56 protein-coding genes (1 of these 56 only partly in view) are annotated in these 56,706 nt (G+C 62.1%); 12 read left to right on the forward strand and 44 right to left on the reverse strand.

What is annotated here, in order from left to right; genetic code table 11:
• Window positions 1–123: 123 nt before the first annotated feature.
• Entirely contained in the window at window positions 124–1,287 is a 1,164-nt protein-coding gene (locus JL39_RS19725) for a M20 aminoacylase family protein (RefSeq protein WP_037154743.1), read from the reverse strand.
• Between the two features lie 323 nt (window positions 1,288–1,610).
• Here JL39_RS19725 and JL39_RS19730 point away from each other — a divergent pair, with 323 nt between their 5' ends.
• From JL39_RS19730 to JL39_RS19745, 4 genes are all read left to right on the forward strand, one after another.
• A complete protein-coding gene (locus tag JL39_RS19730) occupies window positions 1,611–3,317 on the forward strand; it encodes a peptide ABC transporter substrate-binding protein (RefSeq protein ID WP_037154593.1) in 1,707 nt (568 codons plus the stop codon).
• 74 nt (window positions 3,318–3,391) lie between these two features.
• Entirely contained in the window at window positions 3,392–4,402 is a 1,011-nt protein-coding gene (locus tag JL39_RS19735; RefSeq protein ID WP_037154596.1) for an ABC transporter permease, read from the forward strand.
• Window positions 4,395–5,321, forward strand: coding sequence for an ABC transporter permease (locus JL39_RS19740; RefSeq protein WP_037154599.1), 927 nt, complete (start codon window positions 4,395–4,397; stop codon window positions 5,319–5,321). Before JL39_RS19735 ends, JL39_RS19740 begins: the two co-directional genes overlap by 8 nt.
• A gap of 149 nt (window positions 5,322–5,470) precedes the next feature.
• Complete coding sequence (locus tag JL39_RS19745; protein ID WP_037154602.1) at window positions 5,471–5,668, forward strand: CsbD family protein; 198 nt, start codon at window positions 5,471–5,473, stop codon at window positions 5,666–5,668.
• A 318-nt stretch (window positions 5,669–5,986) separates the two neighbouring features.
• Here JL39_RS19745 and JL39_RS19750 read toward each other — a convergent pair whose 3' ends face one another.
• Complete coding sequence (locus JL39_RS19750) at window positions 5,987–6,931, reverse strand: sensor histidine kinase (RefSeq protein WP_244446927.1); 945 nt, start codon at window positions 6,929–6,931, stop codon at window positions 5,987–5,989.
• Window positions 6,932–7,305: 374 nt separating this feature from the next.
• A complete protein-coding gene (locus JL39_RS19755; RefSeq protein WP_037154607.1) occupies window positions 7,306–8,100 on the reverse strand; it encodes a response regulator in 795 nt (264 codons plus the stop codon).
• Window positions 8,101–8,269: 169 nt separating this feature from the next.
• Here JL39_RS19755 and JL39_RS19760 point away from each other — a divergent pair, with 169 nt between their 5' ends.
• Together JL39_RS19760 and JL39_RS19765 are read left to right on the forward strand one after the other, a co-directional pair.
• Window positions 8,270–8,452, forward strand: coding sequence for a NepR family anti-sigma factor (locus JL39_RS19760; protein WP_037154745.1), 183 nt, complete (start codon window positions 8,270–8,272; stop codon window positions 8,450–8,452).
• Window positions 8,449–9,015, forward strand: coding sequence for an RNA polymerase sigma factor (locus JL39_RS19765; protein ID WP_037154611.1), 567 nt, complete (start codon window positions 8,449–8,451; stop codon window positions 9,013–9,015). Before JL39_RS19760 ends, JL39_RS19765 begins: the two co-directional genes overlap by 4 nt.
• Here the strand turns inward: JL39_RS19765 and JL39_RS19770 are convergent.
• Window positions 9,012–9,374 carry a hypothetical protein gene (locus tag JL39_RS19770; RefSeq protein WP_037154615.1) on the reverse strand — a complete coding sequence of 121 codons (363 nt, stop codon included), beginning with the start codon at window positions 9,372–9,374 and terminating at the stop codon, window positions 9,012–9,014. The two genes, JL39_RS19765 and JL39_RS19770, sit on opposite strands and share 4 nt — an antisense overlap.
• A gap of 129 nt (window positions 9,375–9,503) precedes the next feature.
• Here JL39_RS19770 and JL39_RS19775 point away from each other — a divergent pair, with 129 nt between their 5' ends.
• Window positions 9,504–10,262, forward strand: a complete 759-nt coding sequence (locus JL39_RS19775) for a Crp/Fnr family transcriptional regulator (RefSeq protein ID WP_037154619.1) — start codon at window positions 9,504–9,506, stop codon at window positions 10,260–10,262.
• Window positions 10,263–10,368: 106 nt separating this feature from the next.
• On the opposite strand, the gene JL39_RS19780 is transcribed toward JL39_RS19775, so the two are convergent.
• The 21 genes from JL39_RS19780 to JL39_RS19885 form a co-directional block, all read right to left on the reverse strand.
• A complete protein-coding gene (locus JL39_RS19780; protein ID WP_152601197.1) occupies window positions 10,369–10,824 on the reverse strand; it encodes a hypothetical protein in 456 nt (151 codons plus the stop codon).
• Complete coding sequence (locus JL39_RS19785; protein WP_037154624.1) at window positions 10,821–11,171, reverse strand: DUF883 family protein; 351 nt, start codon at window positions 11,169–11,171, stop codon at window positions 10,821–10,823. Before JL39_RS19785 ends, JL39_RS19780 begins: the two co-directional genes overlap by 4 nt.
• A gap of 188 nt (window positions 11,172–11,359) precedes the next feature.
• Entirely contained in the window at window positions 11,360–12,844 is a 1,485-nt protein-coding gene (locus JL39_RS19790) for an amidase (RefSeq protein WP_244446928.1), read from the reverse strand.
• Between the two features lie 22 nt (window positions 12,845–12,866).
• Window positions 12,867–13,685, reverse strand: coding sequence for an ABC transporter permease (locus tag JL39_RS19795; protein WP_037154627.1), 819 nt, complete (start codon window positions 13,683–13,685; stop codon window positions 12,867–12,869).
• Entirely contained in the window at window positions 13,682–14,632 is a 951-nt protein-coding gene (locus JL39_RS19800) for an ABC transporter permease (protein ID WP_037154629.1), read from the reverse strand. The genes JL39_RS19795 and JL39_RS19800 overlap by 4 nt, the downstream gene beginning before the upstream one ends.
• A 276-nt stretch (window positions 14,633–14,908) precedes the next feature.
• Complete coding sequence (locus JL39_RS19810; protein ID WP_037154634.1) at window positions 14,909–16,438, reverse strand: ABC transporter substrate-binding protein; 1,530 nt, start codon at window positions 16,436–16,438, stop codon at window positions 14,909–14,911.
• A gap of 128 nt (window positions 16,439–16,566) precedes the next feature.
• Window positions 16,567–17,511 carry a LysR family transcriptional regulator gene (locus JL39_RS19815; protein ID WP_037154636.1) on the reverse strand — a complete coding sequence of 315 codons (945 nt, stop codon included), beginning with the start codon at window positions 17,509–17,511 and terminating at the stop codon, window positions 16,567–16,569.
• 84 nt (window positions 17,512–17,595) lie between these two features.
• A complete protein-coding gene (locus tag JL39_RS19820; RefSeq protein ID WP_037154639.1) occupies window positions 17,596–18,345 on the reverse strand; it encodes an ABC transporter ATP-binding protein in 750 nt (249 codons plus the stop codon).
• On the reverse strand, window positions 18,342–19,187 hold the full coding sequence (locus JL39_RS19825) for an ABC transporter ATP-binding protein (RefSeq protein ID WP_037154642.1): 846 nt from the start codon (window positions 19,185–19,187) through the stop codon (window positions 18,342–18,344). Before JL39_RS19825 ends, JL39_RS19820 begins: the two co-directional genes overlap by 4 nt.
• Window positions 19,184–20,116: an ABC transporter permease gene (locus JL39_RS19830; RefSeq protein WP_037154643.1), complete on the reverse strand. Its 933-nt coding sequence runs from the start codon at window positions 20,114–20,116 to the stop codon at window positions 19,184–19,186. Before JL39_RS19830 ends, JL39_RS19825 begins: the two co-directional genes overlap by 4 nt.
• Window positions 20,113–21,180, reverse strand: a complete 1,068-nt coding sequence (locus tag JL39_RS19835) for an ABC transporter permease (RefSeq protein ID WP_037154645.1) — start codon at window positions 21,178–21,180, stop codon at window positions 20,113–20,115. The genes JL39_RS19830 and JL39_RS19835 overlap by 4 nt, the downstream gene beginning before the upstream one ends.
• Before the next feature lie 35 nt (window positions 21,181–21,215).
• Window positions 21,216–22,823: an ABC transporter substrate-binding protein gene (locus JL39_RS19840; protein ID WP_037154646.1), complete on the reverse strand. Its 1,608-nt coding sequence runs from the start codon at window positions 22,821–22,823 to the stop codon at window positions 21,216–21,218.
• A gap of 47 nt (window positions 22,824–22,870) precedes the next feature.
• Window positions 22,871–23,920, reverse strand: coding sequence for a dipeptidase (locus JL39_RS19845; protein WP_037154647.1), 1,050 nt, complete (start codon window positions 23,918–23,920; stop codon window positions 22,871–22,873).
• Between the two features lie 90 nt (window positions 23,921–24,010).
• Window positions 24,011–24,688, reverse strand: a complete 678-nt coding sequence (locus JL39_RS19850) for a phosphoribosyltransferase (RefSeq protein ID WP_037154648.1) — start codon at window positions 24,686–24,688, stop codon at window positions 24,011–24,013.
• 8 nt (window positions 24,689–24,696) lie between these two features.
• Window positions 24,697–26,484 carry an adenine deaminase gene (locus tag JL39_RS19855; protein ID WP_244446929.1) on the reverse strand — a complete coding sequence of 596 codons (1,788 nt, stop codon included), beginning with the start codon at window positions 26,482–26,484 and terminating at the stop codon, window positions 24,697–24,699.
• Complete coding sequence (locus JL39_RS19860; RefSeq protein WP_037154649.1) at window positions 26,481–27,404, reverse strand: nucleoside hydrolase; 924 nt, start codon at window positions 27,402–27,404, stop codon at window positions 26,481–26,483. Before JL39_RS19860 ends, JL39_RS19855 begins: the two co-directional genes overlap by 4 nt.
• 12 nt (window positions 27,405–27,416) lie before the next feature.
• A complete protein-coding gene (locus JL39_RS19865; RefSeq protein WP_037154650.1) occupies window positions 27,417–28,442 on the reverse strand; it encodes an ABC transporter ATP-binding protein in 1,026 nt (341 codons plus the stop codon).
• Window positions 28,435–29,217: an ABC transporter permease gene (locus JL39_RS19870; protein ID WP_037154651.1), complete on the reverse strand. Its 783-nt coding sequence runs from the start codon at window positions 29,215–29,217 to the stop codon at window positions 28,435–28,437. The genes JL39_RS19865 and JL39_RS19870 overlap by 8 nt, the downstream gene beginning before the upstream one ends.
• Entirely contained in the window at window positions 29,214–30,056 is an 843-nt protein-coding gene (locus tag JL39_RS19875) for an ABC transporter permease (protein ID WP_037154652.1), read from the reverse strand. Before JL39_RS19875 ends, JL39_RS19870 begins: the two co-directional genes overlap by 4 nt.
• 219 nt (window positions 30,057–30,275) lie before the next feature.
• A complete protein-coding gene (locus JL39_RS19880) occupies window positions 30,276–31,310 on the reverse strand; it encodes an ABC transporter substrate-binding protein (RefSeq protein WP_037154656.1) in 1,035 nt (344 codons plus the stop codon).
• Complete coding sequence (locus tag JL39_RS19885) at window positions 31,307–32,377, reverse strand: LacI family DNA-binding transcriptional regulator (RefSeq protein WP_037154658.1); 1,071 nt, start codon at window positions 32,375–32,377, stop codon at window positions 31,307–31,309. The genes JL39_RS19880 and JL39_RS19885 overlap by 4 nt, the downstream gene beginning before the upstream one ends.
• Before the next feature lie 154 nt (window positions 32,378–32,531).
• Between JL39_RS19885 and JL39_RS19890 the strand changes: the two genes are divergently transcribed.
• Window positions 32,532–33,959 carry an amidase gene (locus JL39_RS19890; protein WP_037154660.1) on the forward strand — a complete coding sequence of 476 codons (1,428 nt, stop codon included), beginning with the start codon at window positions 32,532–32,534 and terminating at the stop codon, window positions 33,957–33,959.
• A 56-nt stretch (window positions 33,960–34,015) separates the two neighbouring features.
• Here JL39_RS19890 and JL39_RS31685 read toward each other — a convergent pair whose 3' ends face one another.
• Entirely contained in the window at window positions 34,016–34,477 is a 462-nt protein-coding gene (locus JL39_RS31685; protein ID WP_152601198.1) for a hypothetical protein, read from the reverse strand.
• Window positions 34,478–34,553: 76 nt separating this feature from the next.
• Window positions 34,554–35,492 carry a LysR family transcriptional regulator gene (locus JL39_RS19900; RefSeq protein WP_037154754.1) on the reverse strand — a complete coding sequence of 313 codons (939 nt, stop codon included), beginning with the start codon at window positions 35,490–35,492 and terminating at the stop codon, window positions 34,554–34,556.
• Window positions 35,493–35,583: 91 nt separating this feature from the next.
• Here JL39_RS19900 and JL39_RS19905 point away from each other — a divergent pair, with 91 nt between their 5' ends.
• On the forward strand, window positions 35,584–36,768 hold the full coding sequence (locus JL39_RS19905) for an acyl-CoA dehydrogenase (protein WP_200883983.1): 1,185 nt from the start codon (window positions 35,584–35,586) through the stop codon (window positions 36,766–36,768).
• A 351-nt stretch (window positions 36,769–37,119) separates the two neighbouring features.
• On the opposite strand, the gene JL39_RS19910 is transcribed toward JL39_RS19905, so the two are convergent.
• From JL39_RS19910 to JL39_RS19920, 3 genes are all read right to left on the reverse strand, one after another.
• Window positions 37,120–37,563, reverse strand: coding sequence for an SRPBCC domain-containing protein (locus JL39_RS19910; protein WP_052183010.1), 444 nt, complete (start codon window positions 37,561–37,563; stop codon window positions 37,120–37,122).
• A gap of 18 nt (window positions 37,564–37,581) precedes the next feature.
• A complete protein-coding gene (locus tag JL39_RS19915) occupies window positions 37,582–38,226 on the reverse strand; it encodes a glutathione S-transferase family protein (RefSeq protein ID WP_037154664.1) in 645 nt (214 codons plus the stop codon).
• Between the two features lie 95 nt (window positions 38,227–38,321).
• A complete protein-coding gene (locus JL39_RS19920) occupies window positions 38,322–38,795 on the reverse strand; it encodes a VOC family protein (protein WP_037154666.1) in 474 nt (157 codons plus the stop codon).
• 221 nt (window positions 38,796–39,016) lie between these two features.
• Between JL39_RS19920 and JL39_RS19925 the strand changes: the two genes are divergently transcribed.
• Together JL39_RS19925 and JL39_RS19930 are read left to right on the forward strand one after the other, a co-directional pair.
• Window positions 39,017–39,598: a cupin domain-containing protein gene (locus JL39_RS19925; protein WP_052183011.1), complete on the forward strand. Its 582-nt coding sequence runs from the start codon at window positions 39,017–39,019 to the stop codon at window positions 39,596–39,598.
• Between the two features lie 149 nt (window positions 39,599–39,747).
• On the forward strand, window positions 39,748–41,184 hold the full coding sequence (locus JL39_RS19930) for an NAD-dependent succinate-semialdehyde dehydrogenase (protein WP_037154670.1): 1,437 nt from the start codon (window positions 39,748–39,750) through the stop codon (window positions 41,182–41,184).
• Window positions 41,185–41,278: 94 nt separating this feature from the next.
• Here JL39_RS19930 and JL39_RS19935 read toward each other — a convergent pair whose 3' ends face one another.
• The 13 genes from JL39_RS19935 to JL39_RS19995 all read right to left on the reverse strand — a co-directional run bounded on the left by JL39_RS19935 (window position 41,279) and on the right by JL39_RS19995 (window position 54,413).
• Window positions 41,279–42,301 (reverse strand): sulfate/molybdate ABC transporter ATP-binding protein, encoded by a 1,023-nt coding sequence (locus JL39_RS19935; protein ID WP_037154672.1) that lies wholly within the window; start codon window positions 42,299–42,301, stop codon window positions 41,279–41,281.
• Window positions 42,298–43,188, reverse strand: a complete 891-nt coding sequence (cysW, locus tag JL39_RS19940) for a sulfate ABC transporter permease subunit CysW (protein WP_037154674.1) — start codon at window positions 43,186–43,188, stop codon at window positions 42,298–42,300. The genes JL39_RS19935 and cysW overlap by 4 nt, the downstream gene beginning before the upstream one ends.
• A gap of 2 nt (window positions 43,189–43,190) precedes the next feature.
• Entirely contained in the window at window positions 43,191–44,012 is an 822-nt protein-coding gene (gene cysT, locus JL39_RS19945) for a sulfate ABC transporter permease subunit CysT (RefSeq protein WP_037154676.1), read from the reverse strand.
• A gap of 77 nt (window positions 44,013–44,089) precedes the next feature.
• Entirely contained in the window at window positions 44,090–45,076 is a 987-nt protein-coding gene (cysP, locus tag JL39_RS19950; protein ID WP_037154678.1) for a thiosulfate ABC transporter substrate-binding protein CysP, read from the reverse strand.
• A gap of 211 nt (window positions 45,077–45,287) precedes the next feature.
• Window positions 45,288–45,491, reverse strand: coding sequence for a DUF1059 domain-containing protein (locus tag JL39_RS19955; protein WP_037154680.1), 204 nt, complete (start codon window positions 45,489–45,491; stop codon window positions 45,288–45,290).
• A 450-nt stretch (window positions 45,492–45,941) separates the two neighbouring features.
• Window positions 45,942–46,829 (reverse strand): 3-hydroxyisobutyrate dehydrogenase, encoded by an 888-nt coding sequence (gene mmsB, locus JL39_RS19960; RefSeq protein WP_037154682.1) that lies wholly within the window; start codon window positions 46,827–46,829, stop codon window positions 45,942–45,944.
• A 24-nt stretch (window positions 46,830–46,853) separates the two neighbouring features.
• A complete protein-coding gene (locus JL39_RS19965; protein ID WP_037154684.1) occupies window positions 46,854–47,933 on the reverse strand; it encodes an enoyl-CoA hydratase/isomerase family protein in 1,080 nt (359 codons plus the stop codon).
• Between the two features lie 13 nt (window positions 47,934–47,946).
• The gene (locus JL39_RS19970; RefSeq protein WP_037154686.1) at window positions 47,947–49,542 is read right to left on the reverse strand and encodes a GMC family oxidoreductase; all 1,596 of its coding nucleotides are present in this window, start codon (window positions 49,540–49,542) and stop codon (window positions 47,947–47,949) included.
• Between the two features lie 12 nt (window positions 49,543–49,554).
• Window positions 49,555–50,553, reverse strand: a complete 999-nt coding sequence (locus JL39_RS19975) for a branched-chain amino acid ABC transporter permease (RefSeq protein WP_037154688.1) — start codon at window positions 50,551–50,553, stop codon at window positions 49,555–49,557.
• Window position 50,554: 1 nt separating this feature from the next.
• Window positions 50,555–51,442 carry a branched-chain amino acid ABC transporter permease gene (locus JL39_RS19980; protein ID WP_037154690.1) on the reverse strand — a complete coding sequence of 296 codons (888 nt, stop codon included), beginning with the start codon at window positions 51,440–51,442 and terminating at the stop codon, window positions 50,555–50,557.
• Window positions 51,443–51,710: 268 nt separating this feature from the next.
• Entirely contained in the window at window positions 51,711–52,412 is a 702-nt protein-coding gene (locus JL39_RS19985) for an ABC transporter ATP-binding protein (protein WP_037154694.1), read from the reverse strand.
• 1 nt (window position 52,413) lies between these two features.
• Window positions 52,414–53,196 carry an ABC transporter ATP-binding protein gene (locus JL39_RS19990; protein WP_037154697.1) on the reverse strand — a complete coding sequence of 261 codons (783 nt, stop codon included), beginning with the start codon at window positions 53,194–53,196 and terminating at the stop codon, window positions 52,414–52,416.
• A complete protein-coding gene (locus tag JL39_RS19995; protein ID WP_037154701.1) occupies window positions 53,196–54,413 on the reverse strand; it encodes an ABC transporter substrate-binding protein in 1,218 nt (405 codons plus the stop codon). The genes JL39_RS19990 and JL39_RS19995 overlap by 1 nt, the downstream gene beginning before the upstream one ends.
• 199 nt (window positions 54,414–54,612) lie before the next feature.
• Between JL39_RS19995 and JL39_RS20000 the strand changes: the two genes are divergently transcribed.
• Window positions 54,613–55,602, forward strand: a complete 990-nt coding sequence (locus tag JL39_RS20000) for a LysR family transcriptional regulator (RefSeq protein ID WP_052183012.1) — start codon at window positions 54,613–54,615, stop codon at window positions 55,600–55,602.
• On the opposite strand, the gene JL39_RS20005 is transcribed toward JL39_RS20000, so the two are convergent.
• Window positions 55,548–56,706: the 3' portion of an efflux RND transporter permease subunit gene (locus JL39_RS20005; protein ID WP_037154704.1), read on the reverse strand. The gene runs 2,006 nt beyond the window's last position; the window shows 1,159 of its 3,165 coding nt (coding positions 2,007–3,165); the start codon falls outside the window, past its right edge; it ends in the stop codon at window positions 55,548–55,550. The two genes, JL39_RS20000 and JL39_RS20005, sit on opposite strands and share 55 nt — an antisense overlap.

Raw genomic sequence — 56,706 nt, forward strand, 5'->3', positions numbered from 1 at the left:
CCATTCATCGTTCACACGAAACGACGTGGAAAGGTTCTTCACCGACAGCACCGGCGTCACCGAACCGCCGCTCGCTTCCATCGAATTACCCGAAAGCAGCATGGAAATCTCCTTTGACCGGGATCAGGCGGCAAGCGCGGTTTCGGCGAGTGTCACCCAGTAGCTGACGCCATAGGGGATCGCCTCGTCGTTGAAGTCATAAGCTGCGTTGTGAAGGCTGGCGGTCTCGCCATTGCCGATGAAGATGAAGGCTCCGGGCCGCTTCTCCAGCATGTAGGAAAAGTCTTCCGCGCCCATATGGGGCGGCACGCCGACATGCACGGACTTCGAACCGGCAACCTTTCCGGCGACCTGGACCGCGAAATCGGTCTCGTCGTCATGGTTGAAGGTGACGGGGTAACCGCGGTTATAGACGATCTCGGCGGTCGCGCCATGGGCGATTGCGGTGGACTGTGCCACTTCGACGAGACGCTTTTCCGCAAAATCGCGGGTTTCCGGCAGCAGCGTCCGCACCGTTCCGGTCATCTTGACGAAAGCCGGAATGACGTTGCTCGCCTCCCCGCCATGGATCGATGCAACGGTGACGACGAGCGATTTCAGCGGGTCTGTCTCGCGTGAGACGAGCGATTGCAGCGCCAGTACGATATGCGAGGAGACAAGCACCGGATCGATGGACAGATGCGGCTGCGCGGCGTGGCTGCCGCGGCCGTGGACGGTAATCTCGAATGTGTCGGCGGCCGCCATGACGCCGCCCTTGCCGATCGCGAAATGCCCGACCGGCAGGCGCGGTTCGTTGTGCATGCCGTAGACTTCCTCGATGCCGAACTTTTCCATTAGGCCGTCATTGATCATCGCCAGCGCGCCTGCGCCCCCCTCTTCCGCCGGCTGGAAGATCACCGCGATCGAGCCTTTGAAATTCCGGGTTTCGGCAAGATATTGCGCGGCACCCAGCAGCATCGCGGTATGGCCGTCATGGCCGCAGGAATGCGCCTTGCCCGGCGTCTTCGAAGCCCAGGGTTTGCCGCTCGTCTCGAAGATAGGCAATGCATCCATGTCGGCGCGGAAGCCGATCACCGGACCTTCGCCCTGGCTGCCTTTGATGATGCCGACGACCCCGGTCTTGCCGATGCCGGCTTCGACAATGTCGCAGCCGAAGGATCTGAGCTTTTCGGTGACGAATTTGGACGTCTCGTGAACGTCGTAGAGCAGCTCCGGATTCTGGTGCAGATGACGCCGCCATTCGGCAACCTGATCCTGCATTTCGGCGACGCGATTGATAACCGGCATATAATTCCCCATCGTGTTTTTAACTGTTTATGGTCTGGCCGGGGCGGATATTGCGACGTGAAGATGGGTTTTTGCAAGCTTCAATTTTCCCGCTTGAACGGAAAATAGGCCTATGCTTAGATGGCCCAAAATTTGGTCACGTTCGCCTGAGGCGACACGATGCAACTTGTTCTTAAGCCAGCATTTGAGGAGGATGAAGAGAGAAACATCGTGCGAAGTCAATGCGTTATGAAATGACTTCGCAATCCCGTGGCATTACAGGCCGGCGTGACCGGCGGGCCACAAACACAACTCATAAAAGAATGATCAAGGGGAATAGCAGCATGAAAAACCTCAAACTCCTTCTGGCCGGCACAGTTGCCGCGCTTGCTTTCGCCGGCTCTGCCGCTCATGCGGAGCGCGGTACCGACGGGGACCTCAAGATTCTGTTCTGGCAGGCGGTCTCGACCCTCAACCCGTATCTTTCCGGCGGCACCAAAGAGGTCTATTCGTCCTCGATGGTCATCGAGCCGCTGGCCCGCTACGACGAGAAGGGCGAACTTGCTCCATGGCTCGTGACCGAGATTCCGACCGTCGCAAACGGCGGCGTCTCCAAGGACATGATGAGCATGACCTGGAAGCTGAAGCCGGACGTGAAATGGTCCGACGGAACTCCGTTCACAGCCGACGATGTCGTCTTCACCTGGAAATATTGTGTCGCTCCGGATGGCGGCTGCGCCCAGAAAGCCCAGTATGAAGGCGTGACAAGCGTGGAGGCAGTCGATCCGCACACGGTCAAGATCACCTTCAGCGAGCCCAAATACTATCCCTATAGCGCGTTCGTCGGCGCTCAGTCGCCGGTAATCCAGAAGAAGCAGTTCGAAAACTGCGTCGGCGCCAAGGCTCCGGGCTGCACCTCGGCCAACTTCGGCCCGATTGGCACCGGCCCGTTCGTCGTGAAGGATTTCAAGCCGAACGACGTCATCACCTATGCAGCGAACCCCAACTATCGCGACCCGGCCAAGCCGGCCTTCGCGACCGTCACCCTCAAAGGCGGCGGAGATGCCGCATCGGCCGCCCGCGCTGTGCTGGAGACCGGCGAGTTTGACTACGGCTGGAACATGCAGGTCGAACCGGAGGTTCTCGCCACCATGCTGAAGGCCGGCAAGGGCGAACTGGTAACGGCGTTCGGCACGCAGGTCGAGCGTATCAACCTGAACTGGTACAACCCCGATCCGAAGCTCGGCGACAAGCGCTCCACCAAGGAGGCCGGCCCGCATCCGGCCCTGAAGGATCCGGCCGTGCGCCGCGCTCTTTCCATGGCGATCGACCGTAACATCATCGATGAGGCGGGTTATGGGGAGGCCGGCCGGCCCACCTGCAATATCGTTCCCGGACCGGAAGCCTACGCCTCCACGGCCAATGACTGGTGCCTGACGCAGGACGTCGAAGGCGCCAACAAGCTGCTCGACGAGGCAGGCTGGAAGAAAGGCGGCGACGGCATCCGCGCCAAGGACGGTGTGCGCCTGTCGTTTCTCTACTCGACCTCCACCAACTCGGTCCGCCAGGCGACCCAGGAACTGGTGAAGGACATGTGGTCGCAGATCGGCGTGGACGCCGAACTGCGCAACGTCAGCGCCTCGGTCTTCTTCGGCGGCGATCCGGCGAGCCCGGACACGTTCCAGAAGTTCTATGCGGATGTCGAAATGTACACCAACAACTTCGACGGCACCGACCCGGAAAAATATCTGGCGGAATGGCTCTGCGACAAGGTTCCGAGCCCGGAGAATGGCTGGCAGGGGCAGAACATCCCCCGCTACTGCAACCCGGAATACGACAAGCTGGTTGCCGAGCTCTCCAAGACGGCCGACATCGAAAAGCGGATCGAGCTTTCCAAGAAGGCCAACGACATGCTGACCGAGGAAGGTGCCCACATTCCTCTCATCTACCGCGGTCAGGTCTCCTCGCATTCGGTCTCGCTTGACGGCGTGAAGATGAATGCCTGGGACTCCGAACTGTGGAACGCCGCCGACTGGTCGCGCAAGAAGTAATGACGATCGCCGGGCCTGCCTGGAGCAGGCCCGGCGGCCGCATTTTTCTCCCGCGCTAGTCCGGAGAGGTTTCCATGTTCACATACACTTTGCGGCGATTGCTTTTCGCAATCCCGACCCTGCTGATTATCAGCTTCGTCATCTTCGCACTGCTGGACCTCGCGCCCAGCGATCCGACCGGCGACCTGCCGCTGACGATCCCGCCGGAGGTCCGCGAGCAGATCCGCGCCTCGCTCGGACTGGATCAGCCTTTCGCCATCCGCTACCTGAAATGGCTGCAGCAATTCTTCATCAACGAACCGCTCAACATTTTTGAAAGCCTGACCGGCTGGCAGGTCGGCGACGGTGATCGCATGCGGGTTCTGTCCTGGGCGACCCGAAGCCCGGTGGTCGACCTGATCGTCCAGCGCCTGCCGCAGACGCTCTGGGTCGTCGGCCTCGCCTATCTGTTCGGCGTGCTGATCGCCATTCCGATCGGCGTCATTTCCGCCTACAAGCAATATTCGATCATCGACCAGATCGGCACCTTCCTGGCGATGGTGGGTTATTCCGTACCGACCTTCTTCACGGGTGTGCTGCTCATCGTCATCTTCTCCTCCTACCTGCAATGGTTTCCGTCCGTCTATGACACGAACCTGAGGGTCACGGACTTCTCGACCTTCATCGCGCAGGTGAAGCAGATGGCGCTGCCGGTGGCGGTCCTGGCGCTCTATAACGCAGCCCAGATCACGCGTTTCGTGCGAGCATCGATGCTGGACAACCTGCATCAGGACTATGTGCGCACGGCGCGAGCCAAGGGCGTCAAGGAAAAGACGGTGCTGCTCGTTCACGTGCTGCGCAACAGCCTGATCCCGGTCGTCACGGTCATTGCCCTTGGGGTACCGACGATCTTTTCGGGCGCCATCATCACCGAGCAGATCTTTCGCGTGAATGGGCTGGGCCAGCTTCTGATCACTGCCGTACAGGGTGCTGACATCCCGCTCGTACAAACGTTGACCTTCATCTTCGCCGTGCTGATCGTACTCTTCAATCTCATCGCCGACGTGCTTTACGGCATTCTTGACCCGAGGATCCGTTATGACTGATGCGACCATAACAGCCACACCGCCGGTCAAGGCGGCGACGCCCGTACGATCCGCCTTCGGCGACATCTGGCACCAGTTCCGCGCCCATCGGGGCGGCGTCGCCGGGCTGGTGATTTTCGTCTTCATCCTGCTCGCAGTCGTCATCGGCCCGTATATCCATCGGGTGGCGCCGAATGCGATCAACATCCGCGACAAGAACCAGTGGCCGTCGCTCGCTCATCCTTTCGGCACCGACAATCTCGGCAAGGACATGCTTGCCCAGGTGCTTGCCGGCGGTCGCATCTCGCTCGCCGTCGGCGTGACGGCCATGCTGCTCGCTCTCTTCCTCGGAACGCTGGTCGGCGTGCTCTCCGGTTATTTCCGCAGGCTCGACGGACCGCTGATGCGCATCACCGACCTCTTCCTGGCGCTGCCGCTGTTGCCGTTGCTGCTCGTCATACTGATGCTCTTCCGCGATACGCTCCGCGCGACCTTCGGCCCGGAGACCGGCATCTTCATCCTGATCGTCTTCGTGATCGGGATCACGAGCTGGATGCACACCGCCCGTATCGTCCGCGGCGATGTGCTGGCTGTCAAAAGCCAGGAGTTCATCCTGGCGGCGAAATCGAGCGGCATGCGGGAATTCCGGATCATCATCAAGCATATCCTGCCGAATGTCCTGAGCTCCATTATGGTCTCGGCGACGCTTGGCATCGCTTCCGCAATCATCACGGAATCGGCGCTGAGCTTCCTGGGCCTCGGCTTTCCCTCGGATTTCCCGACCTGGGGCCGCCTGCTCTTCGACGGCGCCAATTTCCTGCAACTGACGCCGTCGCGCGTTCTCTGGCCGGGTCTGGCGATTTCTCTCACCGTACTCAGCGTCAACTATATGGGCGATGCGATCCGCGACGCGCTCGATCCGAGGGCCCTGAAGCACTGAGCTTTGAAGCGCCTGATCCTATCCAGGTTTTGAAAATGGCGGCTCCGGCCGCCATTTTGCTTTCCGCTCTCCCTGGAACCCATAAGCCTCTGCGTCGTTTGATTCCGAGAGCGGATGTCGCTCGAAGAACGAAGAAGGAGATGAGGCAGATGAACTGGAATCAGGTTGAAGGCAATTGGGAGCAGTTCAAGGGCAAGGTCCAGAGCCAGTGGGGCAAGCTGACCGGCGACGACCTCGACGTGATCGCAGGCAACAGGAAGCAGCTTGCCGGAAAGATTCAGGAACGCTACGGCAAGGCACAGGAAGAGGCCGATCGCGAGGTGGAAGACTGGCTCCACAGGCACTAAAAATTTTTTCCGAACCTTCGGAACCTATTTCAAGAAGGCTCGTTATAGCATTGTTCGAAGGCGACCCCCCGTCCCCCGCCCTACAAAAGCCTTCGGACAGACTCTTCAATCCCCCTCGAAGAGACGAACTGGCTCGGCTCCGTCAATCGGAACCGGGCCAGCTCAGTTTTAGTGAGTAGTGAGTAGTGAGTAGTGAGTAGTGAGTAGTGAGTAGTGAGTAGTGAGTAGAAATATTCCTATGCACTTAAACATCAACGGAATTTAAAATCGTAATATAGTTACTCCACTTCAATCACTAATCACTAATCACCATCCTTTTCAATCTCCACCGCTTTCCAGCGGGAAGACCAGCTGATAGTTGATCCTGTCACGTGAAATGACGTATTGAGCCTTGCCGTTGACGGAGGCCGGCACGACGCGCTCCAGCACCGTGCTGCCGAAATGCGATTTGAGCGCCTCTTCTTCGTCCTCATCGGATTTCCGGCTGATTTCCAGCGCCTCGTCCCAGGTGATTTCCAGCGCGTCATGACCGTTGAGCTGGGTGCGGGCGCAGGTGACGTTGATGACGCGGCCATTGCGGAGCAACGAACCGTGGCTCACCGCATTGACGATCAGCTCGTGCAGGGCAAGGCCGAGATGAAGCGAGGCATTCGGCGTAAGCAGCACGTTGTCACCATTCACGCGCACGAGGTGCGTGTTTTCGGGCAGGTATTTTTCCGTCTGCTGCTGCACCAGTTCGAAGAAATAGGCACCCCGCCAGCTGGAATCGGTGATCAGGTCCTGGGATTGCGAGAGCGAATAAAGCCTGCCGCGGAACTTGTGCAGGAAAAGCTCGAGCGAGCCGGAATAGCGGGCCGTCTGCAGCGCGATGCTTTGGATGATCGCAAGCAGGTTCTTGGAGCGGTGGCTGACTTCCCTGAGCAATGCCCTGAGCAGTCGCTCCCGATGCCGTTCCTCGGACCGGTCGATGATGGTCGTGACCAGATGCACGCCGCCCTTGGCCAATTCCACCGCCTGCACGCGGAACTCGTAGATCTGCTCGGTGCCGACGGCGATCTCGATATGCCCCTTGTTGCCTGGCTTGATAATCCCTTCCTTGAGGGTGCCCAGCTTGGCTGCAACCTCCTCGCCGAACAGGCTGAGATCGCTCGGCGTCGAGAAGTGCTCGTTGGCCCAGATGTCCGGAAGATTGGTAACGAAGAGATAGTTGCGGTGAGAATCCTGGATGATCACGCTCGCCCCCAGATCGACGAGCGCGGGCATGAAAAATTCACGCAACTTGTCATCACTCTGACCAGCTTGCTGCCATGTCAGGGGATGCACCAATTTCTCACTCCCTCTGCGGGCTCTCGGGAAAAAACGGGCGTCCGCCGAAGGGACGCCCGGTTTATGATCTCTTGTCATTTATAGATTGTCACAGATGCCGGAACAACCCGACAGGGCATCAGCATAGGTGGGAACCGAAAGAACGGAACCTGGGCGATATTGCCCACGCACCTGCAGCTCGATCGAAGCTGGCCGCGGCAGCCAGGAGCAGGAACACGACAGAGCATGATATCGCATATTTTCCTCCTTCTCGGATGCATGCCAAACGCCATCCTGCTGCGTTCGTTCCCGACCGCTTCTGCAGAGATGAATCAGGCAGCCGCCTTGACTGCCTCGTTGAAGAACAGGGCCTGGCTGATCAGCGCCTTCACCATGTCTGGATTGAACGGCTTGGTGACGAGGAAGGCGGGCTCCGGACGTTCGCCGGTCAAAAGACGTTCCGGGAAGGCGGTGATGAAGATCACCGGCACGCTGGAGGATTTCAGGATCTCATTGACGGCGTCGATGCCGGAACTGCCGTCGGCAAGCTGGATATCGGCCAGCACCATCTTCGGATGCGACGACTGGAAGAGCGAGACGGCCTCCCTGTGCGTGCGTGCGATGCCGACGACACGATGGCCGAGATCCTGCACCATCTGCTCGATATCGAGCGCGATCAGCGGTTCGTCCTCTATGATCATGATATCGGTCGCGACCTGACGCGAGATTTCGCGGGTCGCTTCCTCGAGCAGGCGGTTTACCTCCGCGACACTAACGTCCAGGACTTCCGAGGCCTCTTCTACCGTAAAGCCCTCCACCGAGATCAGCAGGAAGGCATGCCGCGCCTGCGAAGGCAAGGTAGCCAGATTGGCGGCTGCGCGCTGCTCCCATGCGAAGGGCGATTCCATCGGTCGGATATCTATATTCGTGGAACCAAAAATCGTGACGAAGAGTTTATAAAGCGAAACACGGTCCTTGGACGTTTCCGGGAATATCGAAACGTCTGCGATCAACGCTTCCAGGACCGCAGCAACATAGGCGTCTCCCGAGGTCTGCGACCCGGTGACGGCGCGTGCATATCGGCGCAAATATGGAAGGTGGGTCGCAACGCGTGTAGTTAGTGACATACAAAATCTCCCCTGATGCCCAGCGGCAATTGACCTGTTATGAACGTGATCATGCAAAAAAAGTTCCGCAAGATGGGAACTTTTTTTACTATCGTGAATTTTCCGCCCAGCAATATCGTAACAGGCCTGCGTGATGAATGACGAAGACGACAACAGAAAAAAAGACGAGATGACAACAATTCAATCCCAAGAAGTCAGACCTGGAGCGGTACCTCCGAACGCATCCATTTCTCGAAAGCTGCGCGAATTCTACGACGCAGTGCAGGAAGAAGGGATTCCGGATCGTTTTCTCGAACTGTTGGAACGTCTTGAACAGGCCGAGAAGAGCGCAAAGCCGGTGAATGTAAAATGAGCAGGGAGAAAGAGAGCGACGATCGCGGCTTTAAGCGCGACCTTCTTGCATCGCTGCCCAATCTGCGCGCTTTTGCAGTATCTCTGACAGGCCGGCACGACAAGGCGGACGATCTCGTGCAGGATACGATCATGAAGGCCTGGGCCAACCAGTCGAGCTTCACGGCCGGCACGAACATGCGGGCCTGGCTGTTCACCATTCTACGCAACGAATTCTACAGTCAGATGCGCAAGCGCGGTCGCGAAGTGCAGGATAGCGACGGCCTGTTCAGCGAACGCTTCTCGGTGCATCCCGAACAATACGGCCGGCTCGATCTGCAGGACTTCCGCAAGGCGCTCGACAAGCTGCCGGACGACCAGCGCGAGGCGATCATCCTCGTAGGCGCCGCAGGCTTCGCCTATGAGGAAGCCGCCGCAATCTGCGGCTGCGCCGTCGGCACGATCAAGAGCCGCGTTTCCCGCGCTCGCGGCCGTCTCCAGGAACTCTTGGGGGTTTCGGGCGAAGGCGATTATGGCCCCGATCCAGGCGATGCTGCGATTACGGCCCGCGCTTTCGGCAGCTAGGCCCTGTCATCCGGAATGCCGTTCACCCGAGCGGCATTCCTCACAGCCTCGACCAATTGCTGTTCGTCGAAGGGCTTTGCCACGACGGCAGTACCGGGCCAGGTCGGAAGCCCAGCCAGTTCCTCGTCCACCAAAGTGGAAAACACAATGCCGGCGCCGCTTGCGCGCAGCCGGTGCGCCTCGTCGGGATTTTGCCCAAGGCTGGAATCGGCCAGAACGACATCGAAATTGCGGCCTTCCAGAACCGGCGGGTAATCGCGTGGCATGGCAATCTGAATTTCACAGGTCATCGCGCCCCCGAGAATGCGTTCAGCGCCCATGGCAACGAGATATTCCAGATCAACGATAAGAATTCGCAAAAGCGTCGCTCTCACTCGAGTGCAAAAACGCCCTAGATCATTGAACGAAGAATACGTCATTTAAAAAAGACACAGACGGGAAGAAAACGGCAAGCTATGGTTCATCCGCCCCCATCCTCATGGAGTCCCATGGCCACGTCCACACCCGCCATTCTTCCGCGCGTTACCTGCGATCGGTGCCCTCTGCGCCAATGTCGGAGCTTTCGTGATTTCTCCTCGGAGGAACTTGGCTTCGTGCATGACTTCAAGACGGGTGAAGTGTCCGCCGCGCAGGGTATGTCGATCATGGTGGAAGGAGAACGCAACCCGCAACTCTATACCGTGCTGTCCGGCTGGGGTTTCCGATATAAGATCCTGGAGGATGGGCGCCGTCAGATCCTCAATTACGTGCTGCCAGGCGATCTGATCGGACTGCAGGGCCACCTCATGGAGGAGATGCAGCACTCGATCGAGGCGCTGACCCGGATGACGCTCTGCATCTTCGAACGGGACAAGCTTCCGAAGCTCTTCCGCCATCACCCCTCGCTTGCCTACGACATTACCTGGCTGGCGGCCCGGGAAGAATCCATGCTTGATGAACATCTTCTCAGCATAGGCCGCCGCAGCGCCCGCGAGCGTGCGGCCTATCTCTTCGCATTTCTGGATGCGCGGGTAAAATCGGTCGCCGCTCCGCCGGCTGATAGACCCTTCATCTTGCCGTTGACGCAGCAGCACGTAGCCGACACGCTCGGCTTCTCGCTTGTCCACACGAACAAGACGCTGCGCAGACTGGTCCAACAAGGGCTCATCCGCTGGCTCGACCGCGGCTGCGAGGTGCTTGACACGGAAAGGCTCTACCACGTCGCCGAATGGCGGCCGCCCGCGGAGGGCAAGCGGCCGTTCATCTAAAGCATGTCGCGCCAGAGCGTGCAGCGGTTTTGCGATACCGACATGCGTGAAAACAAGAACTTAGAGCGTGCCGGATGAATCTGAGAGATCGCGACACGCTTTAAGATCATTCGGCAGGTTCGTTCGTATCGCGGCTCGCCGCCCCCAAGTTTCGGGTAAGCAGGAATCCGAGGCCGGCCGCAACCCCGACAAGCAGGAGCGGCCGCGATTTCATGACGAGCGGCAGGGCCGAGATTGCCGCGGTCACCATCAGCGCCTTGTTGCTGCTTGCCGCCGCGGCCTCGCGCTTGCGCTTCTCTTCCGCCCGGTTTTCCATCATCACCCACAGGAGAACGATGAACGCCAGGACAAGCGCCCCACCCGCCACGGCAAGCAATGCCATCGGCAATCCCCACATCTGGCCGAGATAGACCGCGAGTGCGGCGACTGCCAGCACATAGGCCGTCAGCAGAAAGACCAGCATGAAAGCATAGAGGATCGCGTTTCGCTTGAGCCGACGCGCGAACGCCGCGACATCCATCGCGACGAGCGAGGCCAAAAGGGGGCCTAATCCTGCCATCATGAGCGCCGCATCATCAGCGCGAACAGGAAACCCACGCCTGCGGCGATGGCGACGGACTGGATAGGGTTCGTGCGGATCTGGCGCTCCAGGTCGCGCTCCAGCGAGACGGCCTGCTCGCGCGCAGCTTCCACCATGTGCATCGACGCATCAGCCGCCTCATGCGCGGCGCGGCGAGCCTTGCCTTTGTATTCACTGGCCTTTTCATTTCCCACAGCAGCCACGGTCTTGGCAAGAGAGGCAATATCCTCGCGCAACTGCTGGAGCTGAGCTTCGATCTCCTTCGATGAGGCCGAGTTCTGGCCGTTACCGCCGCGGGCGAATTCACTGGTCGGATTGGCAGTGGGCATATCGATCTCCTGGGTTTATCTGTTCTTTTGAAGCATGCAGGCAGACGGCCGGCTTTGCGGAAAATCAAATGACGTGGACGGCGAGACGTCGATCAAGGGCTCGGGATACCCAAGGCCACAGGGATATGCCTCTCATCTTCAACCTCCTCGACAAGCGCATGGCGAGCGCGCAGACCTGCAAACCCGTTTCAGGTTGCGCGAATTGAACGCGGCAAAGGCGTGATTGTTCCGCGATACCGTTCGGAGACGGAAGGCCGAAAGAGGAGAAAGAGACTATACGACTCCTCCGGCGGCTCCGGCCACTGGCTGATCCCGCCGGTCCATTGCTCGAAGGCACGCGACAGCTTGAGCACGAGGAGGTCGTCATAGCGTGGGCCGACGATCTGCAGCCCGATCGGCATGCCGGATTTCGAGAAGCCGCAATTGATGGACGAGGCCGGCTGTTCCGACATGTTCCACGGCACCGTGAAGCCGATATGCTCGAAAGGCAAAGCCGGGTCGTTAGTGGGGGAGGCCCATTCCGCCGGATAGGAGACGATCGGATTGGTGGGAGAGATCACCGTATCGACCGTAGTAAAGAGCTTGCCACAGGTCTTGCGCATCTCGATCGTCTGGTTGAAACCGCGCACCGCCTCGACGCCGGAGACATGCGCACCGCCTTTCGCCCATTCGTAGATATAGGGCAGGATCAGCGCCCGCCGCTCTTCCGGCATCTTCTCGATATCGCCCCAGAAACGGGCGCGCCAGAAATTGTCGAGCCCGTCCAGCATCTGGCGGGTGATGACCGGCCCGACCGGAATGACGATCGCACCCGCCTCCTCGAAGCGCTTCGCCGCGGCAATGACCGCCTCTCGGACGTCCTCGTCGACGGCTAAGCCAACCCCGGCGTCGAGCATCAGGCCGATCTTCATGCCCTTCACGTCGATGGCGGAATCGAGCCAGTCGAAATCGTTGGGCGGCAGCGACGTGCCATCGCGCCAGTCCGGACGCGACAGTGTCGCCATGGAGATTGCCGCGTCCTCCACCGTGCGGGTCATGGGGCCTGCGCAGCGGCCGACATAATAGGGATCGACCGGAATGCGGCCCTGGCTCGGCTTGAAGCCGAAAAGCCCGGTCCAGCCGGCCGGCAGGCGCACCGAGCCGCCGATATCCGTGCCGATATGGAGCGGCCCGAAACCCGCCGCGCCGGCAGCGGCCGCGCCGGCGCTCGATCCGCCGGGGTTCTGCGTCAGGTCCCAGGGATTGCGGCTCAGGTGATGGAAGCTCGAAAGGCCGGAGGAAAGCATGCCGTAATCGGGGCATGTCGTCTTGGCAAAGATCACCGCGCCATCCTCCCTCATGCGCGCGGCGATCGGAGCATCCTCCGTCGCCGGCACGAGTTCCACCGCCGCGGTTCCGAGCGGCACCGGCTGGCCCTTGGTGGCGATCAGTTCCTTCAGCGTCACCGGAATGCCGTCGAGAGGCCCGAGCGTCTTACCCTTCGCCCAGCGCGCGGTGGAAGCCGCAGCCTGCTCGCGCGCGTTTTCCGGATCGTAGAGATAGAGCGCCTGCACATGCGGCTCGAAGGCCGCAACGCGCGCCTCGACCGCCAGCCAGTATTCGGACGGCGAGAGTTTCCTGGCGGCATAGAGGCTTGCAATCTCGCGGATGGTCAGTTTCAGAAGATCGTTCATCGGAATATCTTTGCGTTCGAAATCAGGAATTGTCGCGGGGATCGAGCAGGTCACGCAGGCCGTCGCCCAGCATGTTGAGACCGAGAACGGCAAGCGCGATCGCAAGCCCCGGCATCAGCGCCAGCCAGGGCGCCTGGCCGAGAAAGGTCTGGCTGTCGGCGAGCATCCGTCCCCAGGTCGGCGCCGGCGGCGGCATGCCGAGACCGAGGAAGGAAAGGCCCGCCTCGGTGAGGATCGCAAGGCCGAGCTGGATCGTCACCTGAACGATGATCTGGTTCGATATGTTCGGAAGCACATGCGCGAGCGTGATCCTGGCTTTCGGCCGGCCCATGCCGATCGCCGCGGTCACATAGTCGCGCGTCCATATCTGCAGCGCGGCGCTGAGGGTGAGTCGCGCGAAGACCGGCACCATGAAGACAGCGATCGCAATGATCGCGGTGAACCGGCCGGACCCGATGAAGGCGCCGAGCATCATTGCCGACAGGATCGGCGGCACGGCGAAGACAATATCGCAGCCGCGCATGACGACGAGCTCCAGGAGGCCGCGCCGCATGGCGACGATCACGCCCACCGCCGTGCCGACGCTCGCGCCGATGAACACCGCAAGGACGGAGGTCGACAGCGAATTCCAGGCGCCGACCATCAGCATGGAGGCGACGTCGCGGCCGAACTGGTCGGTGCCGAAGAGGCCGGATTCGAGCGGCGCCTTGAGCCTCTGGACGATCTGCATGCGGGTCGGCGGAAACGGCGTCCAGACGAGCGACAGCAATGCGACCGCAAACAGCGCCAGCGTGATGACGAGCCCGATGAGGAAAACGGGACGGCGAAGAGCACGTGTCATTGCGCACCCGCCCTCAGGCGCGGGTCGATCAGGAGATAGGCGAGGTCGACGAGGAAATTCATGAGGATGACGAGGCCGGAGAACAACAGCACGACATCCTGCATGACGACGATGTCGCGCTGGGAAAGCGCCTGATAGGCGAGCCGTCCGAGGCCCGGCAGGTTGAAGACGTTTTCGACCAGCACGGCGCCGGCGATCAGGAAGGTGAATTGCAGGCCGAGCATGGTGACCACCGGCACCATCGCGTTCGGCACCGCATGCCGCCAGACGGCAATGCCTTCGCTCAGGCCCTTGGCACGGGCGGTGCGGACGAAATCCTCGTTCATCACCTCGAGTACCGCCGCGCGCGCGACACGGGTGAGAACGCCCGCCTGCGGCAGGGCAAGCGCCACCGCCGGCATCAGCAGCGCGTTCAATCCGGCGAAAAACCCGGCATCCCAGCCGGGGAAATCGCCGGCCGGCATCAGGCCCAGCGTGGTGGAGAAGAGGATGATCAGCAGCAGCCCGACCCAGAAGGCGGGAACGGCAATGCTGATGTAGGAAAGCAGGCCGGCGACGAAATCGAAGACGCCGTTGTGCTTTCTGGCCGCCTGCACGCCGAGCGGGACGGCGACGAGAACGGAGAGGACGATCGCCATCAGCGCCAGCGGAATGGTGACCGCCAGCCGTTCGGCGATCAGGCCAGCAACCGGCACGCCGTAGGTATAGGACTGTCCGAGATCGCCCCGGAACACGCCGGCAAGCCAGGCGAGATAGCGCACCGGCAGCGGCTGGTCGAGCCCGAGCTGTGTCCTGAGCGCCGCAAGCGTATCCGGACTTGCCGAAGTGCCGAGCATGATCGCCGCCGGATCACCGGGAAGCAGGTCCATCACCGTGAAGATGAGGAGCGAGACGACCAGCAGCGTGATGATCAGGCTGAGGATACGGCGGATGAGGATGGAGATCATGGGGTGACCTCATGGCAAAACTTCGAAGGCCATGGCTTCAACGCAAGTCCTCGCAGCATTCGGAGGCGACGCGGCGGGCACTCACCTCCCCCTTGAGGGGGGAGGTCGCCGCGAAGCGGCGGGTGGGGGTGATCGGATTCAAAGGAATAGCTTGAAAGCCGACGCTTAATAGAAGGGATGCGAAGCTCACCCCACCCCGGAGCTTCGCTCCGACCCTCCCCCTCAAGGGGAGGGTGATTTGCCGCATTCACCCCATTCCAGTTCATGACCCAGGCTTCACTCCTCCCAATGAACATCCGTCAGGACGTTCGACGGGATCGGCTCGTTTTCCCAAAGCCCCTTCACCTTGGCGTCCCAGACGCCGAGCTTCGGCATGACGAAGAGGTAGAGCGCCGGCACGTCGTTGGCGAGAATGGTCTGCGCCTCGCCGTAAAGCTTCTCCTGTTCCGCAGGATCGGCAGTGGCTTCCACCTTCTTCAGCACGTCGTTGAAGGCCGGGTTCTTGTAGTTGAAGTAATAGGGATCGCGGGCATAGATATCGATGTCCATCGGCTCCGCATGGGCGACGATCGTCATGTCGTAATCACCCGCCTTGAAGACGTCGGCCACCCATTTCGCTGGAAACTCCGTCGTCTCGATATTCATCGTCACGCCGATCTCGGCAAACATCGCCTGCAGCACCTGCGACGTGCGCTGCGCATAGGCCATCTGCGGCGCCTTCATCGTGAAGGTGAATCCGCCCGAGTAACCCGCTTCGGCAAGCAATGCCTTGGCCTTTTCAGGATCATAGGGATAGACGCCGGTCAGATCCCTGTAACCACGGTCATTCGGCGTGTAGTGGCTGCCGATCGGCGTGCCGAAGCCGGACCAGGCTCCCTCCACGACGGTTGCCCTGTCGACGGCCATCATCAACGCCTGGCGGACCCGCTTGTCATCGAAAGGCTTGCGCGCGTTGTTCATGCCGGCGACAACCTTCAATTCGGTATTGCCGATGACGGTCGCGAGCCGCTTGTCGCCTTCGAAGGACTTGATGAGTTCCGGCGCACCGAATTCCGGGAAGGCGTCGACATCGCCGGCCTTCAGCGCCGCGGCCTGGGCCTGCGCATCGCTGATAAAGCGGAAAGCGGCGGTATCGAGCTTTACCGCAACAGCCTTGTTCCAATAGTCGGGGTTCTTGGCGAGATCGACCTTCGATCCTTTGGCCCAGCCCGAGAACTTGAACGGACCGGTGCCGATCGGCGTCGTCTTGTTTTCGGCGGCCGATTTCGGCTCGACCATGACGGAGGACGGCCAGCCGAGCCAGTAGAGCAGGCTGCCGGCCGGCTGCTTGAGTTTCAGCACCAGCGTGGAAGCATCCGGCGTCTCGATCGTGTCGATCGAGGCGAAATAACGCTTCTGCGGATTGACGGAATCGGCGCCGCGGGCGCGGTCGAGCGAGAATTTCGCGACCGCGGAATCGAAAGTCTCGCCGTTGTGGAATTTTACGCCCTGGCGAAGCTTGAACGTATAGGTGAGACCGTCTTCGGAAATTTGCCAGCTCTCGGCGAGCTGCGGCTGCACCTTGCCGGCCTTGTCGATCGTCGTGAGGCCCTCGAAAATGTTCTGCCAGGTCACCTGGCCGATCGCCACGGGTGCCGCGATCGTCGGATCAAGCCCGGCGGGCTCGATTGCCATGCCAACGGTGATCGCGGTCTTCGGCGCAGCTTCCGCACCGTCCAGCGCGAGAAAAAGGCCCGCCGCCATCGCCAGACCGAACGCGGCACTTCTCAAAATCGTGGCGGAGCCCCAAAACGTCATCCTGCCCATCCATCGTCCCCTTTTTGGTAGGCGATCCAGCCTGATCGGCACCTGCGGGATCGCGATTGCCAAAAGTGTGTCATTTCGCAGGTGCACACACAATGTAGAATTTTGTGTTCTCTGTGTAGCCGAAAACGCTACACGGAACGCAATTGAACGGTGGCTTTTACGGGCGCCGATTTGCGCATGTCGGCGTCGCGCATGAAGCGCTCTATGAAATCGACGAGCTTGCCTGCGGCGAAAGAAAGCTGCCGGTCCGGCGCGACGCAGAGGTCGATCGGTGTGCGCACCGCCTTGCCAGCGGCGATCGGCACGGCGACGAGCTGGCCCGCCTCGATCTCCCGGCGCACGGCAAGCGCCGGCAGAAGCGTGACGGCCGCTTTCCGCAACACCAGTTCCTTCAGCATCTCCAGAGAGCCGGTCACGAAAACCGGATCGAGCTCCAGCCCTTCCTTGGAAAAGATCTCCTCGAAAGCCTGCCGCGCGCCAAAGCTCTTGTCGGGCAGCGCCAGCGGCATCTGCACGAGATCGCGGAGCGTGAGTTCCTTCGCACTCGCCGACGGGTGATCGGCCGCCATGACCACGTCATAGGTGATCTCGGAGCGCAGCCGCACCTTCACGCCGGAAATCTTCGGCGCAAAGAGCGTCACGACCAGATCGGCCTCGGCCGCGGCAAGCGCTTCGACCGCCTCGCGGGCACTGGTGATCGCCACCTCGAACCGGAGTTTCGGATAGCGCAGGCTGAACTCCGCAAGCACCGGCGCGATGAGGTTCGCGACCGTCGCGCCATTGGCGTAAATCACCACCCTGCCCCGCTGCAGGCCCTGCAGGTCGTCGATGAGCTGGTGGACGTGTTCAAGCTCGCGCAACGTCCGTCCCGCCCGCGCGGCGAGAAGCTCGCCGGCCGCCGTCAGCTTGATGCCGCGGTTGCTGCGCTCGACGAGCGGGGTCCCGAAATAATGTTCGAGGTTCTCGATCTGCCGGGACACGGCGGTCGCCGCGACATTGAGGTTTTCGGCCGCCGCCCGCATGGAGTTCGTGCGCACCAGTTCATCGAAATACATAAGCGCGCGAAGCTGCATGCGATCCTGCCGGCTGCAGCAATTCCGGAAAAGTATGTCGCGGTTTTCCGTCCGGAATTGCTTGGAAACAAAAAGAGACGCCCCTCAACCGCGGCGAAAGCCTTCGCTGGCGACGAGCAACTGGCGCGTATATTCCGCCGAAAATTCGCGTTTTTCCAGAGCCGCTGCTGGCAAAGTCTCGACAACCTTGCCCATCTTCATCACCGCCAGCCGCTCGCACATGTGACTGATGACGCCCAGATCGTGACTGACCATGATGAAGGTGAGGTCGCGGTCGCGGCGCGCCTGTTCGAGAAGGTTTAAGATTTCCGCCTGGATCGAGGCATCGAGCGCCGAGGTCGGCTCGTCCAAAAGCAGGATCTTCGGTTCCAGGATGAGCGCCCGGGCGATCGCTATGCGCTGCCGTTGCCCGCCGGAGAGCTGGTGCGAATAACGGAAGCGGAAGCCGGAGCCCAAGCCCACCTCGTCCAGCGCGCGGGAGATGCGGGTCTCGATATCGTCGAAGCCGTGGATCAGGAGGGGTTCGAGCAGCAGGCGGTCGACCGTCTGGCGCGGATGCAGCGAGCCGTAGGGGTCCTGAAAGACCATCTGGACGGTGCGGTAGAACTCCTTGTCCCGGCTCCGGCCCGAATAGGGCCGTCCATTGACGGAGAGCGTACCCTGATCGAAGGAGGCGAGCCCGGAAATGGCACGCAGCAGCGTCGACTTGCCGGAACCGGACTCACCGACGATGCCGAAGGATTCGCCGGCGCCGATATCGAAGCTGACATGGTCGAGTGCCGCAAAATCTTCGTAGGTGACGACCATGTCGCGGATGGAAACGGCTGAGCTCATAGCGCCCACTCCGGCTTGCGGTCGAGGACAGGCAGCGGATGCCGGTGCGAACCGATGGTCGGCAGGCAATTCAAAAGCCCGCGCGTGTAGGGATGCTGCGCTTGGGCAAGATCGGCCGATGGCAGTTCCTCGACGATTTTCCCCGCGTACATGACGATGACGCGATTGCAGAAGGAAGAGACGAGCCGGAGATCATGCGAGATCAGGATCAGCCCCATGCCGCGCTCCGCCACCAGCTTGTCGAGGATGGAGAGCACTTCGAGCTGCACGGTGACGTCGAGCGCCGAGGTCGGCTCGTCGGCAATCAGAAGCTCCGGACCGCAGACGAGCATCATGGCGATCATGGCGCGCTGGCCCATGCCGCCGGAGACCTCGTGCGGATAAAGGTCGAAGACGCGTTCCGGATCTCGGATCTGCACGGCTTCCAGCATGGAAAGCGCACGCGTCCTCGCCTCGGACGTCGAAACATCCTCGTGTGTCTTCAACGTCTCGACGATCTGCCGGCCTATGGTCATTACCGGATTCAGCGAATATTTCGGATCCTGCAGGATCATCGCGATCCGCTTTCCGCGCAGCGCCCGCCGCTCGGCCTTGCGCATGGAAAGAAGATCGCGGCCGGAGAAAGCGAGCTTTCTGGCCGTGATCGACGCATGGGCCGGCGTGAGCCCCATGATGGCGCGGCCGGTCTGCGACTTGCCGGAACCGGACTCGCCGACGATGCCGAGCCGCTCTTTCCCAAGCGTGAAGGAAACGCCGCGCACGGCGCGTACTTCACCGGTGCGGGTCGGGAACGTCACGCGCAGGTCTTCGACTGTCAGAAGCGGGGTCTGTCCATTCGTCATTGGCCCGCCTCCTTCGGATCGAGCGCGTCGCGCAACCCGTCGCCGAGCAGGTTGAAGCCGAGGCTGACAACGAGGATCGCGACACCCGGCATGGCGGCGACCCACCACTGATCGAGGATGAAGCGGCGGCCGGAGGCGATCATTGCACCCCATTCGGGCAGCGGCGGCTGTGCGCCAAGGCCGAGAAAGCCAAGGCCGGCGGCAGTCAGGATGATGCCGGCCATATCGAGCGTGACGCGCACGATCAGCGACGAGAGGCAGAGCGGCATCACATGCCGGATGATGATGCGAAGCGGCGAAGCCCCCATCAGCTTCACCGCGGCAATGAATTCCGAGTTGCGGAAGGTCAGCGTCTCGGCGCGGGCGATGCGTGCATAGGGCGGCCAGGAGGTGACGGCGATCGCCAGGATCGCGTTCTCGATCCCCGGCCCGAGCGCCGCGACCAGCGCCAGAGCGAGCACGAGCTTCGGAAAGGCGAGGAAGATGTCGGTGATGCGCATCAGCACCGCGTCCAGCCATCCGCCGGCATAACCGGAAGCCGTGCCGACGATGAGGCCGATGGGTGCGGCGATGACCGCTACCAGCACGACGACGAGCAGCGTCAGCCGCGATCCGTAGATCAGCCGCGAGAGGATGTCGCGGCCCTGGTCGTCCGTTCCGAGCAGATAGCCGGCCGTGCCCGGAGGCAGGAGGCGCGCGTTGCGCAGGTCGCCGACGACCGGATCATAGGGCGCAAGCACGTCGGCAAGGGCTGCGACCACCAGCAGCAGGATTAGAATGCCCAGGCCCACCAGCGCCAGGCGATTTTCGGCAAAGCGGCGCCAGATGATATAGGCGCGACCGAGACGCGCCTGCTGCCGCGAGGCCGGCCGGTCGGAAAGCAACCATGCGCGGCTATAGGGTCTGAGTGCGATTTCCGGAATACTCATCGGCTGCGGGTCCTCGGGTCCAGTGTCCGATAGAGAAGATCGGAGAAGATGTTGATGCCGACGAAAACGGACCCGATCACCAGCGTGCCGCCAAGCACGGCATTCATATCGGCGTTCTGCAGAGAATTGGTGATGTAGAGGCCGAGCCCCGGCCAGGAGAAAATGGTTTCGGTGAGAACCGACCCCTCCAGGAGATTGGCATAGGAAAGCGCGATCACCGTCACCAGCGGCACGGCGGCGTTGCGCAACGCATGGAACCAGATGATGCGGGCCTCGGAAAGGCCCTTTGCCCGCGCCGCCACGATATATTCCTGGGAAAGCTCGTTCAGCATGAAGGAGCGGGTCATGCGGCTGATATAGGCGAGAGAGAAATAGCCAAGCAGCGCTCCGGGCAGCGCGATGTGGCGGAAGAGATCACCCACCACGTCCCACTGGCCCTGCATGGCCGCATCCAGCAGGTAAAAGCCGGTCTGCGGCGAAAAACTGTATTCGTAGACGATATCCACGCGGCCGGGAAAAGCCACCCACCGCAGTTGCGCGTAAAAAAGCACCAGCGCCAGGAGACCGAGCCAGAAGATCGGCACGGAATAGCCGATCAGGCCGATGACGCGGACGATCTGGTCGGCGATGCTGCCGCGCTTGACAGCAGCGAGAACGCCGAGCGGTATGCCGAGGATTGCGCCGATCAGCGTTCCGATCGTTGCAAGCTCCATGGTGGCGGGAAAGACGCGCTTGATATCCTCCAGCACCGGATTGCTGGTCAGCACTGAAGTGCCCAGATCACCGGAAAGCGCCTGTTTCGCATAGATCCAGAACTGCTGATAGAGCGGCAGATTCAAGCCCAGCTCGATCCGGGTCCGTTCATAGAGGTGGGCCGGAGCGCGGTCGCCGACGATCGCCAGCACCGGGTCGATGGGCACGACCCGGCCGATGAAGAAGGTGACGAGCAGCAGCCCGAATATGGTCGTGACCACGGTCACCGCAAAACGCAGGACGGAAGCCGCAAAGGACGAAGCACGGCGCCGATTGCGCCGTGTCGCCACGGTTGTATCTGTAAGGGTCAAGAAATCAGCCTTCCGGGCTAGGGCCTATATAGGCCCTACTCCTTGGAAACGTTGAACACGTAGTTCGTATCGAAGGTCGGGCCGAGCTTGAAATCCTTCACGCCCTTGCCGACGCCGGCCACTTCCGTCTGCTGGAAGATCAGCGCGAACGGACCGGTTGCGAGCAGCTTCTTCTGCAGGCTTTCGTAGATTGCGGCGCGCTTGGCCGAATCCCGCTCCAGGAAGCCGGTCTTGGTTTCCTTCGTCAGCTCCGGAATATCCCAGGCATTGCGCCATGCGAGCGTCTTTGACGTGCCCTCATCGGCATTGTTCGGGTTTGACGTGAAGGTTTCCGCGTTTGAGTTCGGATCCCAGTAATCGACGCCCCAGTAACCGATATACATGTCATGTGTGCGTGCACGGTATTTGGTCAGCGTCTGCTTGCCATCGCCGGGAATGATCTCCATCTTGATGCCGGCCTGGGCGAAGGTCTGCTGGATCGATTCCGCAATGCCGGTGGTCGGCTGGTTATTGCGCACGTCCATCGTGACGGAGAAACCGTCCTTCAGGCCGGCCTTGGCGAGCAGTTCCTTGGCTTTGGCGACGTCGAGCTTGTAGGGCTTGTCATCGATCGCACCGAGCAGGCCCTTCGGCAGGAAGGTCTGGTGGATTTCACCGACGCCCTTGATGAGGGTCGCCTGGATCGCATCATAGTCGACCAGGTATTTCATCGCCTCGACGACTTCCGGCTTTGCAAGATTCGGGTTCTTCTGGTTCATGCTGAAATAGAAGACCGAACCCTTCGGGGTGCTGGTGATCGTCGTGCCCTTCTTGGAAACCGCGTCGATATCGTTCGGCTCGAGATTACGCGCGACGTCGATATCGCCGTTATCGAGCGCAAGCCGCTGCGCAGCACTTTCCTTCATGTGGCGATAGATGATGCGGTTGAGCTTCGGCTTCTCGCCCCAATAGTTGTCGTTGCGCTCCATCACGACCACTTCGTTGGCGCGCCATTCGCGGATTTTGTAGGGGCCGGAGCCCGCGAAATTGCTCTTCAGCCATGCGTTGCCGTAGTCGTCATTGGTGACATGCTGCAAAACGAGCTGCTTGTCGACCACGGCGGCAACGGTCGCGGTCAGGCAGTTCAGCACGAAGGACGGCGCATAGGATTGGTCGACGGTGAGCACGAAAGTGCTCGGGTCCTTGGCAACGGCCTTTTCGGTGATGTTGTCCTTCTTCAGCCCGAACTGATTGAGGATGAAGGCTGGCGGCCCGTCGATCTTGACGGAACGTTCGAAGGAATAGGCAACGTCTTCCGCCGTGATCGGGTTGCCGGAGGCGAATTTCAGACCCTGCTTGATCTTAAACGTATAGGTGAGGCCGTCGTCGGATACCGTCCAGCTTTCAGCGAGATCCGGCGCGACCTTCGATGTGTCGTTGATGTCGAGCCGGACGAGACGGTCATAGCTGTTGCCGTTGATCTCGCCGGCCGAGAATTCGAAGGCCTGACCCGGGTCGAGCGTGATGATGTCGTCGAAGGCAAGCCCGATGACGAGCGTATCCTTCGGCGTGACGGCGAATGCCTGCGGCGCGGCCGCGAGCATCACTGCGAGCGCAGCGCCCGTGGTCAGCAGACGGATTCGTCCCTTGAATGAATGGAGCATGGTCTGGTTTCCCCTTTTGGTTCTTTGGACCTTTGGGGAAAACCGCCCTATTCGTGCCAGGCCTTCCCCAAAACTCTGAGCCAGTTTTCCCGGCAAAGCTTTTTTAATTCTTCGCCAGCGTAGCCCGCTCCTCTGAGCGCCGCAACCAGATTCTGATTTCCTCCAGCATCATGAATCTCTTCGGGAATCGAGGCGCCGTCGAAATCCGAACCGAGCGCCACGTGATCGATCCCCATGCGGCCGACCATGTGGTCGACATGACGGATCATGTCTGAAAGCGGCGTCGAAACGTTGTCGCGGCCGTCGTCGCGCAGCATGGTCACGGCATAGTTGAGGCCGACGAGGCCGCCGCTCTCCTTGACCGCGTCTAGCTGCCTGTCGGTCAGGTTGCGGGCGACCGGAGTAAGCGCATGGGCATTCGAATGGCTGGCGATCAGCGGCTGGTCCGAGGTCTTGGCGACATCCCAGAAGCCCTTCTCGGTGATGTGCGAAAGATCGATCAGGATACCGAGCCGGTTGCAGGCCCTGACGAGTTCGAAGCCGAGATCGGTAAGACCGGGACCGGTATCCGGCGACATGGGAAAGGCAAACGGCACGCCGTGGCCGAAGATGTTGTGGCGGCTCCAGACAGGGCCGAGCGAGCGCAGGCCGGCGGCGTAAAAGACGTCGAGATTGCCGAGGTCGGGATCGATCGCTTCGCAGCCCTCCATATGCATGACGGCGGCGAAAATGCCGTCTTCCATCGCCTTGCGGATATCGGCCGTGGAGCGGCAAAGCCGCCAGGCGCCGGCCCGGTCGAGGCGAAGGGCGATGGCCGCCTTTTCAAGCGCGATGGTCACGGACGGCAGATGGTCGAGGGGTGCGGCAAGCGGCGTTTCGTAACGGCCATCTGCATCGGGCTCCTTCAGGATGAGGTCGCCCGACGGGATATAGATAGCGCAAAGTCCGCCGGCCAGCCCGCCGGCCTTGGCGCGTGGTCCGTCGATATGGCCGTTCGGCGTGCCGTGCATGAATTCGGCGATCGGGTCGCCGCCCGCCTTCATGTTCCGCCAGAGCCGCAGAAGCACGTCGTTATGGCCGTCGAACACCAGTTCCATGAAGCTGTTCCCGATTTCCTGTGAAAATCCCCGAGGTGAGTGATCCGCGATCCTATTCGCCCGACGCTGTTTCGCAAGGCACAAATCGCCTCAGGCGGTCCAGTTCCCCTCGCCCGCCTTTTTCAGCATCGGCGTCCTGAAAACGCCGACGGTGCGCTCCTGCCATTGCCGCCCGAAGGAAGCGAGCCTCTCGTGCCAGCGTTCCGATTGCAGCATGGCTGCGCCGATCACCACCGGTTCGATACCGAGCGAGGCCATCAATTCAAGGCCCGAGACGATCGATGCGCCGCTGGAGATGACGTCGTCAACCAGCGCCACACGCTTGCCCTGGATGAGCGGCAGCATGCGTGGATCGACATAGAGCCGCTTCTTCTGTTCCGGCGTGGTGATGGAGGAAAGCGGCACCGACAGGGTCTCGTCGTACCAGAATTTCCGCGAGGTCCCGAGCGGCACGTAGCGCGTGAAGCCCAGCGAACGGGCGACGGCCGCGGCAAGCGTGAGACCAAGCGTCGGCAGGCCGACGATCACCTCCGGCCGAAGGGCTGCGAGCTTCGGCGCGAGATCGGCGGCAAGAGCGTCCTGCACGTCGAAGCTCGCCTGGTTGATGATGAGAGAGGCGAGCGCATGCTCGCCGTCCGCAAGCGGCCGGATCGGCAGTTTGATCTGGCTGCCGTCGTCGAGCGTCGCCGGGAAGAAGCCGGAAAACGGCCCTGCCCTGTCGAATGAACCCGGCGGATGCACGTCCTGCCAGAAATCATGCGGCTGCATCGTCTTTCCTATTCGAGAATTTCGAGGATCGGTGATTCCAATAACCTGCCGCTGGTCACATCGGCAATGCCGCGATCGGTCTGATGCGGGCCGGGATTGCAGGCGAGCGTCGCGCCGAAACAGGCCTTGAACACGAGATAGGGCGGCTGCCAGTCGACGACGCGGTCCATGGCGGATCGGATATTCCGGAAGCCTTCCGCCACCTCCTCCATCGGCGCTTCGGACACGAGGCCGGAAAGCGGCAATGGAAGGAGAGCCACGACCTTGCCGCCGATCGCCACCGCCATGCCGCCGCCGGCCCCGATGACGGCATTCGCCGCCGCGGCCATATCGGTCGGATCGGAGCCGAAGACGGTAAGGTTGTGGCTGTCATGGGCAAGCGTGGTGGCGAATGCCCCCTTCCACCGGCCCCAGCCGGTCAAGAACCCGAGACGGGTGCGGCTGTCGGCGCGGCCGTGGCGGTGGGTGACCGCGATCAGGGTCGTTCCCTCCGGGGGTACCACGTAACCGTCGGTGACATCCGCAACCGTCTCCCCCCAGTTCGTGAAGCGCGGGCGATCGATCGTTGCGAGCCTGATCTTCTTCGCCGTAGCGGAAAGCTTGAAGTCCTCCGCCGTCAGCGGCTTGAGCTTGACGGAATCCCGAAGCGGCGAGGAATCGATGGCGGCCGCGTCGATCGCCATGGCGCCGTCGCGGGCAACCGGCGTGCCGCTGGCCAGCACATGCCGCGCGCGGAAATCCTCAAGGTCTTCGAAAACCACGATGTCCGCTCGGCGGCCGGCGGCGATCAGGCCAAGATCGGCGCGACCGATCCGGACGGAAGCATTGAGCGTCGCAGCCTGCAGCGCCCATTCCGGCTTCATTCCATAGCGCACCAGCCGGCGGACCACATCGTCCAGTCCGCCGCCGCTGACGAGATCGTCCGGGAAGACGTCGTCGGTGCAGAGCGTCACGGTCTGCGGCAGGTGGCCGAGTGTCTTCAACGCTTCCACAAACTCAGGCAACAGGTGATCATGCGATCCCCGCAGCTCGATCGTCAGCCCCGCGCGCAGTTTGGAAAGAAGGTCGGCTCCGGAGACGAGTTCGTGATCGGAGGTCACTCCGGCCGCCATGAAGGCGGCGAGATCGGGACCTGCGAGGCCCCGCGCATGACCGCAGACGAGTTTTTCGGAGACCAGTGCCGCCTGCACGATCGCGCTGATGCGCGGCTCGCGGTCGATGACGCCGCGCATGTTCATGACCTCGGCAAGCCCGCCGATCTTCGGCCAGAACAGCATTTCCTCGACCGCCGAAACGTCGAAATCGGCGCCCGCCACCTCCAGGCCCGGCGCCGACGGCACGCAGGAAGGGGCAAGGACGACCGCGCGCAGCGGCAATGGCTTGACCGCCTCGACGGCCCAACGCACCCCGTCGACACCATGGACGTTGCCGAATTCGTGGGGATCCCAGACGACGGTCGTGACCCCGTGCGGGAGCACGGTTGCCGCATAGGTGGCCGGCGTCACCATCGAGCTTTCGATATGCATGTGCGTGTCGATGAGGCCGGGCGAGATGAACGCACCTTTCGCATCGATGATCCGGGCGGCGTCAGAGCGGCTGCCAGCCTCGTGGACGCTGGCGATCATCGGACCGACGATGCCGATATCCGCCGGCCGCAATTCCCCGGTTCCCATGTCCACCAATGTGCCGCCCGCAATCAGGATGTCGAACGGAGCGTCGCCGCGCGCAGCCGTAACGGCGCGGTCGCGAAAGGCCGGTTCAGTGAACTCCTGCACCGTTGCAATAATGTTCTTCACCAGCTCGCCTCTGCCTGCAATGTTTCGAGAATGAGAGTTTTTGCCCTTTCGGTATCGATCTCGACACCGTAGGCCGCATTGAATGCCGCCCGCCCGGCACGCGTCTCGACAACCGTGCGCCCGCGTGTCAGCCCGCCCGCGAGCTCCACGTCGATACGTGCCTCACGCCAGGTCACATGGTCCGGATAGGCGAAGGCGACCGCCGCGACGGCATCGTAGAGCGCCATCGCCGGCCGGCCGCGGCTGGTGGCAATCCTAACGAAGCCTGCCAGGAGATCGGCAACCAGCCCGGCATTGCGGCCGCCTGCTGCCCGGATCGGCGCAATGTCCTCCGGCCCGCACAGCACCTTGCGGCAGAGATCGAGATCGACCATCCGGAACGGGATGTCGTGGGCAAGCACGATCGCCAGCGCTTCCGGATCGGCAAAAGCATTGAATTCGGCGGATGCCGTGTGATTGCCGGTCGTCACTCCGCCGCCCATCCAGGTGAGATCGGTGATCTTCGCCGCAAGATCGGGCCGCGCCAGCGCGATGGCCGCAATGTTGGTGAGCGGCCCGAGCGCCAGGATGCGCCGCTCGCCTTCACCCTTTTCGAGCCAGCAACAGAGCGCTCCGAAAGCGTCATTCTGAAACGTATCGGCAGCCTCCGGCAGACTGAGGCCGGCCGTCGGAATGCCGGTCTCGCCGAGAATGCCCGTCGCCGTCTCCAACTGGCCAAGCACTGGCGTATCACGCCCTACATGGATCGGAAACGGCCAGACGAAGGCAGACGCAGCACCCGCCGCATTGCGGCGGACGGCTTCGAGCGGCGCATTGCCGAAGGCGAGCGAGACGCCGTCGATCGCAAGCCCCGCATGCGCCGCGACCATGATCGCGGCGATGTCGTCGAAGCCCATATCGGTATCGATCCAGATGCCCATGGTCCGGACGCCTCAGGTAAACCGGGAAAGCGGGGCGGCCTTTTCGGCCGGCAGGTCGAAGGAGAGATCGCTGCCCAGCGCATGCGCCGGCTGGCTCGCCTCCACCTCTGCCTTGATCGGGCCGAAAGGCGTATCGAGCAGGTATTCGCGGCTGTCACCGGCAAAGGATGCGCCGCGCACGGTGCCCCGGAAAGGACCTGAGCCCAGGGTCACCATACGCGGCCGCCAGGCCAGACCCGCCGCTGAAGGGGCCGGACCCGATAGGTCTATCAGACCACTGCTGGTCTTCATCTTCCCCTGTTCGATCGGGAAGATGTTTTCGAAACCGACGAAATCCGCCACGAAAGAGGAGGTCGGGCGGTTGTAGATATCCTCGGGCGAGCCGATCTGTTCGATCTTACCGTTCTTCATGACCACAATGCGGTCGGCAAGCGCAAGCGCCTCCGCCTGATCGTGGGTCACGAAGATCATCGTCACCCCGGTTTCCTTCTGGACGCGCTGCAGCTCGGTGCGCATTTCAAGCCGCAGGCGGGCGTCGAGGTTGGAAAGCGGCTCGTCGAGCAGAAGCACCTTCGGCTCCATGACCATCGAGCGGGCAAGCGCCACGCGCTGCTGCTGGCCGCCGGAAAGCTCGGCCGGCTTGCGGTTGGCGAAGCTCGACAGGCCGACCGAGGTGAGGCCCGACCGGACTTTGGCGTCGAGTTCGGTTCCGCGCATGCCCTTGAGCTTCAGGCCGAAGGCGACGTTCTCGTAGACCGAGAGGTGCGGGAAAAGCGCATAGGACTGGAAGACAAGGCCGACGGCGCGCCTGTTGGCCGGCACGCGGGTGATATCCGCGCCGTCGAGCCGCACATGGCCGGACTTGACCGGCAGCAGGCCGGCGATGGCACGCATGGTCGTCGTCTTGCCACAGCCGGAAGGGCCGAGCAGCGCGACGAGCTCGCCCTTGCGGATGGGAAGGTCGAGGTTCGCAACGGCGACGGTGTCGCCATAGGCGAGCGTCAGCTTTTCGAGCGAGAGGTAAGGCGCGTCAGACATAGCGGGAAAATCCGAGGAAGCGTTCGGCAGCAAAGACGATGCCGATGGAAAGGAAGGCGAGCAGCGAGGAGAGTGCGGCAACCGACGGATCGAAGACGATCTCCATATAGGCGATCATGTCGATCGGCAGCGTGCGCACGCCCGGCCCGGAGAGGAACAGCGACACCGGCACCTGGTTGAAGCTGGTGACGAAGCCGAGGATGAAGGCGGAAAGAATGCCGCCGCGGATGTTCGGCATCACCACCCGGAAGAAGGCGCCGAGCCGGGAGGAGCCGAGCAGCACCGCCGCCTCCTCGATATCCGAGCGCAGGTTGTCCAGGCTTGCCGAGACCACCCGCACCGCATAGGGCAGCACCAGCGCCGTATGGGCAAGGAACAATGCCGGCGTGATGCCGACCTGGAACGGCACGACGATGTAGCGGAGCAGCGCCAGGCCGACGATGATGCCGGGCACGATGATCGGCGCCGAGACGACCGTGCGGACGATTTCCGCCCCCGGCAGCTTGTAGCGGGAGAGCGCGTAGGACGCGGGGATGCCAAGCAGGAGTGCTGCCGCCGTTCCGCCGATCGCCAGAAACATCGACATGCCGAAGCTCGCCCGGAAGCTCTCCACCGTGAAGACCTTCAGGATCCAGCGCAGCGAAAAGCCTTGCGGCGGGAAGGCCAGCGTCTCACCGCCGGAAAAGGAGGCGGCGACGATGATCAGGAACGGCCCGATCAGGAAGCCCAGCACCAGGAAAAGCGTGAGGGGAATGAAGAGGCTGCGGGCGCTCACTGCGGGCTCCTCTGCTTGTTCCTGGCCGTGGCGACGCGTTTGAGAAGGATGTTCGCGGCAAAGCTCATGACGATCAGAATGAAGGCGATGACGCTCGCCGAGACGAAATTGTTGGAGACCGAGACCTGCTGGTAGAGCAGCGTCTCCAGCATCAGCACCTTGGAGCCGCCGAGGATGGCCGGCGTGATATAGGCCGTCAGCGAGCCGGTGAAGACCAGCGTGCCGCCGATGACGAGGCCTTCCTTGGTGAGCGGCAGGATGACCTTCCAGAAGACCTGGAACCAGTTGGCGCCAAGCACGCGGGCGGCCGGAACGGCGTCCTTCGGCATGTTCTCAAGCGCGGAAATGAGCGAGATGATCATCAGCGGCAGGAAGAGCTGCAAAAGGCCTATGAAAACCGCCGTCTCGGAAAACAGGATGCGCAGCGGCGCATCCGTCAGGCCGACCAGTTGCAGCGCCTGGTTGACGATGCCGGTGCGGCCGAGAATGACGATCCAGGCATAGGTGCGGGCAACCGGCGAGATCATCAGCGGCAGCACGACGAGACCGGTCATCTTGCCCTTGGTGCCAGGTTCCAGGTTGACGATCGCAAACGCGGCCGCATAGCCGAGCACGGCCGAGACGACGGTCACGATCGCCCCGAGCCTCAGCGTGCGCAGGAAGACGGTCCGGTTCAGCGGGTCGGCGAAGAAATCCGTATAGGCGGATATGGTCCAGCCGCCGACCGGATTGCGAAAGCCGTCGGAGAGCAGGATCGCCACCGGCATGAGGAAGACCGCCGCGGCGAAGAATGCCGCGGGCAGTGCAAGCGCCAGCGCTTCGGCCCTGTTGTGGAACATTGGTGGTGGTCTCCTGAACGATCCGCCCTCAAAGGGAACCTGTTTATTTACGTCGTCGCCCGCTGTGCTTCGGGCACGTCCTCGCCAGATTTTGCGACATCATCCTCGGGCTTGCCCCGAGGATCCAAGCCGAAAAATACGTGACGAAGAGTGTGCCGAAAGCGCTGCAGATCCTCGGGACAAGCCCGAGGATGACGACGGAGCGCGATGCGCCAATCCTTACTGCCCGACCTTCTCGTTCCAGCTCTTCACCCAGCCGGCGCGGTTGTCGAGCGCCACGGCGGACGGGATGAGCTTCAGGCTTTTCGCCGTCTCCTCGCCATAGGTGAGGTTGTTGGCGATCGCGTCGGACAGCTTGACCTCCATGTTGGCCGGACTGTCGATCAGCTTTTCGGCAAGCTTCGTCTGGGTATCGGTCGAGAGCCAGAAATCCATGAACTGCAGCGCGAGATCGCGGTTCTTCGAACCCTTGGTGACGACCATGACGTTCATGCCGCCCGTCTGGCCTTCCTTGGGATTGGCCCAGGCAATCGGCATGTCGAGCTTGGTGAAGGGAGCCCAGGAGAAGCGACCGATGGGTGCTGCCCAGATTTCCTCCTGCTGCATGAGCTGCACGAGTTGCGAGGATTTTTCATAGAAGGTGACGATCTCGCCCTTCTTCTCCCCGACGGCTTCGATCGGAGCCGCAAGGTCCGGCGTGTCCTTGCCGAGCGCAAGACCCAGCATGTAGAGCGCCGGCGGCCCCTGGTTGGTGGTGACGTTCGGCCAGGCGATATGGCTTGCATATTCCGGCTTCAGGAGATCGGCCCAGGAATCGATCTTCATCTTGTCGGAACGATAGGCGATCGAGGTCGCGTAGAAGGTATAGCCGACGCTCATGCCGTCGCCGTTCGGGTCTTTCGCAACGTCGTAGAGCTTGTTGAAGTTGGAGAGCTTCGCCGTATCGACCTTGTCGATCAGGCCGGCGCGGGAAGCGGCCAGCGCGTCGGCCATCGAGACGACGGCCATGTCGACCATCGGATTGGCCTTGTTGGCTTCCAGCTTGGCGAGACGTTCGACGCTGTTGCCGGTCTCGACGACGAGCTTGCAGCCGCAGATCTTCTCGAAGGGATCGTAGACGAGCTGCTTGAATTCATCCTGCGCGAAGGCATAGACGGAAATCGTCAATGTCTTTTCCTGGGCCAGGGCCTGAGTTGGTGCGGCGCCCATCGTGAGCATCAGGGCGGTGCCCGATGCGAGAATGACCTTTTTCATGATTTGAGTTCTCCTGCTGTCGGCTTGTTGGATGGTTGAAGGGCATGCGAATTCGGCGCGCCAGTAGACTGGCGCACGATGAGCTGCATCGGCACCCGGTCCGTTTCCGACGCGACGTTACCGGACGCTGCGGGTTCGGCCTCGCCGTCCTGCGAGATGACCCGGTTCAGCGCGGCAACGGCGAGATCGGCGATCGTGGCCATGTCCATGCGTATGGTGGTGAGCCCGGGCGTGACGACGGGCGACCAGATAAGGTCGTCGAAACCGGTGACGCTCACCATTTCCGGCACTTCGATCCCGGCGCGCTGTAGCTCGGTCAGCGCCCGAAGTGCCGAAAGGTCCGAGACGGCCGCAAAGGCAGTGAAGCCGTTTGCGGCCTTTTCCGCAAGCCCGAGCGGACAGCCTTCTCCCGCGACCGCTTCGACCTTCTCGATCCACAGCGTCTCGCATTCGATGCCGGCACCGAGCCCGGCCTTCAGCCCGCCGATCCGGTCGTTCTGCACATTGGAGGACGTGTTCGTGCCGATCAGCAGGACCTTGCGATGGCCGAGCGCGGCAAGATGCCGCCCCATCTGCACGCCGCCGCCCCAATGGTCGGCCGCAACGGTATTGCCGGGCGTGGACGGCGTATCGATGACAGCGACCGGACAGCCGACATCGGCGATCCGCGTGCCGCGCCGGGGCACGATCACCAAGCCGTCGACGCCGCGCTCCAGAAGCCGGGCGATCGCCTCCGTCTGCATCGCGATGTCGCCGCGGGAATCGGCGATCAGCACGCCGTAGCCGGCATTCGAGGCGGCATTCTCGATCGCCTGGGCGATCTGCGGGAAAAGCGGATTGGCGATATCCGGCAGCACAAGGCCGAGAACCCCGGTGCGGCCGGTGCGTAATGCCCGGGCCGCAAGACTCGGCACATAGCCAAGCTCGGCCGCCTTGGCCCGCACCTTTTCCACCAGTTCCGGTGATACCCTGCCCTTGCCCGAAAGCGCATTGGACACGGTCGCCGCCGACACCCCGAGGGCGGCTGCGATCGCATTCATATTCGGTCCGGTTCGGTTGATTGCCATAAAACGCCTTGCTTAAACGTTTAAGCAAGATACTTTGATCAGGTTGCTTTGTCGAGTCGCTTCTGGCCACCAGGCGATCGATATCCCCATATCTTGCCTTGACTTCGCCCTCCCCACCAGTGGAAATCCGGGTTCGACGATCGGGAGAGGGCAAATGCAGGACGAAGACATCACCGGACTTTCCGCCACTGACCTGTCCGAAGCGATCCACGACGGGCAAGTATCCTGTGTAGAGGTCATGAAGGCCTATCTGGCGCGCATCGCAAGGCTCAATCCGAAGGTCAATGCCATCGTCAGCCTGCGCGATGCCGATGCCTTGCTTGCCGAGGCCGAGGTCTGCGACACCGAGCTTGCTGCCGGCAAATCGCGCGGCTGGATGCACGGGCTTCCGATCGCCATCAAGGACCTTTGCGAGGTGAAGGGCATCCGCTGCACCTACGGTTCCCCGCTCTTCGCCGATTTCGTGCCGGAGAAGGACGAGGTGATGGTCGAGCGCATCCGGGACGCCGGCGCAATCATCATCGGCAAGACCAATACGCCGGAACAGGGGCTCGGCTCACAGAGCTACAATCCGGTCCACGGCACGACGAAGAACCCCTACGACCTGACGAAAACCGCCGGCGGATCGAGCGGCGGCGCAGCGGCGGCTCTCGCCGCCCATCTTCTGCCGGTGGCCGACGGCAGCGACATGATGGGATCGCTGCGCAACCCCGCCGCCTTCAACAACGTCGTCGGCTTCCGCCCGAGCTATGGCCGCATCCCCTCATCGCTCAAGCTCGAACTCTTCATGGGCCAGCTTTCGGTGCTCGGGCCGATGGGCCGCACGGTGCGCGATGCCGCAGCCCTTCTTGCCACGCAGGCCGGCTACGATCCGCGCGACCCGCATTCGCTGGCGACCGAAGACCTGACACTCCACGAAAACCGCGACTTCTCCGGCGCCCGTATCGCCTGGCTCGGCGACCTCGGCAGCTACCTGCCCTTCGAGCCCGGCGTGCTGGAACTCTGCCGCGCGACGCTGCCGGTCTTCGAGCGCATCGGCTGCAAGGTCGAAGACGTGGTGCCGGATTTCGACATGGACGACGTCTGGCGCTCATGGACGACGCTCAGAAGCTGGCTCGCCGCCAATGGCATGCGCGACAACTACAACGATCCGAAAAAACGCGCCCTGATGAAGCCGGAGATCGTCTGGGAGATCGAGCGCGGCCTCGACATGACGGGGCGCGAGGTGCATTTCGCCTCGAAACGCCGCAGCGCCTGGTATCAATATCTGCTGACGCTCTTCGAGCGCTACGATTACCTCATCCTGCCCTCCGCCCAGGTCTTTCCCTTCGACGCCACGACCCACTGGCCCAAGGAAATCGCCGGCCGGAAAATGGACACCTATCACCGCTGGATGGAAGTGGTGATCGGCCCCTCGATGGCTGGCCTGCCCGTCGCCGCCATGCCGGCCGGTTTCAGCTCAAACGGCCTGCCAAACGGCATCCAGATCATCGGCCGCCCCCGCGCCGACAGGGCCGTGCTGGAACTCGCTCTGGCCTATGAGGCGGCTACGGATTGGTTGGACAGAAGGCCGCAGCTTTAGGCGGCTATCGAACTGCGAGGGCCGCACCTGCCCGAGGCAAGATCAAATGGCCCTCGCTAAAGCTCTTCGACCACTTTCCCACCTTGAACATGAAGAGACGCGTATTTCTCCTCATGATCTGGCCGTTTCAGGACAGCCCAACTCGGCTGGCCATCCGAAGTCATGAAGGAGACGACGTATTTTCCGCCTTCCAGTACCACCGACAACTCAGGCAAGCGCCCGAATAGAGTGATGTCTTCTATTCCGCAACCGATAAGCGATTTGAAAATCTCTTCCCAGCCTTCTTCATCGCTCCAACTGCCGGCGATGATGGAGACCTGGTTTTCAATTCGCCAACTCCATTCCAACATAATCGTGTACTCGCCTTGCGGATTTCCAACCGAGCCATTTCGCAGAATAGGGGCAGAAGAAAGCTCGCCGATTTCCAGAAAGATGGTCGACCCATAACCGCGCCATACGGCTGAAATAGCCCGCGCTTGAATCGCTCGCCTATAAGTTTCGAATGCCGCTAAGGTCAAAAGAGCCCCCGATCTTGCGATGAACCGCAGTTTCGAATGCAGCAAAGAGCGTGTCAATTGCGCTGAGCGAATTCCACTACCACCCCACCACCTCTTCGTTCTCCCGATACCGCCCGACCTCCTCCAAGAGCCACGCCCGGAACGCCACCACTGGACGAAACCCCGTCTTACTGAGCGGCGCGACCGCGTAATAGGCGCTGGGGCTCCTGACCTGATGCGGAAAGGCCTCGACCAGTTGACCGCTGGCAAGCTCGGAATCGATCAGGAAGAGCGGCATCAGCGCCACGCCGAGCCCCGCGATACAGGCCTGCGCGACGTTGCCGAACTGCTCGAACCGCATGCCCTGCGACGGCGTGCCGGTGACGCCCAGGCTCTCGAACCAATGGCTCCAGGCGCCCGGCCGCGACGCCATGTGCAGGAGCGGCAGGCGCAAAAGGTCCTCCCCCTCGTTGATGGGGTGCGCCTTGAGGAACGCGGGGGAGCAGACGGGCGCGACCATCTCCTCCATCAGGAATGTGCATTCCGCCCCCGGCCAGTCCGGCCCTTTTTCACCCATGGGCCCGATGTGGATCGCCATGTCGATGCCGTCGCGGTCGAAATCGAAGACGCCGATGCGGGTCGCGAAATTGATGGTGATCTCCGGGTGCCGGGCGACGAATTGCGGGATGCGCGGCATCAGCCAGCGGGTCCCGAAAGTCGGCAGGATCGCCAGGTTCAACTGGTCACTATGCCGTTTTGTCATGACCTGCAGCGAAGCCGAGCGGATCTGCGCCAGCGCGCCGGCGACCGCCTTGGCGTATTCCTCGCCGGCGGGCGTCAACATGACGCCTCTGCTCGTGCGGTCGAACAGCAGCACGCCAAGCTGCTCCTCCAGCCCGGAAACCTGCCTGCTGATCGCCCCTTGCGTCAGCGACAGCTCTTCCGCCGCGGCCGAGAAGCTGCCGAGCCTTGCGACGGAATCGAAAGCCGCAAGTGCGGAGGTGGAGGGAAGCAGTTTTCGCGAGAGGCTGACCATGGCATTATTACTATAGATCATGGCCGGATGAGTAAACGGTGCTTGCTCTTCGCGGCCGCGCGGCGATAATTCTTTCAAACTTGAAATTGGAGTGAGACCCTTGGCTTTTTCCTGGAACGATCCCTTTCTGCTTGAAGACCAGTTGACCGACGAGGAACGGATGATCCGCGACGCGGCCGCCGCCTTCGCCAAGTCCGAACTCCTGCCGCGCGTCCAGGAAGCCTATCTCGAAGAGACGACCGAACCCGAACTCTTCCGGCTGATGGGCCAGACGGGCCTGCTCGGCGTCACGCTGCCGGAGGAATACGGCGCCGCCAATGCTTCCTATGTCGCCTACGGCCTCGTTGCCCGCGAGATAGAGCGCATCGATTCCGGCTATCGCTCGATGATGAGCGTGCAGTCCTCGCTGGTCATCTACCCGATCTATGCCTACGGCTCCGACGAGCAGAAGAAGAAGTACCTGCCCGGCCTCGTCTCCGGCGAACTGATCGGCTGTTTCGGCCTAACCGAGCCGGACGCCGGCTCCGATCCGGGCGGCATGAAGACCCGCGCGGAAAAGATCGAGGGCGGCTATCGCCTGCGCGGCTCCAAGATGTGGATCTCCAACGCGCCGATCGCCGACGTCTTCGTCGTCTGGGCGAAGTCCGAAGCCCATAACAACGAAATCCGCGGCTTCGTGCTGGAAAAGGGCATGAAGGGTCTTTCCGCGCCGAAGATCGGTGGCAAGCTGTCGCTGCGCGCCTCGATCACCGGCGAGATCGTTCTGGACGGCGTCGAGGTTTCGGAAGACGCCATGCTGCCCGGCGTCTCGGGCCTCAAGGGACCCTTCGGCTGCCTCAACCGCGCCCGCTACGGCATTTCCTGGGGTGTGATGGGGGCGGCGGAAGACTGCTGGTTCCGCGCCCGCCAGTACGGCCTCGACCGCAAGCAGTTCGGCAAGCCGCTTGCCGGCATGCAGCTCTACCAGAAGAAACTTGCCGACATGCAGACGGAGATTGCGCTCGGCCTCCAGGCGTCGCTGCGCGTCGGCCGGCTGATGGACGAGCACAGGATGGCGCCGGAAATGATCTCCATCGTTAAGCGCAACAATTGCGGCAAGGCGCTGGACATCGCCCGCCAGGCCCGCGACATGCACGGCGGCAACGGCATCCAGATCGAATTCCATGTCATGCGCCATGCGCAGAACCTGGAAACGGTCAACACCTACGAAGGCACGCATGACGTCCATGCGCTGATCCTCGGCCGCGCCCAGACCGGCATCCAAGCGTTTTTCTGAGTAGACGCGTTCGCCGCTTCGGCAGACCGGCAGCTCCCAGCGCGCCGGACTCAGACTGCGGACAAAGGGCGGCAACTCCTCTTTCGTCATGCTCGGGCTTGTCCCGAGCATCTGACCACGTCTATATTCCCGAAATTACATAAATATAAACAATAGCTTGGCAAGCGACGGCAGATCCTCGGGACAAGCCCGAGGATGACGTCCTGCACGCCGAGATGTTTGTCAGCAGTCTGAAGGACCGGCAGCTCCCAGCGCGCCGGGCCTTCCATGTTTCTGCGCCTCGGCGAAGCGACAGTCGCTGGTTCACACGTCCGCGCCCAGGGTGACGAGAAGTTCATCCAGCTGACCGAACTATTCAGGCATCGCGCCTTCCATGCCGGCGCAGGATTCGTCGCGCGCCTCCTTGGAAGGATAGAGTTCGTGAAGGACCAGCAGCGTCTTGCCATCCTCTTCCTCGAAGGTGACTGTGGTGACGGAGCCCTCTTCGCTTTCGTCATTGGTCCAGACGAGGCGTGAAGGCGGCGACACTTCGAGATATTTGCCGAAGAACGTCATGGAGTTTTCGGCATCTTGTCCGAACGTGACGCTATAGCCGCCGCCGGTGCGAACATCCATCTCGCAGGAAAGAAGCGGTACGCCGCTGGATTTCGGTGCCCACCACAGCTTGAACAATTCGGGCGTGGTCCACGCATCGAACACGAGGCGAACCGGACCGTTGAAGGTGCGCGTCACGACGAGTTCGCGTTCGGACCTCCGTTCGACCGCCGTGCGGCGGTCACTCACTCTCTTTTCCATCGAATTTCTCCTTGAGTTTCAAAGCCTCGACACTTTTTTGTCCCACGCCTTCGTGTCCGCACAGACATCCATCGCCTGCCTGTAGGCCTCGCGGCCGGTGGTCCGTGCAACATAAGCGCGTTCAGCCTCGCCAAAGGCAAAGCCGACAGTCCTGCGGGCAAATTCCAGTGCATAGGTCACCGAAATGTCCGCCGCCGTGAATGTTTCGCCGGCAAGATAGGGCGAATGCGCAAGCTGTCGCGTCACCAGTCCCAGCCGGCTCTCGAACACGGATAGCGCCTGGCCGGCACTCCAGTTCTGCCGCTCGGCCTCCGGCGCGAGATTGCGGGCACCGGAGACGAAATACATGGAGGCCGCCAGCCCCGCTTCGCCCAGGTGAAGGAACTGCTGGTACGACGAGAAGGCGGAATCGGATGGTTGCGGCGCAAGCGGCGTCGGCCCGTAGCGGGCCATCAGATATTCCATGATCGCAATCGACTCGACCATGATGACGTCGCCGTCCTGAAGTGCCGGGATGAACCCGGCGGGATTGATGGCCAGAAACTCCGCGTCATGCTCGACGCCGGCGATCAGGTCCACCAGCCTCAGCCGGTACGGCAGGCCCATTTCCTCCAGCAGCCAGACGACCCGGAACCCTCTCCCTTCGCCGTATACGGTGATCATGCCCGATATCCTCCCTTCTGCACCTGTCTCGAAAACGGCAAGCGCCGGCTGACCTCGCCAGCCGGCAACGATCCGAAGCTTGTCGGGGCGTTTACCTACCCGCGCCGGGCGGCTTCGATTGCCGCGACGTCGATCTTCTTCATGGTCATCATCGCATCGAAGGCGCGCTTCGCCTCTGCGCCACCGGCCACAAGCGCCTCCATGAGAACGCGGGGCGTGATCTGCCAGGAAATGCCCCATTTATCCTTGCACCAGCCGCATTCGCTCTCCTGACCGCCATTGCCGACAATGGCGTTCCAGTATCGGTCGGTCTCCTCCTGGTCTTCGGTCGAAATCTGGAAGGAAAAGGCTTCGTTGTGCTTGAAGACCGGGCCGCCGTTCAGCCCGACGCACGCAACGCCCGCGACGGTGAATTCCACGACGAGCACGTCTCCCTGCTTGCCGTCCGGGTAATCGCCGGGCGCGCGGATTATCGCGCCGACGGCGCTATCCGGAAAAATCCCGGTATAGAAGCGGGCGGCCTCTTCGGCATCCTTGTCGTACCAAACGCAGATCGTGTTCTTTGCCATTGCAGTTCTCCCTTTTAGTCCTCGTGACGAGGTCGTCAGTCACGACCATACCCTAAAGACGCAGGGGCCTTCGGCGATCCGACATCCAGCCGAAAAAACTTAAATCCCCTCACACCCCACGCCGTTTTTCGTCATTGGAGAAATTTCCGCCTTCGGTGTATCAGTGAGGTCAGGTCCCATCAGGGGGCAGTGTACGAATGAGATAAGGGTCGCTCGAAAGAATGCACGCCATGGAAAAGACGGCGGAAGACGCCGATGGCGGTTTCAACGTCGGTGAACGGTTGCGCCTGGTGCGCCATCAGCATGGGCTTTCCCAGCGGGCATTGGCGATGAAGGCGGGTGTCACCCATTCGCTCGTCTCGCTGATCGAGAAGAACAAGGTGAGCCCTTCGGTCGCCTCGCTGAAGAAGATCCTTGAATCGATCTCCTATCCGCTGACCGATTTCTTCGCGCTGACCCTGCCGCCGGTCGACCAGATTTTTTATCGCGCCGATGAACTGGTTCCGCTTTCCACCGGCACGTTGACCCTTCTGCAGGTGGGCGACGCGAAATCCCACAGCGTGCAGATTTTCCATGAGTTCTACGAACCCGGCGCCGACAGCGGCGAGACCATGCTGCAGCATGATGCAGAGGAAGGCGGCGTGGTGGTGGCCGGCGAGCTTGAACTGACCGTCGGCAGCCAGACACGCATCCTCAAGAAGGGAGACGCCTATCTCTTCGACAGCCGCCTGCCGCACCGCTACCGCAACGTCGGCACCGAACGCTGCGAGGTGGTGAGCGCCTGCACACCACCCTATCTTTAGTATGACTTTATTGAAGGTCACCGTTGATTGTGGCCGTCAATTATCTTAGGTCAGGCTGGCGAATTCTCCGTATCTCTGCCGGCGATTTTCCCTGATCGCCCCGCCCTTTTTAGAACGCCCGCCCTTTTTTTGGAACGAAAGTGGACCCCATGCAGACCTATCCCGACGTCAAGCTCTTCATCAACGGCGAATGGCGCGATGCCATCGGCGGCGAGACCCTTCCGGTCATCGATCCCGCGACCGAAGAGGTGATCGGCAAGATCGCCCATGCCCGCAAGTCGGACCTCGATCTTGCGCTGGAAGCGGCCGAGAAGGGCTTCAAGATCTGGCGTGACACCGCCGCCTTCGAGCGTTCCAAGCTGATGCGCAAGGCCGCCGACATCATGCGCTCGCGCGTCGATGAGATCGCCTTCATGATGACCCGCGAACAGGGAAAGCCGCTCGCCCAGGCGAAGATGGAAGTGATGGGCGGCGCTGACACGATCGACTGGTTCGCAGAAGAAGCCCGCCGCACCTATGGCCAGATCATCCCGGCCCGCTTCAGCGGCGTGGCTCAGATGGCGATCAAGATGCCGGTCGGTCCGGTCGCCGCCTTCACGCCCTGGAATTTTCCGATCAACCAGATCGTCCGCAAGCTCTCCGCAGCGCTCGCCACAGGCTGCTCGATCATCGTCAAGGCGCCGGAAGAAACCCCGGCCTCGCCTGCCGAACTCATCCGCGCCTTCGTCGATGCCGGCGTTCCGGCAGGCGTCGTCAACCTCGTCTACGGCATTCCGGCCGAGATTTCCGAATACCTGATCCCGCATCCGGTGATCCGCAAGATCTCGTTCACCGGCTCGACGCCGGTCGGCAAGCATCTCGCTGCACTCGCCGGCAAGCACATGAAGCGCGCCACGATGGAACTCGGCGGCCATGCGCCGGCGATCATCTTCGATGACGCCGATCTCGAAAAGGCGATCGAGGTGACGGCGGCGGCAAAGTTCCGCAATGCCGGCCAGGTCTGCGTCGCGCCGACCCGCTTCCTGGTCCAGGACGGCATCGCCGACAAGTTCACCGAGGGCCTCATCAAGTATGCCCGGTCGATCAAAGTCGGCAACGGCCTGGAAGAAGGCGTCACCATGGGCCCGCTTGCCAACGACCGCCGCATCCCGGCCATGGAAGACATGATCCATGACGCCGTATCGAAGGGCGCCGAGCTGAAGACCGGCGGCAAGCGCATCGGCAACAAGGGCTATTTCTTCGAGCCGACCGTCATCACCGATGTGCCGACCTCCGCCAAGGTGATGAACGACGAGCCGTTCGGCCCGCTTGCCATCGTCAACCGTTTCTCGCATTTCGACGATGCGATCGAAGAGGCGAACCGCCTGCCCTTCGGACTGGCATCCTATGCCTTCACCAGCTCGGTGAAGACGGCCCACGCGCTCGGCCGCCAGATGGAGGCCGGCATGCTGACCATCAACCACAACGGCCTTGCCCTGCCGGAAGTACCCTTCGGCGGCATCAAGGACTCCGGCTACGGCACCGAGGGTGGTTCGGAAGCCGTCGAAGCCTATCTGGAAACCCGCCTCGTTTCCCAGATGAGCTGAGACTTAAGTTGGTTGTTTGAAATCCAAGGGACAGCGGTTCGTATCGCTGTCCTTTTTTGCTTCATTGCCCGCGACACCCCCCTCAGCCCAAAGCTCAACCGATCGCGAACACCTTCGCCCGCCTGAGGGTCACGAAGCCCCCATCGCCCGCCTTCACGAGGCGCTCCGGCTCGACGTCGAATTCCAGATGCTCGCCAGCCTCGGTGGTCGCCAGCACCCGCCGCCCGCCCGGCCGGTCCAGCACGCGGCTGATGCTGGCCGGAATGCCCGGCCCCTGCAGTGACCAGTCGAGATCGGCCGGACGGGCGTAGAGTTCCGCCTTGCCGTCCGCCAGACCGGAAACCTCGATCGCCGCGCCGCTGGCATAGGCCTTGCCGTCGCGCACCTCGGCAGAGATCACGTTCGCATCACCCAGGAACTTCATGACGAATGCCGATTTCGGATCGCGGCAGACTTCCTCCGGCGTGCCCTGCTGGACGATATGCCCATCCTTCAGGATGACGACCCGGTCGGCAAGGTCGAGCGCCTCTTCCTGGTCATGGGTGACGAAAAGCGTGGTGATCCCAAGCTCGGAATGGATTTCGCGCAACCAGCGGCGCAGGTCGCGGCGGACATTGGCATCGAGCGCGCCGAACGGTTCGTCGAGCAGCAGCACCTTCGGATCGACCGCAAGCGCGCGGGCGAGCGCCACGCGCTGTCGCTGGCCGCCGGAAATCTGCGCCGGAAACCGGTCGCCGAGGCCTTCGAGGCGCACGAGACGCAAAAGCTCGCCGACACGGGCATCGATCGCCGCCTGTCCGCGCTTCACCTTCGAGACCTTCATGCCGAATGCGATGTTTTGCGCAACCGTCATATGCGGGAAGAGCGCATAGTGCTGGAAGACGAAGCCGACGCCGCGGTCACGCACGGGAATGTCCGTCGCGTCCTGCTCGCCGAAATAGATGTGGCCGCCATCGGCATATTCGAGGCCCGCGACCATGCGCAGGATGGTCGTCTTGCCGGAACCGGACGGCCCGAGCAGCGCGACGAGCTCGCCGCTTTCGATCTCCAGAGAGACATCCCTGACGGCGCGAAAAGTCTCGAAGGTTTTGACCACGTGGTCGAGGCGGATTTTCATGAGGCTTTCTCCGCGGCATTGGCGGCTTCCGGCGCCCTTGGGCGGACGCGGCCGGCCCCCTGGCGTTCCAGCGCCACCTTGGCGATGATGGTGAAGACGGCGATGAGCGCCAGAATGGAGGCGGAAGCGAAGGCGCCCGCCGCCTGGTAATCGTGATAGAGCAGTTCGATATGGAGCGGCAGCGTGTTGGTCTGGCCGCGGATATTGCCCGAAACGACCGAGACCGCGCCGAACTCGCCCATGACGCGGGCATTGCAGAGCACGACGCCATAAAGCAGCGCCCATTTGACGTTCGGCAGCGTCACCGCGAAGAAGGTGCGCCAGCCCGACGCCCCGAGCGAGGTGGCGGCCTCCTCCAGGTCGCGGCCCTGCGCCTGCATGAGCGGGATGAGTTCGCGGGCGACGAAGGGCGCCGTGACGAACATCGACGCCAGGATGATGCCGGGGATCGCGAACAGGATCTTGATCCCGTAGGCATCCAGCACCGGGCCGAAAATGCCCTGCAGCCCGTAGACGAACAGATAGGCGACACCGGCGACGATCGGCGAGATCGAGAACGGGATTTCGATCACCACGAGCAGGAAGCGCCTGCCCCAAAAATCGAACTTGGTGATCGCCCAGGCCGCCGCGATGCCGAAGGCAGTGTTGACCGGCACGGCGACGAGCGCGGTCAGCACCGTGAGCATGATCGCATGCCGCGTGTCGGGATGGGCGATCGTGTCGCGATAGACCTGCCAGCCTTTCGAAAAGGCCTCGACGCCGATGATGACGAGCGGCGCGAGGATGAGAATGGCGACGAGGACGAGCACGACGCCGATCAGGCTGCGGCGGAAGACCGGGCCATCCCCGATGCGCGGCGGTTTGCGACGGGTAGCGATGACACTCATGGTCAGTTCCTCACCGTATAGCGCAGCGCCCGCGCCTGCATCCAGTTGGTGACGGCGAGCATGAAGAAGGCGGTCAGAAGCAGGACGGAGGCGATCGCGGCTGCCGCCTGGTAGTCGTATTCCTCCAGCCGGATGAAGATCAGAAGCGCGGTGATCTCCGTCGACATCGGCTGGTTGCCGGCGATGAAGATGATCGCCCCGAACTCGCCGAGCGAACGGGCAAACGAGAGCGACACGCCCGCCAGAAGCGCAGGTGTCAGGAGCGGCAGGATGACCTTGCGGAAGATTTCCCAGTCGGAGCCGCCGAGCGATTGAGCCGCTTCCTCCAGCGCCGGATCGAGGTCCTCCAGCACCGGCTGCACGGTGCGGACGATGAAGGGCAGCGACGTGAAGCACATGGCGATCATGATGCCGAGCGGCGTATAGGCGACCTTGATGCCGAACCCGGCAAGCACGGAACCGAACCAGCCATTGGTGGAAAACAGCGCGGTCAGCGCAATGCCGGCAACCGCCGTCGGCAGCGCGAAGGGGAGATCCACCATGGCGTCGACGATGCGCCATCCCGGAAAGCGGTAACGCGTCAGCACCCAGGCGAGCGCCAGGCCGAACACCAGATTGAAAGCGGTCGCGGCGAGCGCCGAAAGCACCGTGACCCGATAGCTGGCGAGCGCCCGCGACGACGAAACGATCCGCCAGTAGTCCTCCGGCCCAAGACTTGCCGCCTTGAACGCAAGCGCGGCAAGCGGCAGGACCACGATCAGGCCGACATAGGTAAGGGTCACGCCCAGCGAGAGCGGCAATCCGGGCAGGACATTGCGTCTCAAACTGCTATTCCTTTTTTCACGGCAAAACCCGGCGGATCAAAGCCCGCCGGGCAGGAGGAAACCCGTCCGATGCGGGATTAGCGACTGCCGTAAAGCTTGTCGAGAGTGCCGCCGGAAGAGAAATGCTCCGTCTGGATCTTGCTCCAGCCGCCGAACACGTCGTCGACATTGACAAGGCGGATTTCCGGAAACTCATCCTTGAACTCGGAGACGACCTTGTCGTTGTGGACGCGATGGCCGAACTCGGCCGCGATCCGCTGGCCGTCCTCGGAATAGAGGAAATCCAGATAGGATTTCGCAAGCGTTTCGGAGCCGTGCTTCTTGGCCACCTTGTCGACCACGGCGACCGGGAATTCCGCAAGCAGGCTGACCGAGGGAATGACGCTCTCGACCTTGTCGGCGCCGTACTGCTTGACGATGCTGCGGGTTTCCGCCTCGAAGGTGATCAGCACGTCGCGGGTTTCGCGCTCCACAAAGGTCGTGGTCGCGGCGCGACCGCCGGTATCGAAGACCGGCACGTTGTCGAAGATCTTGGTGATGAACGCCTCGATCTTCTCCTCGTCCCCGCTATAGGCCTCCTTGGCCCAGGCATAGGCCGCGAGATAGGTGTAGCGCGCATTGCCGGAGGTCTTCGGGTTGGGGAAGACGGCGTGGACGTCGTCGCGGGCAAGGTCGCTCCAGTCCTTGATGTTCTTCGGATTGCCGGCGCGTACCAGGAACGACGGGAAGGAATAGAAGGGCGAGGCGTTGTTCGGGAATTCCTTCTGCCAGTCCGCGGAAACGAAGCCCTGCTTCACCAGAAACTCGACATCCGTGACCTGGTTGAAGGTCACCACATCGGCTTCAAGACCTTCGACGATCGAACGAGCCTGCTTCGAGGTGCCGGCATGCGACTGGTCGATGGTGACGCCCGGATGGCTCTTGATGAAGGCCTCGTTTTCGGCCGCGAAAATCTCGCGGGCGATATCGTAGGAGGCGTTGAGAAGCTTGTTCGGCTCCTGTGCCAGTGCAGGCGTGACGAAAAGCGCCGCAAACGCGGTGCCGAGGATCAGGAGGCGGTTCATGCAAGTCTCCGGTGTTTGATTGTGCCGCTGAAACTACCGGCTGGCGTGCCGGATCGCGAGGAACCGGGGACCCCGCTTGCGCATCCCTTTAGAAATTTCGTCCATTTTCGCCCCTGTTTGGCAAAGCTTTTCGCTCACCATCGGGATTACGCCGCCTCCCCTCCCGAGAAGGCAGTGCCATGAACGCTGGGGACCCTCCATCAAGCATCCGTCACGCGACGCTGCGCGGGGCTTCCAGGTCGTGGATGGCTTTCCTGATCTCCGTGCGGAACTCCGGCGTGTCCTGACGACCATGCACGGAAACGGCGTGCTGGACCGCGACATCGACAAGCTCGTCGGTGCTGTCAGCCGACATGGCTATGGTGCATTTCATTTCGCTCGGAAATTCGCGGCAATCGATGAATTTGCGACCCATGTTCTCCTCCATCACAGGTCCATGGCCGGTCGGCCAAGGGGGAACCAATTTTACTCCCATTGCTCGGGACAAACAAACGCAAACAAAGCCCCGCCGGGCGGATCGCCTGCGGGGATGATTTCGGCGTCTTCAAAAAATAACCCGTCTGTCCATCAACGACTTGGATCGAAGGGCCCGTGCCGTTTGTCCCCGCCAGCAAAACCGGCGCGATAATCCTCACGTCATCGGATGGGAACCGGGTTCGCGAGCCGGCTCCAGCTTCACGGGTCAAGGCTCGGTTTCCGGTGATGGTCGTGGAAGACGATTGGACGGGAACTGACAACTCTCGAAAGATAACCGAAACGGCCGGGGCAGGCAGAAAATCCTACCTCCCAAACCCAATGCCACTGCCTGCCCCGTTCCCAACCATGCCGGCTCTGCCTGCGTGGGCGAAGGTGTTTCCGGAAAAACTCAAGCGCTCGCCTTCTCCCGCAGCATCCGGATGATCGCGGAAAAATCGTCTCCGCCGTGGCCGGCCTTCTCGAACTCCGCATAAAGCTCCGCCGCATGGCTCCCGAGCGGCGTTGCGGCACCCGATTGCCTTGCCGCCTGCTGCGACAGCGTCAGGTCCTTCAGCATCAGCGCCGCGGCGAAACCCGGTTTGTAATCGTTGTTGGCGGGCGAGGCCGGCACCGGACCGGGTACCGGGCAATAGGTGGTGAGCGACCAGCATTGTCCCGATGACGTGGAGGCAACATCGAACAGCGCCTGGTGCGAGAGGCCGAGCTTTTCGGCAAGCCCGAAGGCCTCGCAGACGCCGATCATCGAAATGCCGAGGATCATGTTGTTGCAGATCTTGGCAGCCTGCCCGGCTCCCGCCTCGCCGCAATGGACGATCTTCTTGCCCATGGCCTCGAGGACAGGCTTGCCCGACGCGAACGCCTTTTGAGAACCGCCGACCATGAAGGTCAGCGTGCCGGCCGCAGCGCCCCCGGTGCCGCCGGAAACCGGCGCATCCAGCGAGATGCAGTTCATCACCTCCGCGAGCTTGTGTGCCTTGCGGGCGCTTTCCACGTCGATCGTCGAGCAGTCGATGACGAGCGTTCCTTCGGGGGCGAGCGTCGTAAGGTCCGTCCAGACCGCGATGACATGCTCTCCCTTCGGCAGCATGGTGATGACGCATTCGGCGTCGTGAACGGCTTCCGCAAGCGTCGCAGCGCCCTTGACGCCTGCGCCGGCAGCCGCCTTCACCGAGGCATCCGAGAGGTCGAAGCCATGCACCTCATGACCCGCCTTCACCAGATTGGCAGCCATCGGCCCGCCCATGTTTCCGAGGCCTATAAATGCGATCTTGGTCATGTCTTCCTCCCGTTCCTGTGTTTCTCAGAGCCTGTGGTCCGCAAACAACACCGGATGCCGCACGGCGAAATAACGGTCGAGGTCCGCCCCGCTCACCTCTTCGAGCCTCGCCGGCCGCCATTTCGGATTGCGGTCCTTGTCGATGATCGCGGCCCGCACGCCCTCGTAGAAGTCGTGGTTGTGCAGGATTTCCACGCCGGCAGTGAACTCCCGTTCCAGGCATTCGACAAGGCTCGAACTTGCGCGTCCGAGCCGCAGCAGCCGCAGGGCCAGCTTGAGGCTTGTCGGGGAGCGTTTCGAGATGATCTCGCGCGTCCTGACGGCAAACTCGCCCTCTTCCTTGTCCAGGGCCGCGACGATTTCCTCCACCCTATCGAAGCGGAAGGTGCGTTCGATCAGGTCGCGATGGGCAGCGAACTGCCCCTCGCCCGGCAGGACCGCAAAACGATCGATCACCGCCCGCGCCTGCTCGTCGGAAGCGCCACCCTTAAGCTCGCCCAGGGCCTCGACCAGCCCCTCCAGGCGCTCGGATGGAACGCAGGCGTCTGCGAGATTGGCATGGATGGCGTCCGCCGCGCCGACCGTCTCGCCCGTCAGCGCCATCCAGGTGCCGGTCTCGCCCGGCGCATGCGGCAAAAGCCAGGTGGCTCCGACATCCGGCACATAACCGATGCCGGTCTCCGGCATGGCAAGCCGCGTCCGCTCCGTCACGATGCGGTGCTTTCCATGCGACGAAATGCCGACGCCGCCGCCCATGACGATACCGTCCATCAGCGCCACATAGGGCTTGGAATAATGGGAGATCATGTAGTTGAGCGGGAATTCCTCCCGCCAGAAGCGGGTGACCTCCGGGTCCCGCGCCTTGCCCATCTCGTGGATGACGCGGATATCGCCGCCGGCGCAAAGCCCCCGTTCCCCCTCACCTTTCACGATGACGCAGGAGATCGCCGGATCGCCGGCGAAACGCTCCATCGCCGCCTTCATGTCCCGCACCATGGCAAGATTCAGGCTGTTCAGGGCCTTTGGACGGTTGAGCCGGATGACGGCCGCCGAACCAACGTGGTCGAGAAGGACTTCGTCACTCTGAATGGCGGTATCGGACATGCGCATCTCCGGTTTAACGGTTGTCCGCCAGGATCATCTCCGCCGCCTTTTCAGCGATCATGATCGTCGGCGAATTGGTGTTGCCGGATGTTATATTGGGCATGATCGAGGCATCGGCGATACGAAGTTTTCCGAGCGCGCGCATTTTCAGACGCGGATCGACCACGCTTTCCGGATCGGGGCCCATGCGCGCCGTGCCGACCGGGTGGAAGATCGTCGTGCCGATATCGCCCGCCGCCTTTTCGAGATCGGCATCGGTCTCGAAGGACGGGCCGGGCTTGTATTCTTCCGGATGGTAACGCGCGAAGGCAGGCTTCTTGACGATATCGCGGGTGAGCCGGATCGCCCTCACCGCGATGTCCCGGTCGCCGGCAGTCGAGAGATAATTCGGATAGATGCCGGGGGCGGCTGCGAAATCCGGGCTCTTGAGATGCACCGAGCCGCGGCTTTCAGGACGCAGGTTGCACACACTCGCGGTCATGGCCGGGAAGGCATGGACGGGATCGCCGAACTTGTCGAGCGAGACGGGCTGGACATGGTATTCAAGATCCGGCGTCTCCCTGTCCGGACCGGATTTCGTAAAGATGCCGAGCTGGCTCGGCGCCATGGACATCGGCCCGGAGCGCTTGAATGCATATTCCAGCCCGATCGCCGCCTTGCCGATCAGGCTCGACGCCTTTTCGTTGAGCGTCGGAACACCGGTGACCTTGTAGACCATGCGCAATTGCAGATGGTCCTGCAGGTTCTCACCGACGCCCTTGACTTCCTTGACGACCTCGACACCCGCCTTTTGCAGCACCTCGCCGCGGCCGACGCCGGAGAGCTCGAGGATATGCGGGCTACCGATCGCCCCCGCGCTGAGCACGGTTTCCTTCCTCGCATGGGCTTTCTTCGTCACGCCGTCGTGCTGGAATTCGACACCCTTCACCTCGCCGTTCTCGATGATCAGGCGGCGCACATGCGCCTTGGTCAGCACGGTGAGGTTCGGCCGCTTCATCGCGGGCTTGAGGAAGGCCTTCGACGCATTCCAGCGGATGCCGGAACGCTGGTTGACGTCGAAATAACTGGAGCCCTCGTTATTGCCGCGGTTGAAGTCGTCGATGATCGGGATTCCGGCCTCCTCCGCCGCCTTCTGGAAGGCGTCGAGTACCGCCCAGCGGACGCGGGCTTTTTCGATCCGCCATTCGCCGCCGGCGCCGTGCATCTCGTCGGCGCCCTTGTAGAAATCCTCCGATTTCCTGAAGATCGGCAGGACATCGTCCCAGCCCCAGCCGGTGCAACCCATCTGCCGCCAGAGGTCGTAGTCGCGCGCCTGGCCGCGCATGTAGATCATGCCGTTGATCGAGGAGCAGCCACCGAGGATTTTCCCGCGCGGGTAGGAAAGCGAACGGCCATTGAGGCCTTCTTCCTTCTCGGTGGTGAAGCACCAGTCGGTGCGCGGATTGTTGATGCAGTAGAGATAACCGACGGGAATATGCACCCAGTGGTAATTGTCGTTGCCGCCCGCTTCGATGATCAGGACGCGGTTATCCGGGTCTTTCGAGAGACGGTTGGCCAAGACGCAGCCGGCGCTGCCCGCACCGATGACAATGTAATCGTAATTTTCCATAACTTTGACCGTTCACCGCCGATGCTCGAAACCGAGCTTCCGGCCGAGCCGGGAGGCGTAGAATTCTCCTATGATGCCCCGCCGGAAGACGAGGACGCAGACCATGAAGACGACGCCGGTGATGATCGTCACCGGGAATTCCGACGTCGCCAGATAGTTCTGCAGCGTGACGACCAGGCCAGCGCCGAAGATCGGGCCGATCAGCGTGCCGATGCCGCCGAGCAGCGTCATGAGGATCACCTCGCCGGACATCTGCCAGGCGACGTCCGTCAGCGTCGCGAACTGGAAGACCAGCGCCTTCAATCCGCCGGCAAGTCCGGCCAGCGCCGCCGACATGACGAAGGCGCCGAGCTTGTAGCGCGCGACGGAATAGCCGAGCGAGGTAGCGCGCGCCTCGTTCTCGCGGATCGACTTCAGGATCATGCCGAAGGGCGAGTTGATGAAACGCCAGATGACCACCATGCCGATCAGGAACACGGCCAGCACGAAGTAATACATGTTGCTTGACTGGCTGAGGTCGATGAAGCCGAAGAGATGGCCACGCGGCACGGACTGGATGCCGTCCTCGCCCTGTGTGAACCCCGCCTGCAGGCAGAAGAAGAAAAACATCTGCGACAACGCCAGCGTGATCATCGCGAAATAGATGCCCTGCCGGCGGATCGCCACATAGCCCATGACGAGGCCGAGCAGTGCTGCGCCGACGACGCCGGTCAAGACGCCGAGTTCCGGCGGAAAGCCCCATTCCTTCACCGCATGGGCGGTGAAATAGGCGGCGCCCCCGAAGAAGGTCGCATGGCCGAAGGACAAGAGCCCCGTATAGCCGAGCAACAGGTTGAAGGCGCAGGCGAACAGCGCGAAGCATAAAAGCTTCATCAGGAAGATCGGATAGAAGAAGGCCGGCGCCACGATGAGAAAGGCGAGCCCCGCGATCAGGAAGGCCGCATAGGTCATCGAGGCCGTGGCCGACCGTTCGGGCTGCCGTTTGACGCTGCTTTGAGTAAGGTCGGTCATGTTACGCATCCCGTCCGAAGAGGCCGGCTGGCCTCAGGAGAAGCACGATCGCCATGATGACGAAGATGACGATATTCGAGGCCTCCGGATAGAACACCTTGGTCAAGCCCTCCGCAATGCCGAGCATGTAGCCGGTCAGGATGGCGCCCATGATCGAGCCCATGCCGCCGACCACGACCACCGCGAAGACGACGATGATGATGTTCGAGCCCATCAACGGCGAGACCTGGTAGATCGGTGCGGCAAGCACCCCGGCAAATGCGGCGAGCGCAGCGCCGAACCCGTAGGTGAGGGTCAGCAGCATCGGCACGTTGACGCCGAAGGCCTGCACCAGCACCGGGTTCTCGGTGGCGGCGCGCAGATACGAACCGAGCTTGGTCTTCTCGATCAGCAGCCATGTGCCGATGCAGGCGACGAGCGACACGACCACCACCCAGCCGCGATAGATGGGCAGGAACATGAAGCCGAGATTCGTGCCGCCGGCAAGTTGCGACGGCACCGAATAGGGCTGGCCGGCCGCACCATAGAGATAGCGGAACGTGCCCTCGATCGTCAGCGCCAGCCCGAAGGTGAAGAGCAGTCCGTAAAGCGGATCGAGCTTGTAGAGCCTGGACAGCATCGTCCGTTCGATCAGCGCCCCGAACAGGCCGACGATCAGCGGACCGAGGACCAGCGCGAACCAGTAGTTGATCCCGAAATACTGGAGCAAGAGCATCGCGACGAAGGCGCCGAGCATGTATTGCGCGCCGTGAGCGAAGTTGATGACGCGCAGGAGGCCGAAAATGACCGCAAGCCCGAGGCTGAGCAGCGCATAGAACGAACCGTTGATCAGGCCGATCAGGAGCTGCCCGAGAAAGGCCTGCAGCGGTATGCCGAAGATCATCGTCATGGCGCGTGGCTCCTGGGCAATGTCGCCGCGATTTGAGGAAGACAGCGCAGCGTGCCGATCTCCCCCCTTGTGGGGGAGATGCCCGGCAGGGCAGAGGGGGGTGACGCCTCAATCTCTACCGTCGCGTTCGCTGCACCACCCCCCTCTGTCATCTTCGATGACATCTCCCCCACAAGGGGGGAGATTGGGAGTATGCTGCACCGGCCGGACCCCATAGATGGCTGCGAGGGAGTCCTGGGAGTAGAATATCTAACGATCTTCGCCATCCCTACACCCCCAGAACCTTGTGCAGCATGTCCATGCGGCCGGGGAGTTCCTTGACCGGGAAATCCGCGACCATCTTACCATGCTCCATGAGATAGAAGCGATCGGCGACACGGCTCGCGAAGCGGAAATTCTGCTCCACCAGGAGCACCGTCATGCCGCGCTCCTTCAGTTTCTTCAGCACCTCGCCGATACGCTGGACGATGACGGGCGCCAGCCCCTCGGTCGGTTCGTCGAGGATCAGCAGCTTGACGCCGGTGCGCAGGATACGGGCGATTGCCAGCATCTGCTGCTCGCCGCCGGAGAGTTTTGTACCGGGACTGGAGCGGCGCTCCTGAAGATTCGGGAAAAGCGCGTAGATCTCGTCGAGCGTCATCCCGCCACCGGCGACGACCGGCGGCAGCATCAGGTTTTCCTCGACGGTCAGCGTCGAGAAGATGCCGCGCTCCTCCGGCACGAAGCCGAGGCCGGCATGCGCGATGCGGTGCAGCGGCACGGAAAGCATGTTCTTGCCGGCAAAGCGGATTTCGCCCTTCCGCTCGCGGATGATACCCATGATGGTCCTGAGCGTCGTCGTCTTGCCGACGCCGTTGCGGCCGAGGATGGTGATGGTCTCGCCCTCGCCCACCGTCATGTCGACGCCATGCAGCACATGGCTTTCGCCATACCAGGCATTGAGGTTGGAGACTTGCAGCAACGGCGTCATCTCAAGCCTCCTCCGAGCCCATGTAGGCCAACCGCACCCGCTCGTCCTGGCTGACGGTGGCGTAATCGCCTTCCGCGAGGATTTCGCCGCGCTGGAGCACCGTGACGTGGTGACAGATGTCGGCGACCACCGAAAGATTGTGCTCGACCATCAGCACCGCACGGGTCTTCGCCACCTCGCGGATGATGTTGGCGACCGTGCCGATATCCTCCTGCCCCATCCCGGCCATCGGCTCGTCGAGCAGCAGGACCTTCGGATCGAGCGCGAGCGTCGTGGCGATCTCCAGCACGCGCTTGCGGCCATAGGAAAGGTCGGCAGCGAGCGCATTGCGTTCGCGTTTGAGACCGACGGTCTCGATCAGCTCGTCGGCCCGCGCGTTCAGGCGGTTGAGCGAGGAGAGCGGCAGCCAGAACTGTGTGGAAAGGCCATTCGGCCGCTGCAATGCTACGCGCACGTTGTCGAGCACCGAAAGATGCGGAAAGACGGCGGAAATCTGGAAGGAACGCACAAGGCCCATGCGCGCCACCTTGTCCGGCGGCGTGCTGGTGATGTCTGTGCCGAGCAGCGTGATCGAACCCGCCGTCGGCTGCAGGAACTTGGTGAGCAGGTTGAAGACGGTCGTCTTGCCGGCCCCGTTCGGGCCGATCAGCGCGTGGACGCGGGCATGCTGGACGTCGAGATCAACCTGTTTCACCGCCGCGAAGGCGCCGAAGTGTTTCGTGAGGCCGCGGGCGGAAAGCACCACCCGCGGCTCTTCATGCGTTACTGTCGCGGCGAAAGCCATTACTTCACCAGCTCGCAGCCGCTCTTGGCAGGGTCCATATAGGCTTCCTTGCCGGGGATCGTGGCGAGCACGTTGAAATAGTCCCACGGCTCCTTGCTGTCGGCGGGCTTCTTCGCCTGCAGCAGATACATGTCGTGGATCATCCGGCCGTTCGCGGCAACCGTGCCGCCGCGCGCGAAGAAATCGTCGACCGGCATCTCATGCAGCGCCTTGGCGACGGCGTCCGTATCATCCGTGCCGGCTTTCTCGATGGCCTTCAGATACTGCGTCACCGCCGAATAGGTGCCGGCATGAACCATGTTCGGCATTTTCTTGGTGCGCTCGAAGAACTTCTTGCCGAACGCGCGGCTCTGATCGTCGAGGTTCCAGTAATAGCCTTCCGTCATCGTCAGCCCCTGCGCCGCTTCAAGGCCGAGACCATGCACTTCGGCAAGCGTGAAGAGGAGCGCGGCAAGGTTCTGGCCACCGGCGGTGATGCCGAACTCGGCCGCCTGCTTGATGGCGTTCGAAGTGTCGAGGCCGGCATTGGCAAGACCGATGACCTTGGCGCCCGAGGATTGCGCCTGCAAGAGGAAGGACGAGAAGTCGGTCGTCGCAAGCGGATGGCGGACCGCGCCGACGACCTTGCCGCCGTTCGCCTTGACGAAGTCGCTGGTCTGCTGTTCCAGCGAGTAACCGAAGGCATAGTCGGCGGTCAGGAAGAACCACGTGTCGCCACCCTGCTTGACGAGCGCGCCGCCGGTGCCGACCGCAAGCGCATGGGTGTCATAGGCCCAGTGGAAGCCGTAGGGAGAGCATTGCTTGCCGGTGAGGTCGGTGGTCGCCGCACCGGTGACGATGTCGATCTTCTTCTTTTCCTTGCCGATCGCCTGCACCGCCAGCGCAACGGAAGAGGTCGTCAGTTCCATGATCGCATCGACCTGCTCGGTATCATACCACTGGCGGGCGATATTGGAGGCGATATCGGGCTTGTTCTGGTGGTCGGCATCGACGATCTCAATCGGAGCGCCGAGCACCTTGCCGCCGAAATCCTCCACCGCCATCTTCGCGGCCTCCACCGAGGACTTGCCACCGAAATCCGCATAGACGCCCGACTGGTCGTTCAGGATGCCGATCTTGACCTTGCCGTCGGATGCGCTTTGCGCAAACGCGATACTGCTTGCAAGACCCGTGCTTGCAAAAAGGACAGCCAGAGATGTCAGAAGTGTCTTGCGCATGATTTCTCCTCCCAGAGAGTGTGCCCAGAGAAAGTACCCGGAGATTTTCCCAAAGTGTCTGTTCAAAATTGGTGAGCTGCTCTCCTCCAAGCAGCCGTTCCAACCCCATGGTTCTCGAAAACCGCTGTTGACGCAAGCAGGGACCTGCAATTAATTGCAAACAGTATCTGTGCATTTTTGAACAGATTAAGGATTCGACTTGTCTGCCAATGCGAACTTTACTTGGGATGACCTGCAATATTTTCTCGCCGTGGCGCGCACGGGGCAACTTTCGACCGCCGCCCGACAGCTGCGCACCAGCCATGCGACGGTTTCACGCAGGATCGACCGGCTGGAATTTTCCCTCAAGGTGAAGCTCTTCGAGCGCAATCCGCGCGGCTACGTGCTGACCGGCATGGGCCAGCGCTTCATCGAGGCGGCGGAGCGGATCGAGGCGGAAGCGGACCGGCTGCAGGCCGACATCACCTCCGGCACGACCGCGCAGCGCGGCGTCGTCAGGCTCAGCACGCCGGAAGGGTTCGCGAATTTCTTCTTCGCCGACAAGATCCGCAATTTCTGCGACGGCCACCCGAACATCACCCTGGAACTGGTGACGATCCAGCAGATCATGTCGCTGTCGCGCAAGGAGGCGGATATCGCCGTCTCCCTCGATCCGCCGAAGGACGGACCGTATCTGACGGAAAAGCTCACCGATTACAGCCTCAACGTCTACGGATCGAAGGCCTATCTTTCCGGGGCGGCTCCGATCCGCAACCGACAGGATCTCTTGAGCCATCCCTTCATCGGCTATATCGAGGACATGATCTTCGTGCCGGGGCTCGACTATCTGGGTGAGGTCCACCCCGGCATCAAGGCGCGCTTCCAGAGCTCCAGCATCTTCGCGCAGCTCACCGCGACGCTGAATGCGCTCGGCCTCTGCGTATTGCCGCATTTCATCGCCCGCTCCTATCCGGACCTGCAGATCGTATTGCCGGACGAGGTGGAGATCAGGCGGAACTACTGGCTGGTCTGCCATCGCGACCTGAGTCATGTGCCGCGGGTGAGAATGGTGACGGACTATATCTTTCAGTCGGTTCGCGCCAATCAGGACGCCTTCCTCAGGAGCTACCAGGCTCCCGAGGAAGGCGCGCGACGTTATTCGGCCGCCATGGGCAGGGGCGTTTCACGGCTTTCGAACAAGTCGCCCTGATTGGCCGGCTGGCGGTCGCCCTTGTCGTCTTCGTCCTTCTTCTCGCGGCCGAAGAAGAGCGCATAGCCAGCCGGCAGAACGAGGATGGTCAGCACCGTGGCAACCAGGATGCCGCCCATCATCGCATAGGCGAGCGGCCCCCAGAAGACGCCGCGGGAGATGGGGATCAGCGCCAGCACCGCCGTCATCGCGGTCAGCATGATCGGCCGGAAGCGCCGGACTGCCGCACCGACGATCGCTTCCGAGCGTGCCATGCCGGCAGCGATATCCTGGTCGATCTGGTCGATGAGGATGATCGAGTTGCGGATGATGATGCCAAGCAGCGCGATGACCCCGAGGATAGCCACGAAGCCAAAGGGTGCGCCGGTGACGAGCAGCGCCATGGCTGCACCGATGATACCCAGCGGACCGGTCGCCAGCACCAGCATGGCCTTGCCGAAATGCTGGAGCTGCACCATCAGGAGCACCAGGATCACCAGCAGCATGATCGGCGCCTTGGCAGCGATCGACGCTTGGCTTTCGGCCGAATCCTCGGCGCCGCCCTGTATCTCGATCTTGTAGCCGGCGGGCAGGCTGGCGCGCAGATCGGCGATCGAGTTGTAGAAGTTGAGCGCCATCTGGGTCGGCTCGACGCCGTCCGGCAATGTCGCCTTGACGGTGATTGTCGGCAGGCGGTCGCGGCGCCACTCGATGCCCTGTTCGAGCACCGGCTCGACCTTGGCGATCTGCGAGACGGGCACGAAACCGCCGAAGTCCGTCGGGACATAGACCGACTGCACGGCAGACAGCAGGCTGCGCGTCGCATCCGGCTCGCGGACGACGATCGAAACCGTCTCCTCGCCGTCGCGGAAATCATCGATCGGCGCACCCGAGACCGCCGTCTGCAGCATCTGGCGGACACGTTGCGAGGAAACACCGAGCGCCCGGGCGCGATCCTGGTCGATGACCAGCTTCATGGCCGGCACCGGTTCCATCCAGTCGTCATGGATCGAGCCGAACAGCGGCTGCTGGTGATAGCGTTCCTTGACCTGGTCGGCGATGCGGCGGACCTCGGCCTTGTCCGGCCCTATGACGCGCATCTGCACCGGCCAGCCGGTCGGCGGG

Source organism: Rhizobium sp. YS-1r (assembly GCF_000757525.1).
Taxonomy (GTDB): Bacteria; Pseudomonadota; Alphaproteobacteria; order Rhizobiales; family Rhizobiaceae; genus Neorhizobium; species Neorhizobium petrolearium.

Excerpts from the sequence above, each read along its gene's own strand:
- JL39_RS19725 (WP_037154743.1), bottom strand. The coding sequence starts at position 1,287 with ATGCCGGTTATCAATCGCGTCGCCGAAATGCAGGATCAGGTTGCCGAA.
- JL39_RS19730 (WP_037154593.1), top strand. The coding sequence starts at position 1,611 with ATGAAAAACCTCAAACTCCTTCTGGCCGGCACAGTTGCCGCGCTTGCT.
- JL39_RS19735 (WP_037154596.1), top strand. The coding sequence starts at position 3,392 with ATGTTCACATACACTTTGCGGCGATTGCTTTTCGCAATCCCGACCCTG.
- JL39_RS19740 (WP_037154599.1), top strand. The coding sequence starts at position 4,395 with ATGACTGATGCGACCATAACAGCCACACCGCCGGTCAAGGCGGCGACG.
- JL39_RS19745 (WP_037154602.1), top strand. The coding sequence starts at position 5,471 with ATGAACTGGAATCAGGTTGAAGGCAATTGGGAGCAGTTCAAGGGCAAG.
- JL39_RS19750 (WP_244446927.1), bottom strand. The coding sequence starts at position 6,931 with ATGCCCGCGCTCGTCGATCTGGGGGCGAGCGTGATCATCCAGGATTCT.
- JL39_RS19755 (WP_037154607.1), bottom strand. The coding sequence starts at position 8,100 with ATGTCACTAACTACACGCGTTGCGACCCACCTTCCATATTTGCGCCGA.
- JL39_RS19760 (WP_037154745.1), top strand. The coding sequence starts at position 8,270 with ATGACAACAATTCAATCCCAAGAAGTCAGACCTGGAGCGGTACCTCCG.
- JL39_RS19765 (WP_037154611.1), top strand. The coding sequence starts at position 8,449 with ATGAGCAGGGAGAAAGAGAGCGACGATCGCGGCTTTAAGCGCGACCTT.
- JL39_RS19775 (WP_037154619.1), top strand. The coding sequence starts at position 9,504 with ATGGCCACGTCCACACCCGCCATTCTTCCGCGCGTTACCTGCGATCGG.
- JL39_RS19780 (WP_152601197.1), bottom strand. The coding sequence starts at position 10,824 with ATGATGGCAGGATTAGGCCCCCTTTTGGCCTCGCTCGTCGCGATGGAT.
- JL39_RS19785 (WP_037154624.1), bottom strand. The coding sequence starts at position 11,171 with ATGCCCACTGCCAATCCGACCAGTGAATTCGCCCGCGGCGGTAACGGC.
- JL39_RS19790 (WP_244446928.1), bottom strand. The coding sequence starts at position 12,844 with ATGAACGATCTTCTGAAACTGACCATCCGCGAGATTGCAAGCCTCTAT.
- JL39_RS19795 (WP_037154627.1), bottom strand. The coding sequence starts at position 13,685 with ATGACACGTGCTCTTCGCCGTCCCGTTTTCCTCATCGGGCTCGTCATC.
- JL39_RS19800 (WP_037154629.1), bottom strand. The coding sequence starts at position 14,632 with ATGATCTCCATCCTCATCCGCCGTATCCTCAGCCTGATCATCACGCTG.
- JL39_RS19810 (WP_037154634.1), bottom strand. The coding sequence starts at position 16,438 with ATGGGCAGGATGACGTTTTGGGGCTCCGCCACGATTTTGAGAAGTGCC.
- JL39_RS19815 (WP_037154636.1), bottom strand. The coding sequence starts at position 17,511 with ATGCAGCTTCGCGCGCTTATGTATTTCGATGAACTGGTGCGCACGAAC.
- JL39_RS19820 (WP_037154639.1), bottom strand. The coding sequence starts at position 18,345 with ATGAGCTCAGCCGTTTCCATCCGCGACATGGTCGTCACCTACGAAGAT.
- JL39_RS19825 (WP_037154642.1), bottom strand. The coding sequence starts at position 19,187 with ATGACGAATGGACAGACCCCGCTTCTGACAGTCGAAGACCTGCGCGTG.
- JL39_RS19830 (WP_037154643.1), bottom strand. The coding sequence starts at position 20,116 with ATGAGTATTCCGGAAATCGCACTCAGACCCTATAGCCGCGCATGGTTG.
- JL39_RS19840 (WP_037154646.1), bottom strand. The coding sequence starts at position 22,823 with ATGCTCCATTCATTCAAGGGACGAATCCGTCTGCTGACCACGGGCGCT.
- JL39_RS19845 (WP_037154647.1), bottom strand. The coding sequence starts at position 23,920 with ATGGAACTGGTGTTCGACGGCCATAACGACGTGCTTCTGCGGCTCTGG.
- JL39_RS19850 (WP_037154648.1), bottom strand. The coding sequence starts at position 24,688 with ATGCAGCCGCATGATTTCTGGCAGGACGTGCATCCGCCGGGTTCATTC.
- JL39_RS19860 (WP_037154649.1), bottom strand. The coding sequence starts at position 27,404 with ATGGGCATCTGGATCGATACCGATATGGGCTTCGACGACATCGCCGCG.
- JL39_RS19865 (WP_037154650.1), bottom strand. The coding sequence starts at position 28,442 with ATGTCTGACGCGCCTTACCTCTCGCTCGAAAAGCTGACGCTCGCCTAT.
- JL39_RS19875 (WP_037154652.1), bottom strand. The coding sequence starts at position 30,056 with ATGTTCCACAACAGGGCCGAAGCGCTGGCGCTTGCACTGCCCGCGGCA.
- JL39_RS19880 (WP_037154656.1), bottom strand. The coding sequence starts at position 31,310 with ATGAAAAAGGTCATTCTCGCATCGGGCACCGCCCTGATGCTCACGATG.
- JL39_RS19885 (WP_037154658.1), bottom strand. The coding sequence starts at position 32,377 with ATGGCAATCAACCGAACCGGACCGAATATGAATGCGATCGCAGCCGCC.
- JL39_RS19890 (WP_037154660.1), top strand. The coding sequence starts at position 32,532 with ATGCAGGACGAAGACATCACCGGACTTTCCGCCACTGACCTGTCCGAA.
- JL39_RS19900 (WP_037154754.1), bottom strand. The coding sequence starts at position 35,492 with ATGGTCAGCCTCTCGCGAAAACTGCTTCCCTCCACCTCCGCACTTGCG.
- JL39_RS19910 (WP_052183010.1), bottom strand. The coding sequence starts at position 37,563 with ATGGAAAAGAGAGTGAGTGACCGCCGCACGGCGGTCGAACGGAGGTCC.
- JL39_RS19915 (WP_037154664.1), bottom strand. The coding sequence starts at position 38,226 with ATGATCACCGTATACGGCGAAGGGAGAGGGTTCCGGGTCGTCTGGCTG.
- JL39_RS19920 (WP_037154666.1), bottom strand. The coding sequence starts at position 38,795 with ATGGCAAAGAACACGATCTGCGTTTGGTACGACAAGGATGCCGAAGAG.
- JL39_RS19925 (WP_052183011.1), top strand. The coding sequence starts at position 39,017 with ATGCACGCCATGGAAAAGACGGCGGAAGACGCCGATGGCGGTTTCAAC.
- JL39_RS19930 (WP_037154670.1), top strand. The coding sequence starts at position 39,748 with ATGCAGACCTATCCCGACGTCAAGCTCTTCATCAACGGCGAATGGCGC.
- JL39_RS19935 (WP_037154672.1), bottom strand. The coding sequence starts at position 42,301 with ATGAAAATCCGCCTCGACCACGTGGTCAAAACCTTCGAGACTTTTCGC.
- cysW (WP_037154674.1), bottom strand. The coding sequence starts at position 43,188 with ATGAGTGTCATCGCTACCCGTCGCAAACCGCCGCGCATCGGGGATGGC.
- cysP (WP_037154678.1), bottom strand. The coding sequence starts at position 45,076 with ATGAACCGCCTCCTGATCCTCGGCACCGCGTTTGCGGCGCTTTTCGTC.
- JL39_RS19955 (WP_037154680.1), bottom strand. The coding sequence starts at position 45,491 with ATGGGTCGCAAATTCATCGATTGCCGCGAATTTCCGAGCGAAATGAAA.
- mmsB (WP_037154682.1), bottom strand. The coding sequence starts at position 46,829 with ATGACCAAGATCGCATTTATAGGCCTCGGAAACATGGGCGGGCCGATG.
- JL39_RS19965 (WP_037154684.1), bottom strand. The coding sequence starts at position 47,933 with ATGTCCGATACCGCCATTCAGAGTGACGAAGTCCTTCTCGACCACGTT.
- JL39_RS19970 (WP_037154686.1), bottom strand. The coding sequence starts at position 49,542 with ATGGAAAATTACGATTACATTGTCATCGGTGCGGGCAGCGCCGGCTGC.
- JL39_RS19975 (WP_037154688.1), bottom strand. The coding sequence starts at position 50,553 with ATGACCGACCTTACTCAAAGCAGCGTCAAACGGCAGCCCGAACGGTCG.
- JL39_RS19980 (WP_037154690.1), bottom strand. The coding sequence starts at position 51,442 with ATGACGATGATCTTCGGCATACCGCTGCAGGCCTTTCTCGGGCAGCTC.
- JL39_RS19985 (WP_037154694.1), bottom strand. The coding sequence starts at position 52,412 with ATGACGCCGTTGCTGCAAGTCTCCAACCTCAATGCCTGGTATGGCGAA.
- JL39_RS19990 (WP_037154697.1), bottom strand. The coding sequence starts at position 53,196 with ATGGCTTTCGCCGCGACAGTAACGCATGAAGAGCCGCGGGTGGTGCTT.
- JL39_RS19995 (WP_037154701.1), bottom strand. The coding sequence starts at position 54,413 with ATGCGCAAGACACTTCTGACATCTCTGGCTGTCCTTTTTGCAAGCACG.